Below are 55,788 nucleotides of genomic sequence, written 5' to 3' on the forward strand. Positions count from 1 at the left end.
TCGGATGAGGGGGCGTTCGAGCCTCCGTCTTGGCAAGAAGAGCCTGACGTGAGTGAGGGCACGTCTGAGATCGAAGACGCCAGCCCACATGAAGACGTAGACGAAGAACAGCCGTTTGATTTTCAGCAGGTGCTTGAGCAGCGTATCCGGCGGTTCCAGCATGTGGAGGACATGCAAGGCGTTGAGGACGTGGTTGCCGAGGTCGAAGAGTCTGATGCTGAAGAGTTCAGTGCAGCTGTATCTGGCGCTGCGATCGATGCGCTTGAAGACACGGTTCAGGAACAAGTTGTGCGTGCGATCCACGCCCCGGCAGAAGACGCTCCGTTGGAAGATCTGCAGGAGCCAGCTGAAATTGACGAGGCAATGTTGCGGGATATGGTTGCAGATATTGTGCGTCAAGAATTGCAAGGGGCGCTTGGCGAGCGGATCACACGGAACGTGCGCAAACTGGTGCGCAGAGAAATTCACCGTGCTCTTGCAGCTCATGATCTTGGATAATACATCCGCTGCTGATTTTCAGTTGAATTGAGAAACAAAAAACGCGCCCTTTTAGGCGCGCTTTTTGTTTGGCAGCATGGCGCGTGCTTCAGGCAGCTTCGGCCTGAGCAGCCGCATTGCGGCGTTCGCTTTCTTCGCGCGACAGCGCGACGGAGGTGCGGATACCTTTGCCGACAAATTCCATCAGCCCTTCGACCACTCGTTCATTGGGGTCAATCCCGGCGCAGGACAGCACTTCGCGACCGTCGCGAGATCGCGCCCAGCGCGCGATTTGTTCCGGCCCATTGCCGTACTTTTTGTCATCCGCAATGGCATCATCCAACGCAGCCAAAACAACTGCCGCAAAGAGTTTGCGGGCACGGTTGCCTTGTTCATTGTTGTAAGCCGCTGCATCAACGAAATCGGTCATCTCGTCGTCCTTGTGTTATTGCTCTTGTGTTTTTCGGCGTGCCGCTCCTTATGAAGCATTCCGCGCGATTCGGGTAGCCTGTTTTTGCATAGCTTCCATGCGCTTGACGCATATCGCCTGAAAATTGGGCTTCGGACTTGGGCTCCTTGCCAGCTGCCGACTGGCCAGATATAGGATGCAAAACAACCCAATCAACCTTTTTTCTATCGGTTTCTGAACATGCCCAAGATCAACGGAAATGAAATTCGCCCTGGCAACGTGCTGGAGCACAACGGCGGTCTTTGGGCCGCCGTCAAGGTCGACCACGTCAAACCCGGTAAGGGTGGCGCGTTTGCACAGGTGGAGATGAAAAATCTCCGCAATGGGTCCAAACTGAACGAACGGTTCCGGTCCGCTGACAAAGTGGAGCGCGTGCGTCTGGAGCAGAAGGACCAGCAGTTTCTCTATGAAGATGACGGCATGCTGATCTTCATGGACACCGAAACTTATGAGCAAAATCAGATCTCTGCGGAGCTTCTGGGCGAGCGTCGTCCGTTCCTTCAGGACGGAATGACCATTGTTGTGGAATTCTATGACGCAGAGGCGTTGAACGCGACGCTGCCGCAGAAAGTGATCTGCAAAATTGTCGAGACTGAGCCGGTTGTGAAGGGTCAGACTGCGGCGAACTCCTTCAAGCCGGCGGTGCTGGACAATGGTGTGCGCGTGATGGTGCCACCGTTTGTTGGGCAGGACGAAGACATCGTCGTGAACACCGAAACCATGGAATATTCCGAGCGCGCATAAGCCGCGTCAGGACCTTTCCCCCAGCGCGATCTGCCGGGGGCAAAACCCAAAAACCTCCGGCCAACAACCGGAGGTTTTTTATGATCCGCATTTTAGCACTAGATGAGATCGGCATGATCCTGCCGCTTTCGGCGCAGGTACAAGCGATTCATGCGGCCCAACACCCAGAACAATACTGCGCGGAGGTGCCGGAGGCTGCGGCCAGGGTGTTTTTTGAGGAAAAGATTCGCGACGGTGCGCAGCTTTTTGTGGCTGAAGATGACGCTGGCGCTGTCTGTGGGTTCTTACTCGCGGTGCCAAACCGCCGAGAAGGCAATCCGTTTGTGCATGCCAGTGCGCTCGTGGAGCTGGACCAGATCTGCGTGGATGAGCGCTGTCGCGGGCAGGGCGTCGGCGCGGCCCTGATTGGCGCGATGGAGCACTGGATGCAGAATGAGGGTTTGGGGGAATGGAGATCGGTCGTGCATGACTTCAACACCCATTCCCAGAACCTGATGCGCGGGCAGGGGGCAAATGTGTTGGCGTTCAGGTTTCAGAAAACCCTTGCGACATAGTAGGTTTAGCCTTTGTAGGTGACGGTGGCCTCTCCGGCGGTCATGCCGTCTCCTGCGCGATCAAACCGCAGATAGGCCAGTGCTTTGTCGCCGGACTGACTGTAGAGTTTGCCGACCTCGCGTCCGTCGCGCAGGATCGGTGTGCCCACAGGCGCTTGGCCCTCGATCTCGACCAGAGCGAGGCCTTTGCGCAGCTCAGTTTTGTGTTTCATGCGGGCGGTGACCTCCTGACCCACATAGCATCCTTTGCGGAAGTCCACGCCGTTGAGGCGTTCAAACCCCATCTCCAGTATGTAGCTGTCGCCATCAAGCTCAATGCCGGTGGTGGGCACTTGATGGGCCACGGTCAGCGCGGTCCAGTCTACGGTGTCATTGCCTTGCGGAGCATCCCGATAGGCACGCCAGCCAAGCTCGGTGTCACGCGGGTCGGGAGCGCCATCCTCTGGCGTGTTGCCAAGACCGCGATGCAGGTGCAGTTCGGTTTCAGAAATCGCCACATCCGCGCGCAGTTTGTACATGCTGAGACGTTGGATCAGCGCGGGGGCCTGATCTGCGTCTGCGTCCAGCAGAATGTCTGCGCCGTCGCGTTTCAGAAAGAAATCCGCGATGTACTTGCCCTGAGGCGTGAGCAGCGCGGCATAGAGCAGACCATCGCTCAGATGGTCCAGATCGTTGGTCACAAGCCCTTGCAGGAAGCTTTCGGTGTCAGCCCCGCTGAGGCGGAGGATCTTACGTGCGGGCGTGGTCATGCGGTTCGTCCTGTTCTTGCGTACCCTTCTCATATAGAAGCGCTTCTGCCGTGCAACAGGGCAGGACAAAGAAATGCGCGCTCCACTTAGTGTGATCATCCCAACGCTTAACGCTGAACAGGCGCTGCCTGCCTGTCTTGGCGCGCTCTATGCCGGTGTGTCCGCGGGGGTTTTGCGCGAGTTGATTGTGGTCGATGGCGGCTCTGAAGATCAGACGCTGGCCATTGCCGATGAGGTCGGGGCGAAGATTATCCGCACCACACCTTCTCGTGGTGGGCAGTTGCGCCAGGGCGGGGAACTTGCCACGGGCGACTGGCTTCTATTCGTTCATGCCGACACTGTGCTGTCTGAAAACTGGGTGGAAGCGGTGGAGGCCAGACTGGGACAGCCTGACAAAGCCGGATGGTTCACGCTGGCCTTTGATACGCCAGGTCTTGCGGGGCGGTTTGTGGCCGGGTGGGCCAATCTGCGCAGCCGGGTGTTTGGTCTGCCTTATGGCGATCAGGCGCTGTTGATTTCGCGGCGGCTTTACGGGCAGCTTGGCGGCTATGACGACATCCCCTTGATGGAAGATGTGGCCTTGGCGCGGCGCTTGGGGCGCAAGCGGCTGGTGCATCTTGATGCTGTCGCCACGACCAGCGCAGAGAAATACCGCCAGCAGGGTTGGCTGCGCCGCGGGCGGCGCAACCTATTGACGTTGTTGAGATATTTTTTAGGTGCCAAACCGGAGACGCTGGCGGCGTCTTACCGGAAGGGACGCTGATCAGCGCCGGAACGCGAGACGGTCAAACAGCCGCCCGACAAAGGTTTTCTGTTCTGCCGCATGATCTTGACCGATCGATTTCACAGGCTTGAGCGCGCGCGCCTCAGCGGTTTCGCCGCTGGTTTTGAACTGCAACTCATGCAGCTCCGCATAGACCCCGCCACGGGCCAAAAGCTCGTCATGGGTGCCTTCATCGACCACAATCCCTTTGTCCATCACCACGATCTTATCCGCCTCGCGCACAGTGGAGAGACGGTGGGCGATGACCAGCGTAGTGCGGCCGGAGGAGAGCTTGTCCAGCGCGGCCTGCACGATGGTTTCAGAGCGCGTGTCGAGCGCGGAGGTGGCCTCATCCAGCAGGAGGATTGGCGTGTTGCGCAAAAGCGCGCGGGCAATCACCACCCGCTGGCGCTGTCCACCGGAGAGGTTGGAGCCGCGCGGGCCAACCTGCGTGTTGAGCCCGTCAGCGAGCTTGGGCAGGAAATCCGCCACATGCGCCGCTTTCAGCACCTCTTCCAGCCGGGCATCATCGACGTTTTGCTGATCCAGCACGATGTTTTCGCGCAGCGTGTCGTCAAACAAAACCGCTTCCTGAGAGACCACAGAGAACAGGCTGCGCAGATCCGCCAGGGTCATGGCGCGGTTGTCGACCGTGCCGATCAGGCTGTGGCCGTTCTGAGGGTCCACAAGGCGTGTCAGCACGTTAAAGAGCGTGGATTTACCCGCGCCTGAGGCGCCGACAATGGCGGTGGTCTTGCCGGCCTCGGCCACAAAGCTGGTGCCGTTGAGCACTTTCACATCGCCATAGGAGAGATGCACATCTTTGAGTTCAATGGCGGGAACGCCTGTCGGGGCGGCAACCGGTGTGGTGGGCGACTGGATGGTGGGCTCCGCTTCAACCAGCTCCTTGAGCCGTTCAATGGCGGCAGCAGCCACCTGCCAGCGTCCGGACAGACCTGCAAGGCGGCGCAGCGGTTCAAACATCATGCCTAGGGCGGTGAAGAAGGCCATGAACTGGCCCACGGTCTTTTCACCCGCCACGATCTCCCCACCGCCATAAAGTAACACGCAGAAAAAGCCGATTCCGGCGGTGATATCGATCATCCCGGCGATGGAAGAGGTGCCAAAGGTGGAGCGCACTTCGGCGCGCACAAGCTGTTTGGTCCACCCTCGAAATTTGCCGTTCTGGTAGCGTTCCAGCAGGTTGAGTTTGACGGGCACGATGCCGTGGAAGATCTCATCAAGCAAGGTTGCAATCTTGGCGCCGTGATCACGCGCTTCGCGGGCACGACGACGCACAAAACGCTGTGCAGCAAGAGAGGGCATCACGAGGAGTGGCGTGCCGACGCAGGCCACCAATGTCCAACGCCAATCCACGTTTACGGCCACTGCTACAAGCGCGATCATTGACATGAAATCACGCCCGGCGCCCATGATGAAACTCGACCAAACGCCGTTTATGGCGTTTACATCTGCCTGCACACGCTGGATCAGGTAGCCGGGTGGGTGGGTCTGATGAAAGGCGTTGTCTTGAATCATCATCCGCCCCAACAAATCGCCGCGTAGATCCGCAGCCGAGCGTTGGGTGGCCGCTGTCATCATCGTTTTGTGGGCCACGCTGGTGACGCCGCGCAAAAAGAAGATAAACGCAAAAACAAGCCCGACACTCCAGAGAGCGTCGGCGTTTTCACCGGCAAAGGCGCTGTCAAACATCGGCTCCATCATCCAGGCCATGAGGCCCAGAGAGGATCCTTCGATTGCCATCAGAAAAGCCGAGGCGATCAGGAGCCATTTGTGCTTCTTAAGGTATTTGCGCCAGAGCCAGGAAAGCAAATAGCCGTTGTCTTTTGGCGGTTGGCTGTCGGTGTTGGTCACGTGTGTCGCCCTTGTCGGCTGTGATCTGTCTGTCATGACCTTTACAGGGCAGCGCGGCCTGAAACCAGTGGGAATAGAGGTGACGTTTCTTTGAGCGCATCACCAAATGCGAAGGGGCATCGCACAAACTGTGATGGTGCAGGAATTGACGCAGCAGGACTTCAAGATACTGTTTCCGCTGAATCTATTCGGAGAGCCCCATGCAACTCACTCAAGGACAGACCTATCTTGCGATTCCCGGACCATCGGTGATGCCGGAGGCTGTTTTGCGGGCCATGCACCGAACGGCCCCCAACATCTATGAGGGAGAGCTGATCGAGCTGACAGCGGGTGTGTTGCGCGATCTGAAGAAAGTGGCCCGCACAGAGCATCACGCGGCAATCTACATCGGCAACGGCCATGCTGTCTGGGAAGCGTCGCTGGCCAATGTTGTGGAGCCGGGTGACAAGGTTCTGGTGCCTGCGGCAGGGACTTTCGGCCATGGCTGGGGCGAAATGGCGGTTGGCCTTGGGGTAGATACCGAGGTGATCGACTTTGGCCGCCAAAGCCCGATTGATCCGGCCCGTGTTGCCGAGGCGCTGACCGCTGATGCCAATCATGAAATCAAAGCGGTGTTGGTCACCCATGTGGACACATCTACATCGCTGAAATGCGACGTGCCTGCGCTGCGCAAAGCCATGGACGCGACCGGGCATCCGGCGCTTTTGGTGGTGGATTGCATTGCTTCTCTCGGTTGTGACCGTTTTGAGATGGACGCCTGGGGCGTGGATGTGATGGTGGCGGGGTCCCAAAAGGGGCTGATGGTGCCACCGGGCATGGGGTTTGTGTTTTTCAATGAAAAGGCGGCGGCGCGTCGCGCAGAACTGAAGCGCGTGAGTCGCTATTGGGATTGGGTCCCGCGCGCGCACCCAGACGTTTACTACCAGCATTTCTGTGGCACTGCGCCGACGCATCATCTGTATGGTTTGCGAGTGGCGCTCGATATGCTGATGGAAGAGGGCATGGAGCATGTCTGGCAGCGGCATGAAACTTTGGCACGCGCGATCTGGGCGGCGAGCGAAGCCTGGGGGGCAGGTGGCCCGCTGGCGCTGAACGTCGCGCAGGCGCAGGATCGCAGCACCGCCGTGACCTCCTTGCAAATCGGTGCGGAGCATGGCACGCGCCTGCGCCGCTGGTGTCAGGATAACGCCGGTCTGACTTTGGGCATCGGGCTTGGCATGGCCACCGAGGAGGATCCGCAAAGTGATGGCTTTTTTCGGTTTGGCCATATGGGGCATGTGAATGCCCAAATGATCATGGGGATGCTGGCCACGGTGCAGGCAGGCATGATGGCGCTGGACATTCCACACGGGTCGGGCGCGGTGGAGGCAGCGGCCAAGGTGATTGCTGAGGCCTGAAGCTTACGATCTGGGCGCGTGCCGGTCTTTGCGGCGCGCGAGCCGATCAATGCCGGCGTTCAAAATCACGGCCAGCACCATAACTGCGGGCATTCCCCAGAGAATAAAGAGCAGAACGAAGACCCACATGAGGTTCACAAACCCCATGACCAGCGCGGCGTTGGTGTAGTTCGGTGCAGACTGTACCGGACCTGACATTGTGCATTCTCCTACAGACAGACTACCCCGAGTTTGCCCGTGCTATAGGAAAATATTCGTGAACAGGGCGGACTAGCCGGGAAGTGCCGACAGGGTCTCGCCAAGAGCGGCGTCAAACAGGGCCAGATCCTCGGCAGGGGCGCAGCTGACGCGGATGCAGCGGTTTTGTGGCGCGACAAACGGCATACGCACAAAGATGCCGCGCGCCACGAGGCCTTCAAGCACGGATTTGGCAAAGGCGCCATCCTGGCCGCAGTCTATGGTGACAAAGTTGGTCGCTGAGGGCAGAGCCTTCAGGCCATGCGCGGCAGCGATGCGGGTGACTTCAGCCCGCGCCGCAGCAACCTTGTCACAGGTGGAGTGCAGCCAGTCGTTGTCTTCAAGTGCGGCCAGCGCCCCGGCCTGTGCGGCGCGGTTCATGCCAAAATGATTGCGGATCTTCTCAAAGGCGCGGATCAGCTCTTTGGCCCCCATGGCATAGCCCACACGGGCACCGGCCATGCCGTAGCCTTTGGAGAAAGTGCGCATGCGGATCACGCGCGGATCTTCGATATCGACTGGGACGGCAGTGCCTTCCGGCGCGAGCTCCACATAGGCTTCATCGAGCAGCAGCAGGCAGCCCTCAGGGATATTGTCAAACTGTGCGGCGATGTCCGTGCCGTTGAACCAGCTGCCCATCGGGTTGTCGGGGTTGGCGAAGTATACAAGCTTTGCGTCCACTTCCGCGGCCTTGGCCAGCAGCGCAGGCAAGTCTTCGGCGTCGTCCTTGTATGGCACCGCGTGCAGCACACCGCCAAAGCCTGCCACGTGATAGTTGAAGGTGGGATAAGCCCCAAGAGAGGTGACCACCGCATCACCCGGCTCAATCAGCAGGCGGACGAGATAGCCAAGCAACCCGTCGATGCCTTCGCCTACCACAATGTTGTCGGCGCCGACCTTGTGATGGGCGGCCAGCGCGTGGCGCAGCTCAAAACTTTCCGGATCGCCATACATCCAGATGCCATCTGTTGCCTGTGCCATGGCGGCAATGGCTTTTGGAGACGGGCCATAGATGTTTTCATTGGCGCCCATGCGGGCGGCAAACGCATGGCCCATGGCGCGCTCCTGCGCTTCGGGGCCGACGAAAGGAACGGTGGCGGGCAGGCCTTGGGCCAATTTGGTATAACGAGGTCCGGTCATGGCGCGGAAGGTGCCGCAACGCTTTTGGATGAGCAAGCGGAAATGCCCTGACGTTATGGTGGATTTTTATGTGCGCTCATCGGAGGGTGTGCGCACCTATGCCGTATTTGAGGAGAGCCGCATGGCACGCGTTTCTGTTGAAGTTGAGAACCATATCGCACGCGTAACGCTGACGCGTGGCGACAAAATGAACGCGTTGGATCCAGAGATGCTGGAAGCCATTGTGGCCGCAGGCGAAGGCCTGATGGACAACGAAGATGTGCGCGTTGTGGTGTTGTCTGGAGAAGGCAAGGCTTTCTGCGCAGGGCTTGATGTGATGTCTTTTGGGGCAATGGCGGGCAATGATCCGGAAGAGCTGTTGATGCCGCGCACCTATGGGAACGCCAATCTGTTCCAGCAGGTTGCCTTGGTCTGGCGAAAGCTGCCGGTGCCGGTGATCTGTGCGCTACAAGGCGTGGCCTACGGTGGCGGGCTGCAGATCGCGCTGGGCGCGGATGTGCGTTTTGCCGCGCCAGAAACAAAAATGTCCATCATGGAAATGAAGTGGGGCATCGTGCCGGATATGGGCGGCATGGTGCTTCTGCCGCAGCTCACCCGCTCTGATGTGATCCGCAAGCTGACCTACACCGCGACCTCCTTTGACGCGGCGCAGGCAGCGGACTGGGGGCTGGTGACCGAGGTGGTGGACGATCCGCTGGCGGTTGCGCTGGCGCTCGCTGAGGAGATCGCAGGCAAGAGCCCCTCGGCCATTCGCGCAGCCAAAGCGCTGATCGGGTTTGCGGAAGCGCACCCAAACGATGAAGATGCGGTGCTGCTAGAGGAAAGCCGCGTGCAGACGACACTGATGGGCAAGGCGCATCAGATGGAGGTGATTGCCGCCAATCTGCAGAAGCGGGCACCGGTTTTTAAGTAAGCGCGGGAGGTGCGGCTGGTTTTGCGCGCAAGCTTTGCGGCGTGGCCATCCGGTGTATTGATCAAGGGTAGTGAAGCACATGGGGGCCAGCCCCCATGCCCCCGGGATATTTGGCGAATGAGAAAGCCAAGGAGTTACTTCAGGAATTTTCGGTAGGCATCGCGTTCTATGTTATAGGCCAGTTCCAGCTCGGAAATTTTTGCCATCAGGCGCTTTTTCTCTGCAGGATCCGTGGCCTGTTGCCAGTCCTGTTTGGCCGCCTCAAGCGCCTCTTTGAGTTTGAATTCCCGCGGCAGAACGCCCGCGCGCGCCATGATGGAGTGGCCCACAGAGGTGGCTGCATCCTCACCGTCATGACGTTTGGGGAGCGGTTTGCCTTCGCCCTCAAGACCGTTCAGCTGGCCCTGTGCCTGAGCCTTTTTGATCTGACGTTCGATGAGGTTTGAAAAGCTGCGGATCATGCCCCGACAATAGGCATGATCCGGCTGAATTTAAAGGGCTCCGAGCACTTTGCGTTAGACTTGAATCGCTTGTTCCCTGCCTCTCCCATTCGGTCGAACGGGAAAAGCGATCCTCTTGTCTCACGTAAAACGCAAAGTGCTTCAGTCCAACTCTGCGAGCTTGGCCAGAGCGCCTTTGATCTTGGCTTCCTCGGCCTCGCGCGCGGCGAGGTTTTCACGGGCTTCTTCCACCACCTCATCCGGCGCGGAGGCGACGAATTTGGGGTTGTTCAGGCGCCCGCGCAGACCGCCAAGTTCCTTGGCGAGTTTGCCGAGACCCTTCTCAAGGCGGGCTTTTTCCGCATCAATGTCGATGATGTCGGCCAGCGGCAGACCAAAGGTTGCGCCATCGACCGCCACGGTTGCGGTGCCTTTCGGGAATGTCGCCACTTCCTCAAGTGACACCACACGCGCGATCTTGAAGATCAGCGCCTGGTTGGCGGCAAAGGCGGCGCGGTTTTCATCGGTGATCTCGCTGACAACCACATCGATTTTCGCGCCTGCGTTCACGCCCATCTGGGCGCGCACGGAGCGGATGTTGTCGATCACGGAAATCACCCAGTTCATCTCGCGGTCCGCTTTGGCGTCGACAAACTCTGCCGCCGTGTAGGTCGGCCAGTCGGCGTGCACGAGCATTTTGGCGCGGTCGCCAAGGTTGCCCCAGAGCTCTTCGGTGATGAAAGGCATGATCGGATGCAGCAGGATCAGGCACTGGTCGATGACCCAGCGCATGGTGGCTTTGGTTTCGGCCACCGCTGCGGCATCCTCGCTGTTAAACAGCGGTTTGGAAAACTCCACATACCAGTCACAGACCTTGCCCCAGACAAAGGCATAAAGCGCGCTGGCGGCATCGTTGAAGCGGAAGCTTTCCAGCGCCGCGTCGACCTCTTCACGCACTTTGGCTGTTTCGCCGATGATCCATAGGTTTGCGGATTGGGTGCAAGTTTCGCCACTCCACGTGGTCACATCGTCTTCAAACACGCCGTTCATCTCGGCAAAGCGCGCGGCGTTCCAGAGCTTGGTGCCGAAGTTGCGGTAGCCCGCGATGCGCTGCATGTCGAGTTTCAAAACCCCGCCCAGAGCCGCCATGGCCGCAGAGGAGAAGCGTAGCGCGTCGGCGCCGTACTCGTCGATGATCTCCAGCGGGTCCATCACGTTGCCGGTGGATTTGGACATCTTCTTGCCTTTGGCGTCGCGCACAAGGCCATGCAGATAAACAGTGTCAAACGGAACCTGATCGACCACGGCAAGCTGCATCATCATCATACGCGCGACCCAGAAGAACAGGATGTCCTGACCGGTGACCAGCGTGGAGGTCGGGAAGTACTTGGCCAATTCGTCGGTCTGCTCTGGCCAGCCAAGCGTGCCGATGGGCCAGAGGCCGGAGGAGAACCATGTGTCGAGCACGTCGGGGTCGCGTTTGAGAGCTAATGTGCGTTGTTCGGGATTTACAGTAGTGTAGTTTTCCGAAAGCCCATCATTCAGTGTGGGTGCATGGCTGATCGCAACTGTGCGGCCAAACTCTGCTTTATAGTATGCTTCTGCAAGTGACTTGGCTTCTTCAAAGGTTGGGGCGCAGAAGGCTTTACAATCTGAGAAGCGAACAAGGGCACCGCGCTCATGGGAGTTCTGTTCGAATAGCTGGTGTAATTTTTCAACTTTCGGCCCATACCAAACCGGGATCTGGTGGCCCCACCACAGCTGGCGGGAGATGCACCAAGGCTCGATGTTTTCCAGCCAGTGGTAGTAGGTTTTCTCACCGGATTCCGGCAGGATTTTCACGGTGCCGTCGCGCACGGCATCCAGTGCGGGGCCAACCACTTTGGCGGCATCGACAAACCATTGGTCGGTCAGCATGGGCTCGATCACCACTTTGGAGCGGTCCCCAAAAGGCTGCATGATTGGTTTGTTTTCAACCATGGGCACGGCAACTTCGATCTCGTTTCCGTCTTCGTCCTTTTGCGTCTCGGTGGTCATCACCGCGAGGCCTTCGGAGGTGATCTGTTCGACCACCAGCTTACGCGCCTCAAAGCGGTCCATGCCGCGGATGTCGTCTGGCACCAGGTTGACGGCGTCGGCCTCTGCCTCGGACAGGGCTTTCTCGCCTTTGGCCACGGCCATCGCAAGGGTTGCGGCAGAGGCATAATTTTTGCCATCTGCGCGCATCGCGCCTTTGGTGTCCATCAGGCGGTACATCGGGATGCCGCCGCGTTTGGCGACCTGATAGTCGTTGAAATCATGCGCGCCGGTGATTTTCACTGCGCCGGAGCCGAAGTCTTTGTCCGGATACTCATCGGTGATGATCGGGATCAGGCGGCGGTGCTCTTTTGGTCCGACTGGGATCTCGCAGAGCTGGCCAATGATCGGTGCATAGCGCTCATCAGATGGGTGCACGGCCACAGCGCCGTCGCCCAGCATGGTTTCAGGCCGCGTGGTGGCGATGGAGATGTAGTCGCGCTCTTCTTCCAGCACGACGTTGCCGTCCTCATCCTTCTCGACGTAGGTGTAGGTGGCCCCATTTGCGAGCGGGTATTTGAAGTGCCACATGTGGCCTGCGACTTCGATGTTTTCCACTTCGAGGTCGGAAATCGCGGTTTCAAAATGCGGGTCCCAGTTCACGAGGCGCTTGCCGCGATAAATCAGGCCCTTGTTGTACATCTCAACAAAGACTTTCAGCACAGCATCGTGGAAGTTGCCGCCCGCCACATCGGCCGGGGCACCGGGCGCGCCGGACATGGTGAAGGCTTCGCGGTCCCAGTCGCAGGACGCGCCAAGGCGCTTGAGCTGGTTGACGATGGTGCCGCCGCTTTCGCCTTTCCAGTCCCAGACTTTTTCAAGGAATTTTTCACGGCCCAGCTCGCGGCGGGACGGTTGCCCGGTTTCGGCCAGCTTGCGCTCCACAACCATCTGGGTGGCGATGCCCGCGTGGTCGGTGCCCGGTTGCCAGAGCGTGTCAAAACCCTGCATACGCTTCCAGCGGATCAGGATGTCCTGCAGCGTGTTGTTGAACGCGTGGCCCATGTGCAGCACGCCGGTCACATTGGGCGGCGGGATCATGATGCAATAGGTGGAGGCACCGGGTTTTGCATTTGCGCCTGCGGTGAAGCAGCCTGCTTTTTCCCAAGCCTCATAAAGCCGGCCTTCGGCCTCGGCTGCATTGAAGGTCTTTTCCATCGCCATTGGTTTGATCCCTTTTGTCGGTCGGGCCGTTTGTCAATCGGAGTTGTCTCTAGCGAAAGCGCAGCCAAAGGGGAAGCGGGAAGCGGCGGGATTTGGCACGGTTTGTTGGTATGGCGCGTCTGTGTGGTGGTGCTTCGTTTGGGTTGCGCGGTTGTCTAAATCCTGCGGCGGCTGAGCTTGGTGGCGAGGTGAATGAGGCTTTCCGAACTTTTCACGCCTTTTGACTCCCCGATTTTGTCGAGCATTTCGTCCAATTGCGCGGTTGTGTCGGCGGACAGTTCCACGATCAGATCGAACCGCCCGGAGCAAGTATGTACATTTTCGACCGCAGGCAGTGACTTCAGCCGATCCAGCACCGAAGGCCCTGCACGCAGTTCAATGGAGAGAAGGACAGTTGCGCGCAGGCGTGGGGCGATGCTGTCGCCCAGGCGCAGAGTGTAGCCAGCGATTGCACCGGATGTTTCTAGGCGGTCGATACGCGCTTGCACCGTTGTACGGGCAAGCCCGAGTTTGCGTGCAAGGGTGGCAACAGGCACGCGGGCATCTTCCCCTAATAAGGCGAGCAGTTTTTGATCTGTTTCGTCGATTTGCATGATCGGGTCGTCATTATGTCGAAGATTAACTGCGATACTATCGTTTCTACATATGAAATCGACAGCAAATCGCCAGAGACTTGTAAAAAACAGGTTTGAGGTGAGATATGCATACCGATCCGGCGCTTTGGCCATCGCCACTTTGGCATCTGAGAAAATTCGAGCCGGATGTACCGGTGCTTTATTTCGCGCCGGAAGTGCTGCAAGCCACGGCGCATCGGTTCATTGATGGATTTGAGGGGTTGGTCACCTACGCCGTTAAGGCCAACGATCATGAAGCAGTTCTAAGTAATCTGGTTGGCGCAGGAGTGCGTGCTTTCGATGTTGCCTCGCCGCTGGAGATGACGCGCGTGCGCCACATTGCCCCTGATGCTGTGCTTCACTACCATAACCCCGTACGATCGGCGGCGGAGATTGCAGAGGCTGTAGGGCACGGTATTGCCAGCTGGTCAGTCGATTGCTCTCGTGAGTTGGAAAAGCTGGTTGATGTACCGCGTCACAACACAGAAATCGCTGTGCGCTTGCGGCTTCCCGTTGTTGGCGCGGCGTATGATTTCGGCGAAAAGTTTGGTGCAGACCCGGATGACGCGGTTGCTCTTCTTCAACAGGCCAAAGAGATGGGATTTGCCACCTCAATGACATTTCACCCCGGCACGCAATGCGCGGATCCGCAGGTCTGGGCTGTCTACATTGTTGAGGCTGCGGATGTGGCCCGTCGGGCCGGGGTCACTTTGCGTCGGCTGAACGTCGGAGGTGGCTTTGCGGCGCATCGCAGCGGTGTTGCACCGGATCTGGAGGCGATCTTCAAGCGAATTTCGGCTGAGGCAAAGCGCGTGTTTGGAGAGCAGGTCCCAGCGCTAGTATGTGAGCCGGGACGCGCGATGGTTGCGGAAGCCTTTACGCTGGCTCTGCGCGCAAAAGCTGTGCGACGCGATGCTGTGTTTCTGAATGATGGCATCTATGGGGCGCTGACAGAACTGCGCGACATTGGTGTTCCAGACAGGATCTCTGTCACCCGCGTTCATGGGGCGGATCCGGGAGCGGGGTTGGCGAGCAAGATTGTCTTTGGCCCAACCTGTGACAGTTTGGACCGCTTGCCTGACCCCGTGTTGTTGCCAGAAGACATCGCGGAAGAAGACTACCTTCTGATCCGTGCCATGGGAGCATACTCCGCGAGTTTGTCGACTGGCTTTAACGGCTATGGCGCACAAAGCATGGTGACTGTCGCAACGTTGTGAAGCGGACATGCTCTGGACACTGGCCCATTGCGCGATACAGTCGCGGTCGAAGCCACGCGCAGGGAGCAGCCAGCCATGGAAAAATTTGGAAAGAGTCAGTTGGTCAAGCGAGTCGAAGACACACGGTTTTTGACGGGTGAAGGGCGGTATGTGGATGACATTGCCCCTAAGGGGGCATTGCAGGCCTACTTTTTGCGCTCTCCTGTCGCGCACGGCGATATCACTGAGTTGGATGTTGCGGACGCATGTGAGGCAGAGGGCGTAGCCTGTGTGCTGACCCAAGCTGATCTGGTGGCGGCCGGTCTTGAGGCCAATCTGCCCGGAACGCAGGTGAAAAACCGTGACGGCAATATGGGGGCGAGCCCTGAGCGGCCTTTGTTGGCCAACGGGCGTGTGCGCTACGTCGGCGAGCCGGTGGCAGTGATCGTGGCGGAAACACTGGATCAGGCGCGCGATGCGGCTGAGATGATCTTGTTTGACTATGAAGATCGCCCGGCGCACATGGGATTGGCACGTGGTGGCGAACAGCTTCATGGAGAGGCGCCGGACAACCTTGCCTTTGACTGGGGGCTTGGCGATGAGGCCGCCACAGACGCGGCCTTTGCTGAGGCCGCGCATGTTGTGAGCCTTGAGGTGGGTGACAATCGGATTATCGTAAATTCGATGGAACCGCGCGGCGCCTACGCGGAATGGGACGGCGATAAGGTCCATGTGGCCAACAATGGTCAAGGGGTCTGGGGACCGAAGAGCCAAGTGGCTCGTGTGCTCAAACTGGACGTTGCCAATGTGCGGGTGACCAACCCCGACACCGGCGGCGGCTTTGGCATGAAAGGCATGATTTATCAGGAGCCGCTGGTGATTGCCCATGCGGCGCGCGTGGTTGGCAAGCCAGTGCGCTGGATGGCAGACCGCACAGAGGCGATGCTGTCTGACAATGCCGGACGCGATCTGACCTCGCTGGTGGAGATGGCGTTTGACGAAAACCTGAAGGCCACCGCCTATCGGGTGAAAACCACCGCCAATATGGGCGCCTATAACTCGCAATTTGCCCAGGCCATTCAGACCACATTGTTCAGCCGTGTTTTGATGGGCGTCTATGATGTGCAGACCACCTGGCTGCAGGTGGACGGGATTTATACCAACACCACACCTGTGGATGCCTATCGCGGCGCTGGGCGGCCAGAGGCGATTTATGCGCTGGAGCGGCTGATGGACCGCGCGGCCCGGGAGCTGGGCGTGAGCGGCTGGGAGCTGCGCCGGCGCAACTTCATCCCCAATGCGGCTTTCCCTTACAAAAGCGCCACGGATGAAATCTATGACGTGGGCGACTTTGATCGCGTGTTGAGCCGGATGGAAGCCTATGGCGACGTGGAAGGTTTTGCCGCGCGCAAGGCGGCCAGTGCAGCTGCGGGCAAGTTGCGCGGCGCGGGGCTGTGTTACTATATTGAAAGTATCCTTGGTGATCCGAGCGAAAGCGCGCGTGTGGAGTTTAATGAGGATGGCACTGTCTCAATCTATGTAGGCACGCAGTCCAACGGACAGGGACACGAGACGGTTTATGCTCAGTTCCTGAGTGATCAGACCGGCATCCCGACCGAGCTGATCGAAGTGGTGCAGGGCGACAGCGACCGGATCAAACAAGGCGGCGGCACCGGCGGCTCGCGCTCTGTAACGGTGCAAAATACCGCGACACTGGCGACCGTGGAAACGATGATTAAAGCATTTACCCCGTATCTTGCAGAGAAGATGGGTGTGGATGCCGAGGACGTGACATTTGATGATGAGCAATTCCGTGCAGAAGGCTCTAATCTACATCCGACCTTCCTTGAGGCGGCAGAGATGGCGCGTGCGGATGGACGCACGGATCTGATGGTGCATGAAGAACGCACAACACTGCCCGCGCGCAGCTTCCCCAACGGGGCGCATCTGGCGGAGGTCGAGGTCGATCCGGAAACGGGTCAGGTGACTTTGGAGCGCTACACTGTGGTGGATGACTTTGGCAATCTTATCAATCCGATGCTCGCGGAAGGGCAGGTCCACGGTGGTGTGGCCCAGGGCATTGGTCAGGCGCTGATGGAACATGTGGTCTATGATGAGGAAGGTCAGCTTTTGACCGCCACCTTCATGGATTACGCTATGCCGCGCGCCAGCGATGTGCCGATGATTGGCTTTACCACGGAGGCCGTGCCTTCGACGGCCAATATCATGGGCATGAAAGGTTGTGGCGAGGCTGGCACGGTTGGGGCCATGGCCGCAGCGGCGAATGCGGTGCAGGATGCGCTCTGGGAGCGCGGCGTGCGTCAGGCGGATATGCCGTTTACGCCGCACCGCGTCTGGCAAATGTTGAATGAGGCACAAGATACGGCTGCATGAACGCATAACCTCTTGGCTGGCCGGTAAATTTGCGGCCCGCCACTCGCCCACGGCCCCGCGTCGCGGCCCCGTCACCCATGTGATTATTCTGGATGGTACCATGTCCTCTCTGATGGATGGAGAGGAAACCAACGCCGGGCGCACCTACCGTCTGTTGCAGGAGCTGGGCGCGGGTGTGTCGCTTTACTATGAGGCTGGGGTGCAGTGGCACAGCTGGCGTCAGACACTGGATGTGATGATGGGGCGCGGGATCAACCGCCAAATCCGCCGCGCCTATGGCTATCTCGCCAGCCGCTATCGCCCCGGCGACCGGATCTTTCTAATGGGCTATTCACGGGGCGCGTTTGCGGTGCGCTCGCTCGCGGGCGTGATTGACCGGGTGGGCCTTTTGAAAGCAAGCTGCGCGACGGAGCGCAATATCCGCACCGCCTATCGCCACTATGAGCTGACCCCTGACAGCGCTGCCGCCGCCGATTTTGCGCAGGCCCATTGTCATGAGAGCGTCGACATAGAAATGATTGGCGTCTGGGACACGGTCAAGGCGCTGGGCGCGCGGGTGCCGCTTTTGTGGCGGTTCACCGAACGGCGCCATGCTTTTCACAACCACCACCTGTCACCGATTGTGCGCCACGGCTTTCAGGCGCTGGCGCTAGATGAAACCCGCGAGGTGTTTGAGCCGGAGATGTGGATGTGCCCGACGCGCTGGGATGCGCGGATCGAACAGGTCTGGTTTCGCGGCTCTCATGGGGATATTGGCGGCCAGCTTGGGGGCTTTGAGGAAGCGCGTCCTTTGGCCAACATCCCGCTGGTCTGGATGCTGGAGCGTTTGGAGATGTGTGATTTGAAGCTGCCGGACGGCTGGCGGGATCGTTTCATAATGGACCCACTTGCTCCCTCCGTTGGCACCTGGCGGCACTGGGGCAAACTCTTCCTATTTCGGGCGCGGCGTTTGGTAAACAAGGATCGTTCTGAGAGCATCCACCCAACAGCACAGCCCTTCGTAAGCGCCGGCGATACCAAGGCGCGCCTGCCTGAGCAGCAAGGCACGCTTGCCGCGCAGGATTAAAACCCGCGCTGCCGCATCATTTATTCACGCCAGTCTACAAATTCGTCAAGCGCGGCCCGCTCCGTGCGGAAGCTGTTGATCGCGGCTGCGTCGTCGGGGAAGCCGAAAGAGATCGCGGCGAGCATATTGTAGTCTTCGGGGATATCAAAATGGCGGCGTACCACTTCGGAAAAAAGCGATAGGGCCGCCTGAGGCACGGTGCCGATGCCCTGTGCTTTGGCTGAGAGGCAAAAGGCTGTGATGAAACCGCCGCAATCCAGCACACCATAGGGGCCAAGCTCTTTAGGGCAGGAGATTACCGCCACATGGGGTGCGCCAAACAATGTGTAGTTTTCTCGCATCTGCTGCACGCGCGCCTCTTTGTCTCCACGCTCTATTCCCACAGAGTCATAGAGTTGCATGCCGCAGGCGTGCCGGCGCTGTTTATGCGCGCCGGTGTAGGTTTGCGGGAACGGGTAATCGGGGGCCGGGATGCCCGTGTCAAAGGCGCTTGCCATAGTTGCGCGGAAGGCTTCGGTTTCTGCACCTGAGGTAACCGTGACTTTCCAAGGCTGCGCGTTGCACCAACTGGGCGCGCGGCCTGCATCTGTGAGGATCTGTTCTATTGTCTCTTTCGGTACCGGCTCAGACCGGAAAGCACGGCAGGAATGGCGCGCGTGCAAGAGCGCCTTTAGTGCGGCGTGGGGGCTCATCACTTGTCTCTCAAAACTTATTGGTTTTGGGCGATGATATAGCCAAAGGCCGCGGCTGCAAGGGCTGCACACGCAACGGCAAAGGCGATTTTCCAAGTTGAGTAGGGTCGTTCGCCCTGAACGCGACCGGTTTGGCCGTTCACCACAAACCGATAGGACTTGCCGCGGTATTTGTAAGCCGCCAGCCAGACCGGCAGCAAGATGTGTTTGAAGGTCACATCGCTCACAGCGGTTTGCACATTGTGGATGCGCTGGCGATCGCCGCCGATGTCAAAAGCCACATCGCGCCGGATCACACGATCCATATGCGCGCGCGCCTCTTCATAGCCTTCGGTGAGTTCGACCGTGTAGCCCTCTGCCTGAAATCCCGCGAGAAATTCGGGGCTGTAGGGCTCCAGCGCAGAGAGATCCCAGGGCTGAAGCGCATCGGTGTATTTTTTTGGTAGGGCCTTTGACGCCAGCACCAGAATGTCGTCAAACCAGCGCGCCACTCGGCCGGAGGCAGGCCGCCAACGGATTTTCTGCACTCGGCGCTGCTCCGCCTTGCCGTCGCGCATCACGGTTTCGGTGACATAGTAGACCGTGCCGCGCTCGCCGTGATAGCTGGATTTTGTGTCGGCATCATAGGTCCAGTAAGGCACGTAGATGCCATCCATCTTGCGCCCTTTGCGAGCATAGTTTTGTAGGCCATTTGGGGCAAACCAGAGCCCGCCCAGCCAGTCGTTCATGGCGTCATGGGCCGCAGGCTCGGCGAGTTGAAACGGCAGCACCGCGCGCGGCTTGATCTGCCGGTGGGTGCCGGTATCCACCACCACAGGTGTCGCGCAAAAGGCGCATTCCGTGGCGTGGGTGTCCCCATCAAATACCACATGGGCCGCGCAATTGGGGCAGGTGGTGGCGCGGGTTTCCATAACTTCCGCCGCCGGAAGCCGCTCTGCCAGAGCGGCGCGAAAATCCAGCTCGGTGATGGCAGCGGCACGGTCGCCCTGTTCGGTGGCTTCCTCATGGCCGCAATGATCGCAGATCAGCTTGCCCTGCGCGGGCGCAAACCTGTAGTCCGCCCCGCACTGTGGACAGGGGAAGCGGGTGGTCTCTTGAGGGGCGGGCGGCGGTGTGGCGGTCATCTGAAAAGTCGGTGCTGTCTGGGTTGGATCGCGTGTGTGGCAGAGAAAGTGCTGCGCCCGGCTGCGGCATCAAGAACGTATGCGCAGCCGAGCAATTGGAATCTTTAGTTCAGCTTCCCGGTGGTGGGGGCGGAAGGATGGTAAAAAGCTGGGCCAGCTCCGCCACGTCTTCGGCGTGTTTCCAGCCGTCCTGACCGGCGGTCCAGACATGGGTCTGGCGGGTGATCTCTCCGGCGGAGGCCATCCTGCCCAGAGCGGCTTTGGAGAATGGGCCTCGGGTCTGGCCGTTTTCGGCGACATGCCAGACATGTTCCACCGGTGGCGGCGGGGGCGGGGCCGCATGGGCCGCCTGCGGAGTGGGCGCTGCCTGCGCGGCAGGGCGGGCGCCCCATGGTCCGGGCTGATGGGCGGCGTGGGGCTGCGCGGTTTGTGCCGCCATCTGCTGTGCCATCGCCATGCCCATCCCCATGCCAAGGCCCGCACCCATGCCCGAGTTTGGCGTCTGCGCGGCGGCGGTCATCGCCTCTGCGGCGGAAAACTGCGTGTATTTGCCCAGATCGCCGACAATGCCCATCGAAGTGCGCTTGTCCATCGCGGCCTCCACAGCGGCTGGCAGCGAGATGTTTTCGATATAGAGCTCAGGGATTGCGAGACCGTATTCGGCAATGGTGCCAGAGATTTCCGCCGCCACCAGCTTGCCCAGATCCGCGGTGTTGGCCGCCATGTCCAGCACCGGAATACCGGAGGCCGCGATCACGCGGGAGAATTCCTGCACGATGATATTGCGGATCTGGAAGCTGATCTCATCCATGGTGAATTCGCCATCGGTGCCCACAATTTCGGTGAGGAACCGCGCCGGATCAACCACGCGGATTGCATAGGTGCCATAGGCGCGCAGACGCACCGGACCGAACTCCGGATCACGCACCATGATCGGGTTCTTGGTGCCCCACTTCAGATTGGCGAAGCGGGTGGTGTTGACGTAGTAGATCTCGGATTTGAACGGGCTTTTGAAGCCGTGATCCCAGTGCTGCAACGTGGTCATCACCGGCATGTTGTTGGTTTCAAGCATGTAAAGCCCCGGCGTGAACACATCCGCCAGCTGGCCCTCATGCACAAATACCGCAGATTGCCCTTCGCGCACGGTGAGTTTGGCGCCGTATTTGATCTCATGGCCCTCGCGTTCAAAGCGCCAGACCAGCGTGTCGCGGGTGTCATCCACCCAATGGATGACGTCGATAAATTCGCCGGTGAGAAAATCAAAAATTCCCATTATTTGGTCCTTTCAATGGGCGCGTCAAAATCCCTGCCCAGTCTGTTCGCGGGCGAGGGTGTAAAGCACGGGGCGTGCGTCCTCGGCATTCATGCCAGACGCAAGGCGTGGATCATAAAGCATGCTGAGCAGCATCTCGTCATGTGTGGTCAACAGAGCGAATTCTTCGTCGTCATTGAAAATCGAAGGCCGCGCGCGCGGGCTGTCGTTGGTCAGGCCCAGGCCTTGCGCAATCTCTTCATGGAGGCAGGATTTCCTCAGCAAATCGGGGTGTTCCGCGCGGATCAGGGCCACCGCGGAGGTGTAAACATTTGGCTCTGTGCCGGAAGCTTGCGCAACGACAAAGCAGTAGATCGAACGCGGGGCGTTTGTGAAGAGCGCGCGGGTTTGCGCGGAGGCATTGGGCAACAGCGTATCAAGCCGCCTTTCAAGCGCGGCGCGATCTTCAGATCCCATCACCAGAATGTGGAAGTTGCCCGAACCATTGGTTTGACGCACAGGGTGGCCGGTGACGCGGGCCAGTCTGGGGATATAGGCGGCCACGGTTTCCCGATCTGTCGCGCGTTTGCTCTCTGCTACAGAAGGGCCAAATTCCAAATTGACACGCACCGGGCCTTCCCAGCGGCGCAGCTGCCCAGGTGTTGCTGAGGCGCGCTCAAGACCGGCATCCAGAACATATTCGTCATAAAATGCGATCTGTTCAAAGTTGCGGGCCAGCATGTCGGGCGTAAAAGGGGTGTCGGGCCCGCCACCATCGGTGCGCAAAAGCCCCCGCGCCAGCAGATCGGCCTGCACCTGACTGTAGTAGGTGGCGAGCATCTCGCTTTCGACTGTCACCGGCTTTGGCGCGGGTGCTTTTGGCGCGGGACGATATACGCTTGTTTCCTCACAAGCGGCCAGAAGGCCCAAGGCAAGCCCCATCGCTATGGTAGAGGCGCGTCTCACGCCTTGGGCACGGAGGTTGCAGCGGTGTCCCCCAAACCGTCCTGACGGGCTTTTGCAGAGGCCAAAGTGTCGCGCAACTCTGCTTCCATCTTCTTCATGTCCTCTTCCGCAGCGGCGCGTTTGGCTTTTCCCGCATCCGCGATCTGCAGCGATTCATTGATGGTGGCAATCAGCTCCGCATTGGCGGTTTTGACCGCCTCAATGTCAAACACGCCGCGCTCCATTTCAGTGCGCACAGCCTTGTTGGTGTCGCGCAGGTTCTTGGCGTTGGCCGTCAGCAGTTCGTTGGTGAGGTCGTTGGCATCACGCACTGCTGCCGCCGCCTCGGCAGAGCGCTGAATGGTCACGGCCTGTGCCAGCTGGGTTTCCCAGAGGGGGACCGTGTTGACCAGGGTTGAGTTGATCTTGGTGACCAGAGATTTGTCGTTTTCTTGCACGAGGCGGATTGAGGGCAGGGACTGCATGGTGACCTGACGGGTCAGTTTCAGATCATGCACCCGGCGTTCAAGATCATCGCGCGCCGCGCGCAGATCGCGTAGTTCTTGGGCTTTCATGACTTGGGCGTTTTCGTCTGCCGCCGCGACTTCTGCTTCTTTGGCGGGGATGTCGGTGCTGTCGAGTTCGCCAATTTTGGCTTCGCCAGCGGAAATATAAAGCGCCAGCTCGTCGTAAAAGTTCAGAGTTTTCTCATAAAGCAGGTCGAGCGACTTGATGTCTTTGAGCAGGGTATGCTCGTGGGTGAGTAGATCGTCTGTAATTTTGTCGATCTGTCCTTGCACCTCTTCAAACCGGGCGGTGAATTTCGCAAAGGGTGCGGCCCGCCCCATGAGCTTTTCCCAGAAGCTACGTTCGCGACGCACATCCAACTCGGAGACGGAGAACCCCCGGATCGTTGTGACAATGTTGCGCAGACTATCCCCAGCGGGGCCAACATCCTTGTTGCGCACGTCTTGTAGCATGGATTGCGAAATTGTTTGCAGCTCTGCCTGTGCCGCGGACCCAAAGGACACAATAGAGTTGGTGTTGCTCATGTCGAGCTCCGCCATGCGCTTGCTGATTTCGGCGGACATGGGGGCGTCCGCATCTGCCATTGGCACCACGGCATTTGCCTCGGCAGGCTCGGGGAGGGACACGGTGGCCTCGGTAATTTCCGCCAAAGCTGCTTCAGCCTTTTTGCGCACAGTATCAGACATGTCAGGTACCTCTCCGGGTCAACACAGTGTTACAGATCGCCCTGATGAAGGCCTTCACGTTCAAGGCGCTCCCGCAGGACATCAATTTCAACATTCAAATCCCCCCGATCCTCCAACAGCAGTTTTTGGGTGCGGGCGGCAAAGTTCTTTTCTAGATCATCTAGCAACGCAGCGAAGTCCTCACGGGCTTTTTGGTCCTGAGTGCGGCGGTAAATGTCGGCAAATTTGATGGTCGCGTCACGCGCTCCCAGAAGATAAACCCCAAGATAGCGGCGTGCGGCTGTAAGATCGCGCGGATCTTCTTCGACGGTTCTAAACAGATCACGCGCGGTTGCCTGAAACGCATCAACACGTCTTTCAAGTGCGCGGTCTCCTGCGCGCGAAATTGCCTCGCGCATCGCTGCAAGATGGTCTTCGGCTTCCTCAATTGCGCGGGCCACACGATCAGTTTGATAGGTGTCTACGCCGTCCATGCCTTTGTCGCGCAAAGGATCAAGACCGAAGGCAAAGCTGTGTAAAATGCCGCCAAGACTTGCAAAAATCAGCGCATCAATGGGGCCGTGACCTGCGATGCCCGCCAAACCGAGACCTGCGGCCGTGAGGAGTGAGCCGAGAATTTTCCGTGGCAACGCAGGGCGTCGAGCGACTTTGCGCGCGTCATACGCTTCTTGCGCGTGCAGGCCTTCGCGAGTCATCCAGGCTGCCAGCAACAAGATACCCAGCGCCGCAATGTATTGCGCCATTACAATAGGCTGTGAGGAAAAAGCCTGCCAAATCAATGGTAGCGGTGCAATGAACAGCAGGTTTGCGCGGCCACCTACACGGCTGCGTTTTGCGTCACGAAACCCACCGTTTGAGGCGGCTGTTGGAGTTTTTGCGTGACCGCTTGGGCTATATTTACCACCGAATTTTTGCGCCATTATGCGCCTCCAGTGATGGCGACGTAAAAAATAAGCACCACAAGCAATCCGAAGGCCAGTCTTTGTAAGCCGCTTGAAGACATGTGGTGCGATCCCCTGCTAAGTTGTCGATAAACTTAAGAACTCTGCCTCTCTCTGGCTAGGGGGAAGTTCGGTTTCATTGGCGCATTCTCGCGGATGATTGCCCATTTGCGCCTTCGCGAGTGCGCAAATGGTTTAGCGTCGGTGCCGTGTCGGCTTGCGGCGCGTTTCGGGTAGTACTGCGCCTTCCAGCCCGAGCTGATCGCGCACCACGCGGCGGCGTACCTCTTCGACCTCACCGGGTTTGAGTTGGCCAAGTTGAAATGGGCCATAAGACGTGCGGATCAGGCGGTTCACACTGAGACCGATGGCCTCCATCGCGCGGCGGATTTCGCGGTTTTTGCCTTCGCGCAAACCTACGGTCACCCAGGCATTTGCGCCTTGCTGGCGATCGAGTGAGATTTCCATGGGTTGGAAGCGTTCACCTTCGATTTCAATGCCTTTACGCAAGGGGGCGAAGGTGTCTTCCGTTGGACGGCCATTCACACGCACCCGGTACTTGCGCAACCATCCTGTGCTTGGCAGTTCCAGCTTGCGTTTGACGCCACCATCATTGGTCAGCAGCAGGAGGCCCTCGGAATTCAAGTCGAGTCGACCAACGGTCATAACACGCGGCATGGTTTCGGGCAGCTTGTCAAAGATCGTTTCCCGGCCCTTTTCGTCGCGGTTTGTTGTCACAAGACCCGTGGGCTTGTGATAGAGCCAAAGCCGCTCATGATCTGGTGTTCCGACCGTTTTGCCGTCGACAGTGATCCGATCCTTGTCTGTCACGTTCAGAGCTGGGCTTGTAAGTTTCTTTCCGTTCACGCTCACTCGGCCAGCTTCGATCATGCGCTCGGCATCGCGCCGCGACGCAATGCCTGCACGCGCCAATACCTTTGCGATACGGTCGCCATTTGGGCGCGGCTGTTCCGATGCGGGTTTTCCAGCAGCGGGCTTGGCGGCGCGTTGGCCGGTTTTTGCAGGGCGTTGCGGGCGCTGTGGTTTGCCAGCGCGGCGGGAGGAGGGCGGTTTTTGACTCATGGCCCCCATGTAGCTGGGAATGCGCAAGCGGGAAAGGGGGATTGCGCAGCCGCGCGCGGCAAGGCATGTCAGGGATATGACATTCACCTCCCACATGGATCTTGCGCTGGCAGAGGCCCGCGCCGCCGCCACTCGCGGCGAGGTGCCCGTGGGTGCGGTGGTTGTTGGTCCGGATGGGCAGGTGTTGGCAAAGGCAGGCAATCGCACACGCGAAGACCATGACCCGACCGCACATGCCGAAATTCTGGCCATGCGCGCGGCCTGCGTGGCGCTTGGCAGCGAGCGTTTGGTCGGCTGTGACCTCTATGTGACGCTGGAGCCTTGCCCGATGTGTGCCAGCGCGATCAGCCAGGCGCGGATCGCGCGGCTTTATTATGGCGCGAGCGATCCCAAAAGCGGTGGTGTGGCGCAGGGGCCTCGGGTGTTCGCCCACCCCCAGTGCCATCATATTCCTGAAATTTACGATGGTCTCGCAGCGGCGGAATGTGAGGCGTTGCTTAAGGACTTTTTTGCCGCGCGGCGCTGAGCCGCTTACCCATCTTCGATGAAAATCTCGCGCGGGATCTCTGCCAGCGGCACACCGCCAGTTTCGGTGACAACAAAGCTCTCGGTGATGGCCACGCCCCAATCCGGTGTCCAAAGACCGGGCATCAAGTGAAATGTCATCCCCGCTTCCAGCTCTGTGGTGTCGCCGGGGCGCAGGCTCATGCTGCGCTCCCCCCAATCCGGTGGGTAGCTGAGGCCGATGGGATAGCCGGTGCGATTGTCCTTTTTATAGCCCGCACGCGCAAAGCTGTCATAGACGCAGCCGGCAACCTCTTCACAGGTGGCTCCGGGTTTGGCCGCTCCAAAAGCATCCTCTATTGCCGCAACACAGCCTCTTGGGCGCGGCGGATATCTGCTGGGGGGCGCCCATGTAGAGCGTGCGGCTGGCGGGGCAATGGTAGCGGTGAAAGCAGCCTGAGATTTCAAAATAGGTCGCTTCACCAGAGCGAAGTGGGCGGTCGTTCCAGGTGATGTGGGCGGCAAAGGCTTCGATGCCCGCGATCCCAGCGGCTTGCACCTCTGCGACCAGCTCGTTTTTGCGGCGGCCTGCGCGAAAACCGGCACGCAAAGTGGCATGCATATGCGCGGTGAGCTGTCCGGCTTTGCGCATCATCGCCAGTTCAGCAGGGCTCTTGACCGCGCGTTGCCAGTTTACGAGGCTGGTTGCATCAATGAGCGGTCCAAACGCCTGCGTCAGCACCGCATGGGATTTGGCGGAATAGTAATAGTTGTCCATCTCCAAGCCGATGTTGCGGGTCAGTCCGCGCGCCTGAAGATGTGCAACCAGCGCCTCATAAGGGTGATGGTCAGGGTGTTGGGCATGCGCCTATGGCCAATCAAGGAGGTTGTCTGCCGACAGCCATGTGGTTTGCGCCGCGCCTGCCTTGTCCTGTGGGCGGCCCCACCAGATCGGATCCCCCGCCGCAGGGGCAATCACCGCCTGCGGCACGTAAAAGCTCCAGCCGTCATATCCGGTGAGCCAGGCCATGTTGGAAGGGTCCGCTACCATCAGCGTGTCGATGCCTTGCGCCGCCATGGCGCGGCGCGTCTTGGTGAGGCGCGCGGCGTATTCTTCTGCGGTAAAGTCAGTGGCGGGCATCAGATGTCGATGGCCCGCATGACCTCTGGCTCGATGACTTCCACATCCGGCAGACCCGCGCGCAGATCATCGGCGGATTGCGCCAGAATCGGGAAGGTGCGGTAGTGGCACGGGATCACGGTCTTGAAATTGAAATAGCGCTTGGCCGCGTAGGCTGCGCCTTTCATGTCCATCGTAAAGTGACCACCCGCAGACAGGATGCCGATGTCGGGCTGATAATAGTCTCCCATCCAGTCCATATCGGCCATGATGTCTGTGTCACCGGAGATATAGATCGTGCGCCCTTCCGCCTTCAGCATATAGCCCACTTCGGAGCCTGCCGCCTTCGGCCCTTCATCGCTGCCGAAGGTGGAGCTGTGCGACGCCGCAACCATAGCGAGGGTAACCCCGTCTCCCAGCTCTACCGTGCCGCCTTTGTTAAAGCCGATGGTTTCCAGATGCTCGTGTTCATTCCAATAGGCCATCAGGTCGTATTGGCCAACGATGGGGCAGGACAGCTTGCGCGCCAGCGGCAGCATGTCGGCCACATGGTCAAAATGTGCATGGGTCAGGATGAGGTGCGTTGCCCCTGCGACAGCGGCCTCATGCTGATCTTCAGGCAACATCGGATTTCCTGTCAGCCAAGGATCGATCAGCAGCACCAGATTGGCGGTTTCAATGCGAAAGGAGCCATGCCCCAGCCAGATGATTTTCATACTGTTTCTCCTTCTGATGTATGGTCAGACTAGCACGGGCGCGTGACAAGAAAAGAGACCAGGACAGAAGGGGCAGGCCACATGGATTGGACAGCGCAGGTGGACGCCTATTGTGAGCGCATGGGGCCAGCGTTCTGGGCGGAACCCGTGAATGCGGTGACAAATGCCGCCTTTGTTCTGGCCGCACTCTGGATGTGGGGGCGTCTGCGCGATATGCCCGCGGGTGGCGGGAAAACACTGGCGCGCACGCTCTGTGTCATTCTTGCGCTCATCGGCATTGGCAGTTTTCTGTTTCACACCTACGCCACGCGCTGGGCCGGAGTGGCGGATGTGGCGCCGATCGCGATCTATGTGCTGCTCTATATTTACGCGGCCAACCGGCACTATTGGCGGCTGCGCCCGCTCTGGGCTTCTGTGGCCACGCTCGGATTCTTCCCCTATGCCGCGCTGACCATCCCACTTTTTTCCCAGCTGCCACTGCTTGGGGTCTCGGCCGCCTATATGCCCGTGCCCGTGATGATCCTAGGGTATGCCTTCGCGCTGAGAGGACGCTTGCCTGGCGTGGCGCGCGGTTTGGCGATTGGGGGCGGCATTTTGCTCGCCTCTCTCACCTTCCGTTCGCTGGACATGCCGATGTGCGAGGCGGTGCCCTTTGGCACTCATTTTATGTGGCATGTGCTCAATGGCGTCATGTTGGGCTGGATGATTGAAGTCTTGCGCCGCCATATCGTGCAACAGGCTGGCACACGCGCCCAATGAGGCCAACTGCTTGCACCGATGCGGTGCGCGCGCTAAAGGCTGAGGATACGTTCGCAGTAAGCCCGCAACAAAAGAGTCTTGCCCTATGTCGATTGATGAAAGCACCGCCGCCAAAGTGGCCAAACTGGCCCGGATCAAGGTTGAAGAGAAAGACCTGCCCGCGCTGGCGCAGGAGTTCAACGCTGTGCTGGGGTTCATTGAGCAGCTCAATGAAGTGGATGTTGAAGGCGTGGAGCCCATGGTTTCTGTCACCCCGATGCGCTTAAAGCGCCGCGAAGATGTGATTTCTGATGGCGATCAGCAGGAGAAAATCCTGAAGAACGCGCCAGATGCGCGCGAAGGCTTCTTTGCTGTGCCAAAAGTGGTGGAGTGATCCGGCCCCTGCCGTTGATCCAAATCCAGCCACCTGAACCGAATTTTGCCCCAGAGAGAGGCGACCGAAATGACCGAATTGACCAAACTGACGCTGGCAGAAGCACGTGACAAACTGCGCGCGGGCGAAGTGACCTCTGTTGAGCTGACCGAATCTTTTCTGAAAGCCATTGATGATGCCGAAGCGCTGAACGCCTATGTGCACAAAACGCCGGAAATCGCGCTGGAGCGCGCGAAGGCAGCAGATGCGCGCATTGCCGAAGGCGACGCGCCGGACATGTGCGGTCTGCCGATTGGCATCAAAGATCTGTTCTGCACCAAAGGTGTGGCAAGCCAGGCGGCCAGCGGCATTCTCGAAGGTTTCAAGCCAGAATATGAATCCACCGTGTCCCAAAAACTGCAGGACGCGGGTGCCGTGATGCTTGGCAAGCTCAACATGGATGAGTTTGCGATGGGCTCTTCCAACGAGACTTCTGTTTACGGCAACGCAGTGAACCCATGGCGTCGCGGCAATGATGACACCGCGCTGACGCCGGGCGGCTCTTCTGGCGGATCAGCGGCAGCTGTTGCGGCAGACCTCTGCCTTGCGGCCACAGGCACCGACACCGGCGGTTCCATCCGTCAGCCAGCGGCCTTCACCGGCATCACAGGTATCAAGCCAACCTATGGCCGTTGCTCCCGCTGGGGCATCGTGGCCTTTGCCAGCTCGCTCGATCAGGCTGGACCGATGACCAAAGACGTGCGTGACGCGGCGATTATGCTGGAAGCGATGTGCGGCCATGATGCCAAAGACAGCACCAGTGCGGAACTCGCTGTGCCAAACTTTGAAGCCATGTTGACTGGCGATATTCGCGGCAAGAAAATCGGGATCCCGAAAGAATATCGTCTAGACGGCGTGCCTGCGGAGATCGACAAGCTGTGGCAGGACGGCATTGACATGCTGAAAGCGGCCGGTGCTGAGATCGTCGACATCTCTCTGCCGCACACCAAATACGCACTGCCAGCCTACTACGTGATTGCGCCTGCGGAGGCCTCTTCCAACCTCGCGCGCTACGACGGTGTGCGCTACGGCCACCGCGCCACTTTGGCGGCAGGTGACGGCATCACCGAGATGTATGAAAAGACCCGCGCCGAAGGCTTTGGCCACGAGGTGCAGCGCCGTGTGATGGTCGGCACCTATGTGCTGTCCGCCGGTTTCTATGACGCGTATTATAACCGTGCCCGCCGCGTGCGCACGCTGATCAAGCAGGATTTTGAGACTGTCTTTGCCCAAGGCATCGATGCGATTCTCACGCCGGCCACCCCCTCTGCGGCCTTTGGCCTCGGCGAAATGTCTGAAGCCGATCCGATCCAGATGTATCTGAACGACGTCTTCACCGTGACTGTGAACCTCGCCGGTCTGCCGGGGGTCTCTGTGCCAACGGGCCTCGATTCCCAAGGTCTGCCGCTGGGGCTGCAGCTCATCGGGCGCCCATGGGAAGAAGGCGATTTGCTGAACACCGCTTATGCGCTGGAGCAGGCAGCTGGATTTGTGGCCAAACCGGGCAAATGGTGGTAAGCCCTCTGCCAAGCAACAAGCAGGCAGAGCAGAGATGACACGAACATTTGGGGCAATCTGCGCCGTTTTGGCGCTGGCGGCGTGCCAGCCGCGCATTCCTGACAGCGCGGCGGGCGTGGGTTTTGACAATGCGGTAAACTCACCGCAGTCCGGGGCACGGCAAACCACTCCATTGAGTGGCACTGCTTTGCCATCGGCCCAAGCTGTCTCCACAGAGACAGTCCCGCCCGCACCTCAAGTGCAAGTGGCATCCGCGCCGCCTGCACCTGCGGCCCCCTTGGCAACCACTTCAGTTGCGGTGCCAACAGCGTCTTCAGAAGCGGCCACGATAGCCAGTGAAACAACAGCGGCGTTGGCAGCGGCTTCGTCAAATTCCGGCGTCTTGCCACTGGAGGCAAGCCCGTCAAACCCTGCGCCGCAGGTTTTCTCCAATCCGGGCATTTCTGACGAAAACGATTTTGCGGCGGTCGGCGAGCGCAGATCAATTGAGGCAGACGCCGCACTGCGTGCGCAAAATCAGGCGAATTACACCGTTATCGCGCCCACTGCTGTGCCCACCCGTTCCGGCGCGCAGGGGCCCAATGTGGTTGCCTATGCGCTCGCAACCAACCATCCGCGGGGCACAAAGGTCCACAGCCGTCTGGGTTTGGCAGGATCGTCTCGCTACCAAAAAGCATGTGCGAAATTTGGCAGTGATCAGGCGGCGCAGCTCGCATTCTTAGAGCGCGGTGGTCCGCGTGTTGACCGCCTCGGTGTAGATCCAGACGGCGACGGCTATGCGTGTGCTTGGGATCCAGCGCCTTTCCGCAAGGCTGCCCGGAATTGATCCTTTGGCAGATTGCCTCGAGATAAAGCAACATCCTTCTCCGAACTTTGGTGTGCGCCGTGATGGGGCCAAGCCTGAACTGATCGTCATTCACTACACCGCGATGGCAACTACGCAGGCTGCGATTGATTGGCTTTGCAACCCACAGGCGGAAGTTTCGGCGCACTATGTTATCTCGCCCCATGGAGAGATGACCCAACTGGTCGACGAGGAGATGCGCGCTTGGCATGCAGGCGCTGGGGAATGGCGCGGTTGCAAGGATGTGAACTCTCGCTCAATTGGTATTGAGTTGTCAAATTGCGGAGATCATCCGTTTGCAGCGGCGCAGATGAGCGCCTTAGAGCGGCTTCTCAATGACATTATGCTGCGTTGGAATATTGGACCTAAAGGAGTCATTGGCCACTCCGATGTTGCGCCGGGCCGCAAGATTGATCCTGGCGCTCGGTTTGATTGGCAACGGCTCGAAATGTTGGGGCTTGCGGAAAAGCGTGGGACAGATGCGGTGCCGCAAGACGTTGAGATGTCTCGGTTTAGAGAAATCGCGAAGCGACATGGCTACAGCGGAGATGTGGCTGACGAAACACTGTTGGCGGCTGTGCGATTGCGGTTTCGGCCGTGGGCTGAGGGGGAACTGGTTTCCGAGGATTTTAGGCCCATCTGGCGCAGTGCTGTGTCGACCTGACAGGTCAAAATGGTTGACGATGTCGTTGTGACGCCATAGGGCAAACCTTGCACAGAGGGCTGGATGGCCGCAGGGGCGCAAGCCCGTGAGGAAAGTCCGGACTCCACAAGGCAACGGTGCCGGGTAACGCCCGGCCGGGGCAACCCGAGGGAAAGCGCCACAGAGAACAGACTGCCCTGATCCGTCAGGGTTAAGGTGAAACGGTGGGGTAAGAGCCCACCGCGCGGCTGGCAACAGCAGCGGCACGGCAAGCCCCACCGGGAGCAATGCCAAATAGGGATCGCGCGTGGCCTCGGCCACAGGGGTGTCTTGCCCCGAGCAGATCCGGGTTGGCAGCTGGAGGTGTCTGGTAACAGGCATCCTAGACGAATGGTCATTGGCGTCGGGGCAACCCAACGCAACAGAATCCGGCTTACAGGCCCTCTGTGCATACAATATTGTTTTTTGTTGCTGCCCCTGCGTCATGTGCGTGTTTTCTTGATGCGCAAGGGTTTTGGATGTCTACAGTGCAAGAAAACAGACTAAGGTTTTTATGAGTATTATTGAGGAAATCGCCTTTCGTCAGAATTTGCGTTTGATTCTGTTGGGCGTCGGGCTTTTGGCTGCTGTGATTTATGGGGCATTTTATTGCTATCGACCGCAGAGCCTATGGAAAACTGTTATAAAGACTGTTCCGATGGCAGCCTGTGCTGGTGCACTTTTCGTCAGCTTTGGATCAAGTGTGGTTGCGTTTGCATTGGTTTGTTCGGCCCTCGGTGATTTTGCGCTGTCACGAAACGGAGAGCGGCCTTTTCTGCTGGGGCTCGGTGCGTTCAGTCTGGTTCACATTGCCTACAGCTGGCATTTTTGGACGCTGGGCGGTGGCGCGTTGACAGTGTCGTTCATGTTGCCCGTTCTTGTCGCGCTCGCACTTTCCACAGAGATTTGGTTAAGTCCTCACACCGGAAAGTTGCGTTGGTTTGTCAGGTTTTACGTCGTCTTGATCAGTTTGATGGGGGTTTCTGCGCTGGCGTTGACAACGCATGCTTTGGCGATGGTCGGGGCTGTCGCATTTATTGTGTCTGATACACTTTTGGCGATGCAGCTTTTTCGCATGCGGGAAGAGAGTGGGTTATATCCTCTGACCTCCGTTGCTATTTGGGGCTTTTACGCTGCCGGTCAATTTTTGATTGTCGCAGGAGTTGGTTGGCAGACACCGCTCTTTTAAATCCTGTAAATTCAGACTAACTGAGTTCCAACAGTTTCGGAGACCCACATGGCGTTTTTCTCAAAGCTCAAGGACAGGTTGTTCAAATCCTCTTCCAAACTGGAGGAGGGGCTCGAGGCGATTGTCGAAGATGGCGGTGAAGTGGAGGCAGAAGCTCCCGCTGTGCAGGAGGCGACGCCTGAGGCACCTGCGGAGGCACCTGCAGCCGTCAGCGCGCCCACCTTTGAGGCGCCTGCTGAAGCGCCCAAACCGACACCCGCATCATCTCCTGCGCCTGAGTCGCAAACTGTGCCGGCCCCCAAGCCCGGCTTGCTATCGCGCCTGACCGGACAGGGCCGCAGCGCGCCTGTGGTGAAACGAGAGCTTGACGATGACATGCTTGAGCAGCTTGAAGAGCTGCTGATCGCCTCTGACATGGGAGTGGACACCGCCTTGCGCGTCACCGCGAATATCGCGGAAGGCCGCATGGGGCGTCGTGTCTCCACGCCTGAGATCAAGGGCTTGTTGGCGGGCGAAGTGTCTCGCATCATGGAAACTGTGGCGCGCCCAATGCCGCTTTATCCGTCAAAACCGCAAGTGGTTTTGATCGTTGGTGTGAACGGTGCAGGAAAAACCACAACCATTGGTAAACTTGCCAGTCAGTTTCAGGCTGCGGGCAAATCTGTGGTCATTGCCGCGGGAGACACCTTTCGTGCGGCGGCAGTCGAGCAGTTGCAGGTCTGGGGGGACCGGGCAGGTGTGCCCGTGTTAACCGCGCCAGAAGGGTCTGATCCTGCAAGTCTCGCCTTTGACGCCATGACAAAGGCCGAAGCGGATGGTGCAGATCTTTTGATGATTGATACCGCTGGCCGCTTGCAGAACCGTCAGGATCTGATGGAGGAGCTGGCTAAAATTGTGCGCGTGATCCGCAAAAAAGATCCTGAAGCCCCGCACAACACGCTTCTGGTGCTGGACGCCACAACAGGCCAAAATGCGATCAACCAAGTTGAGACTTTCCAGAAGCTCGCGGACGTTAGCGGTCTCGTGATGACCAAACTGGATGGCACCGCCAAAGGCGGCATTCTGGTCTCGCTCGCGGATAAATTTGGCCTGCCCATTCACGCGATTGGCGTGGGAGAGCAGATTGATGATCTGCAACCGTTTGATCCGGAAGAGTTTGCCACTGCCCTGATCGGTGTGGAGCAGAGCTGATCTTCCTTTTGCCTCAAATATCCTCCGGGGGTTCGGGGGGTGAACCCCCCCGGCTCTTATGTGTGACGGATAACACAGAATGAGTGCATGGCTCGTGTCTTTGGCCGGGACCGAGGCTGGCCAACAACTCGCGCTGATCCTGGCTGTGTCCGCCGCCTTTCTGCACGCGGTCTTTGGCGCGCTTCAGAAGGGGCGGCATGATCCCTGGCTGACACGTGGCGCAATTGATTTCAGCTATGGCGCCATGGCGCTGCCGTTTGCGCTGTTTGTGGTGCCTTGGCCGGAGCCGCATATGTGGCCGATCTTTGCCGGAGCCTTCGTGATCCACACCGGCTACAAGCTTTTGCAGGGCTGGGCCTACACCAAAGGCGCCTTCACCGTAGTTTATCCGGTGGTGCGCGGCACGGGCCCGTTTTTCACCGTGATTGGCGCTTATCTGATCTTTGGCGAAACCTTCAGCGCGGTTCAGTGGCTCGGGGTGGCCGTCCTGATGTCGGGCATTCTGGGGCTCGCGGTCTACAACATGGTTTTTATGACGGAAGGCCGCGATACGCTGGTCTCTGCCATGGTGATCGCTGTCTTCACCGGATTGTTTGTGGCGCTCTACACCACTTACGACGCCTATGGCATTCGCGCCACCGCAGACCCATTTACCTTTCTGGCGTGGTTCTTTTTCATCGACGGTCTGGTGTTTCCGATCATAGCCGCGCGCCGCTGGCGACGGATGGAAAACCCGCCCACCCTGGGGCCGCTCATGACGCGGGGCTTCTTTGGCGGGCTGGTGGCCTTTGCGAGCTTTGGCTCTGTGATGCTGGCCACGCGGCTTGATAAGGTTGGCGAGGCTGCGGTGCTGCGGGAGACCTCGCCTGTGTTTGCAGCCCTGATTGGCTGGCTGGTGTTGAAAGAGACCGTTGGCCCGCGTCGGATTGCCTTGATGGCATTGATTGCGGCCGGGGCTGTGATAGTGGAAATGGGCGGATAGGACGCCTGAAGAGAGGAAACGCGCAATGGCAGAGAAGAAGATCAATCCGGTTGTGAAAATGGTGCTGGAGATGGGCCCGATCGTGGCTTTCTTTGTGGCCTATCTGCGGATGCGCGATCAGACCTTTACCGTTGGCGGCACCGACTATGACGGCTTCATTCTGGCGACTGCTGGCTTCATCCCGCTCCTGACCCTGACGACGGTGATCCTTTGGCGTCTGACCGGCAAGATCAGCAAGATGCAAATCGCCACATTGGTGCTGGTTGTGGTGTTTGGTGGCCTGTCGGTCTGGCTCAACGATGAGCGCTTCTTCAAGATCAAGCCCACCATGATCTACCTGCTGTTCGGCGGCATTCTGGGCTTTGGGCTGCTGCGCGGACAGAGCTACCTGAAGGTGGTCATGGAGGAGATGATGCCGCTCAAAGAAGAGGGTTGGATGCTGCTGACCAAGCGGCTGACCTATTTCTTCTTTGGCCTTGCGGCGCTCAACGAAATCATCTGGCGCACCCAAACCACCGACACTTGGGTCTATTTTAAGACCTTCGGCCTAACGGCGGCGGTGTTTGTCTTCTTCATGACGCAGGGCAAGATCTTTCAGGACTACGCCATTGAAGAAGACACAAAGGAAACCTGATCCGGCTTAGGTGTCCGTCCCAAACAGGTCGGCTTGCACCCAGGTGTCAGAGCGGTCTGCGCGCAGATCTGCGTGCAGGGCGCGACCCCGGCGCAGCGCGGGGCGATCCCACAGGGTTTTGAGCCAGCGCGCCATATGGGGTTTGTCTTCAAGGGTTTGTTCCTGCCCTTCCCAGAGCGAGGCCCAGCCCCAGATCGCCATATCCGCAATCGAGTAGAAATCTCCGGCGACATATTCATGCTCCGCCAGACGCCGGTCGAGCACGCCATAAAGCCGCGCGGCCTCGGCGCGATAGCGATCCTTGGCATAGGCAATGTCTTCAGGCGCGTATTTGAGGAAGTGGTGGGTCTGTCCGGCCATGGGGCCAAGTCCGCCCATCTGCCACATCAGCCATTCTTCCACCGCGATCCGGTCGCGTTCGCTCTGTCCCATGAACTGGCCGGTTTTTCGGGCGAGATAGGTCAGGATCGCGCCGCTTTCAAACACGGAAACAGGTTTGCCATCCGGGCCGTCCGGGTCGACAATTGCGGGCATCCGATTGTTTGGCGCAATGCGCAGGAAATCGGGCGCAAACTGATCGCCTTTGCCGATGTTGATCAGATGGGTCGCATAGGGCAGCCCCATCTCCTCCAGCGCGATGGAGATTTTCCAGCCGTTTGGTGTGGGCCAGTAGTAAAGATCAATCGAGTCAGATGACATGGGTGCCCCTCCTGAGATGTGCGCCATGATGCCGGTTTCGCGCGGTGCCGCAAGAGGGGGACTGCGATCTCTTAATAGTCCACATATCCTCAAGCAAATGTGACCGCAGCGCTGCAGCCTTGACCTTTATAGAGCTGAGGCGTAAAGCGCGGGCGTGGCGATTTGTTACCGGATTGCGGGCCACGTAAAACATGCCGCTAAAGAGGTCAGGATGAAGGAGCCCCCTTCCGCTTGGCCGGAACGGGGCTTTTTATTTGGGCCAACCAGAGACGGCCCGGGAGATGATGACATGAGCGATTGGAACAAACGCACGAAGCTTGTGCACGGCGGCACGCGGCGCAGCCAGTATAACGAGGTGAGCGAGGCGATCTTCCTCACCCAAGGGTTTGTCTACGAGACCGCAGAGCAGGCTGAGGCGCGCTTTATCGAAACCGGACCGGATGAGTTCATCTACGCGCGCTATGGCAACCCGACGGTTGCGATGTTTGAAGAGCGTATTGCCGCGCTGGAAGGGGCAGAGGACGCCTTTGCCACCGCAAGCGGCATGGCAGCAGTCAGCGGTGCGCTGACTTCGATGTTGCAAGCTGGTGACCACGTTGTTTCCGCCAAAGCGCTGTTTGGCTCCTGTCTCTATATTCTTGAGAACATCCTCACCCGCTACGGCGTTGAGGTGACCTTTGTGGATGGCACCGATCTCGCGGCCTGGAAGGCGGCGATGCGGCCCAATACCAAGGCGGTGTTCTTTGAAAGTATGTCCAACCCGACACTTGAGGTGATCAACGTCACCGCCGTGGCGCAGATCGCCCATGAGGTCGGCGCTCTGGTTGTGGTGGACAATGTGTTCTCCACACCTGTGTTCAGCCGCGCGATCGAGCAGGGCGCTGATGTGGTGATCTATTCCGCCACCAAACACATCGACGGGCAGGGCCGCGCGCTGGGCGGTGTGGTGCTTGGCACCAAGAATTTCATCCGCGGCACGCTTGAGCCCTACATGAAGCATACCGGTGGCAGCATGAGCCCGTTCAATGCCTGGGTGATGCTCAAAGGACTTGAGACCATTGACCTGCGTGTGCGCGCGCAGGCCGAAAGTGCGCTTGCCATTGCCGAAGCACTCGAAGGCCATCCTGCGTTGGCACGCACCATTTATCCGGGTCTGGCAAGCCACGCGCAGGCGGCATTGGTTCAGAAGCAGCTGGATGGAAAAGGCGGCACAGTCCTGTCGCTCGATCTGAAAGGTGGTCAGCACGCAGCGTTTAAATTCCTAAACGCGCTGGAAATTGCTGTGATCTCAAATAACCTCGGGGATGCAAAATCCATTGCAACCCACCCGGCGACCACCACGCATCAACGTCTGTCTGATGCGCAAAAAGATGAGTTGGGTATCACGCCGGGTCTGGTGCGTTTCTCTGTAGGACTTGAGGATACACAAGACCTGATTGCCGATATTTCCAACGCACTTGAAGCGGCCCAAAGATAAGCCCATTTACGCTTTATGCGAGAGCGGCGCCTGGGGCAAAGGCTCGGGCGCCGCTTTTTTGTATGACTTACAAAAGATGAACCAAGATGCCGCTTTACGCGTATTTGAATTCGAAATTAGCTATTTTTTCTCTGACAGATTAAGGTAGTCAGGGTCAGGACGCAAAGGGTGCTTGGTCATGAACATTCAGTCTCCCAAGAATGACGGGAACGTGACGCTTGAAGAAGCAGAAGATGCACTGGCCCGTCTCAGGGCTTGGGCGCAGACTGCGTCTGTGACTGAGATTGCAGAACTCGATCCTGCCATTTCCCGTCTTCTGCCGGATCAGCCTTTGGTTAATTACCCGTCGCTTTCACGCGAATATCCGCATGATTTTGAGGCGACACCTGACTATCGCGCAACCCTGCCGGATCTGCAGAATGGCCCCTCCAGCCTGATCAAAGGTGAGAAGCAACAGATCCAGCACGTCGGGATTTCCAATTTCCGCCTTCCGATCCGCTTCCATACTCGCGACAACGGCGACATCACCCTGGAAACCAGCGTGACCGGCACGGTGAGCCTTGAGGCCGATAAAAAGGGCATCAACATGTCCCGGATCATGCGCTCGTTTTATAAACACGCTGAGAAAACCTTCAGCTTTTCGGTGATGGAGGCCGCGCTGGCGGATTACATCACCGATCTGGAGAGCTTTGACGCCCGTCTTCAGATGCGGTTCTCCTATCCGATGAAGATCGAATCGCTCCGCTCTGGTCTGGCGGGGTATCAGTACTATGACATCGCGCTGGAGAAGGTTCAGCACGGCGGCACAATGCACAAGATCATGCATCTGGACTATGTTTATTCTTCGACATGTCCGTGTTCGCTGGAGTTAAGCGAACATGCGCGGATGTCGCGTGGCCAGCTTGCCACACCGCACTCGCAGCGTTCCGTGGCGCGGATCTCTGTCGAAGTCGTGGATCAGCCAAAACTCTGGTTTGAGGACCTGATCGACCTTGCGCGCGCAGCGGTGCCAACCGAGACGCAGGTGATGGTCAAGCGCGAGGATGAGCAGGCATTCGCGGAGTTGAACGCTGCCAATCCAATCTTTGTGGAGGATGCCGCGCGCCTATTCTGTGAGCAGCTCAAGGCGGATCCGCGCATCGGTGACTTCCGTGTGATTGCCAGCCATCAGGAAAGCCTACACAGCCATGATGCGGTGTCTGTATTGACGGATGGCCCACTGTTTGCGTCATACAGCTTGGATCCTAAACTGTTCACAACGCTGTTCCACGTAGGCTAGCAGCAAACAATCTATCCGCTCACTGCCTTTGCGTCGCTTGCTGAGTTTCCTGCGTCGGCAGCGGGACCGTTTTCATCGCTCTGTTGTATCCTGCTTGACAGCGGAGGTGGCAACCGCCAACGCTGCGCGCATGCTTGATCTACGACCTGTTGGATACGTCATTGGCCTTCTTGTGGCTATTTTGGGTGCGACAATGTTTGTCCCCATGGCGCTTGATATTGCTGATGGCACACCGCATTGGGAAGCCTTCTTTCTGAGTGGTGCGATCACGTGTTTGACGGGCGTGTTGGTGGCGTTGTGCTGTCACAATGGTCGCGGCAACGGGCTGACGTTGCAGCAAACCTTTCTCCTGACGACAGGGGTTTGGCTTGCCTTGCCAATGTTTGGCGCGCTTCCTTTTATTTTGGGAGCCACTGAGGCACGGGTCGTTGATGCCTTTTTTGAGTCAATGAGCGGTCTCACCACCACGGGAGCCACAGTTTTTTCGGGACTGGAAGAGCTTCCGCGCGGCATGTTGCTTTGGCGTGGATTGCTTCAGTGGCTTGGCGGTATCGGGATCATTGTGGTTGCGATGGTTTTTTTGCCGGAACTTCGTGTGGGCGGCATGCAGATCTTTCGATCTGAAGGTTTTGACACGATGGGTAAAATTCTGCCACGGGCAACGGCGATTTCCGGCCAAATTTCAACTATTTACGCTGGCCTGACTTTGGCATGCATGTTGGCGTATGTGGTGGTCGGAATGGCGCCTTTTGATGCGCTCGTACACGCGCTGACCACAATATCTACCGGTGGGTTTTCCACCTATGACGCATCGTTCGGCGCCTTTTCAGGCCCCTTGGAATATGTCGCAACGCTGTTCATGATCCTCTCTGCTTTGCCGTTTGTGCGCTACGTTCAATTGGTGAACGGCCACACCAGACCTCTGCTGAATGACAGTCAGGTGCGTTTGTTCTTGGTCACGATTGCGATCCTTGTGGTGCTGTTCACGATCATTCTAACAACCGTTTTTCCGCATCATTGGGAAAGCGCCTTTCGCGAGGCGCTGTTTAACATCACCTCCATTATTTCGGGCACGGGGTATGCGAGTGTAGACTACATGACCTGGGGATCTTTCATTGTTGCCATGTTCTTTTTCATCGGGCTGATCGGCGGCTGCGCGGGCTCTACAGCCTGCTCGATCAAGATCTTCCGCTACCAACTGCTTTTCTCCGCGATCCGGGTGCAGTTGCGCCGCATTCAGCACCCTTCCGGGGTCTTCATCCTGAGCTACCAAGGCCGCAAGGTGGATGAAGAGGCGCTGAATTCTGTGATGACCTTCTTTGTCTTCTTCACCGTGAGCCTTGGGGCGTTGGCTGTGCTTCTGAGCATGACAGGACTTGATTTTGTCACCTCCCTATCAGGCGCCGCCTCTGCGATTGCCAACATCGGGCCAGGGCTTGGCGACATCATCGGGCCAGCGGGCAACTTCTCATCTCTCAATGACACGGCCAAATGGCTTCTGTCGGCTGGCATGTTGCTTGGCCGTTTGGAACTCTTGGCGGTGTTTGTTCTCTTTACTGTTCAATTCTGGAGGGCCTGATGGCAACGACCGGGCAGGAGATGCGCCCCTTGGGGGCGCAGATTTCGCACATGTTGAAAGCGCGTGGCGTGGATGTGATTTTTGGCATCCCCGGTGTGCACAATGTGGAGATGTACCGCGGGATTGAGGAGGCGGGCATCACCCACGTGTTGGCGCGCCATGAACAGGGCGCGGGCTTTATGGCCGACGGATATGCCCGTGCAAGCGGCAAGCCGGGGGTGGCCTATGTGATCACCGGTCCGGGGCTTTGCAACATTCTGACCCCCCTTGGTCAGGCTTATTCTGATAGCGTGTCGGTACTGACCCTGTCGAGCTGTCTGGACGAACACGTCGGTCATCGCGGGCAGCTCCACCAAATGCGCGATCAGCGCGGCGCGGCTGCTACTGTGTGTGACTGGTCTGAAGAGGCGCGCACAGCCCGCGCCGCTTATGATCTGATCGACCGCGCCTTTGTGGAATTTGCCAGCAAACGGCAGCGCCCCAAACACATTCAGGTGCCGATTGGTTTGCTGGGCAGTATGGCGGTTGAGGCAAGCGCGTGTGCGCTTGGTGCCAATGCCGCATTCTCCAGCGCGTCTGGCGTACTAGATCTCACGGTGTTGGCGGATAGGCTGACAGCCGCGCGCAAACCGCTCTTTGTTTTTGGGGGCGGGCTGGTGGCGCATGGGGAGCATGCGCGCAATGCCACCGTCGATGCTGCCGTGCGTGAGCTGCTACAGCGCAGCGGTGCAGCGGCGTTCATGACCTACGCGGGTTGTGGCCTGCTGTCAGCGGACGAGTCTCTCAGCTTTGGCACCTATCTCGGCCGGGGCGAAAGCGAGCGCATCATTGGTGGCGCGGATCTGGTTATTGCCATTGGGACGGAGCTGTCTGAATGTGACCTGTGGCGCGATGCATTGGGCCATCAGGGTACGCTGGTGCGCGTCGATATCGACCCTGAAGTACTGGCAGATCGCCACCGCGCTGACATCGCTGTTCAATGTGATGGCAAGCAATTTGTTGACGCATTGCTGACTACCTTGCCTGAGGCATCCGCAACGCCCAAGTGGGATGTCGCAGAGATCGCCAAAACCAAGGCCCGCTTCCGCGCTGAAACGGATGCAGAGCGTCCCGGAATTGCAGAGATCTGCGATGCGCTTGGCGATGTGATGCCAGATGAGGCGATGATCTATTCGGATATGACTCAGTTTGCCTATGTTGCCAAAGAGGTATGGAACATGCCTCGCTCTGGGTATTGGCATCATCCCACCGGCTTTGGGACGCTGGGATATGCGCTGCCTGCCTCGATTGGCGGCGCAATGGGGCGCCCTGGCAAACCCACGGTCTGCATCGCAGGCGACTATGGCTTTCAGTACACCGTACAGGAACTTGGCACCGCCGTAGAGATGAAGCTGCCGATCCCGATCCTTCTGTGGGACAACCACAAGCTCAAAGAGATCGAAGACAGCATGGTCGAAAGCCAGATCGCCCCGAATGCGGTGATCGCGCACAATCCGAATTTCTGTCAGCTCGCGGAAAGCTATGGCTGTCTGGCGCAGGAACCCGCTTCGCTCAAAGAGCTGCAGCAGGCTTTGATCGAGGCGTTTGAAGCAGATCGTCCAACCCTGATCCGCATGACAGCCGCATTGTCCGCACGCTAGGAGAGACGTTGGCCAACAAAAAAGGCGGCTCCACTTGGGGCCGCCTTTTTGCATAATGGGGCAGTGCTTACCAGCAGCTGACCAATACGGTCATGTCGCTGGCGCGTTTGCTGAGATCCTCTGGTGCGAGGCTTTGGGCGCTGCTTGCCAGACCTGCGTTGATGCCTTCCTGCGCCAGCAAGGCGCGGAGCGCGTCCGAGTTGACTGCAAAGTTTACGTCACTTGGCAGCTGCTGGGCGCTCTGCGCATCTCGCGGCAGGAGCATGCCAAAAACCGCGCCGCCTGCGTCAAACACCGGGCCACCCCAGTCGCCGGGCTCGATCTCAAGCGCCAACCGTGCCAGTTCGCGTTCTCCACGCAATCCCTTCACGTCGGCAAGCTTGCCAAAGGTCACGGTGGGTGCCCCCAGCGCGCCTTCAAAAGAGTAGCCAGCCACAGCCACATCGGATTGTATGCGTGGTGCGCCGTCGCGCAGCGCAGCCACATCAATCGGCGCCAGCGGGCTCATGGGGGCAAGAATGGCAACGCCAAGCGCCTCATCCAATACGGCGACCTTGGCGTCGTAGTCTTCTTCGAGGGTGATCTTGGAGCAGCTCTGCACCGCCTCCGCAGTGGTCAGAACATGGCCGTTGCGGTCAATAAAGAAGCCAGATCGCGATTGCTTGGGTTTACGGATCTGAAGGCCTGCTAGCAGGTCGATATCCTGGGCAGCACTGTCTCCCGCTGCGGGGTCCAGAGTGCCGCCAAGGCGGGTGAAGCTTGCGCGCATCTCGTCCAGAATACGGGTGCGGCGCTCTTCATCGCCGTTGGGCCAGACCAGTGTGAAGCCTTTGACTTCGCCGTCCTCCAGCGACACCTCTGTATGGCTGATCATCTGACGGTTCTGACCGGTCAAAACGAAGCTGTTTTTCTTGCCCTCGCGTGGGCCGTTGAGCGGCACAATTTCCAGCGTTTGCATGATGTCATAGAGGCCAAACAGCGTGTTTTGATCGCCTGCCTGACTGATGAGCAGCACCTTCGCAGGGCCGTTTGCCGCCTCATATTGCACAAACGGGTATTCCGCATTTGTCTTGGACACGGCGCCCAATGGCACCAACATTTCAATGCCCGCATCCAGATCACGTACCACCTGCAGGTCCATACCTTCCAGCACCGCGTAGTATTGTTGGCGCAGCGTGTCGCGCTGAAGCGTGGTCAGAACGCCAGTTGCGTCAAAGCCGTTGTCTGCTTGCCAATTTGACATAGAGGCGCGGGTGCCACGGCCAAAAGCTCCGTCAATTGCGGAGTTGTAGTAACCAGCCCACTGCAGCCACTCCTGAAGGCGCATCTTTTCTGCGCGGGTCAGCTGGGCTTCGCTGGCGCGGGCTTGGCCCACGGTTTCATCCGGCAGCTGCTGCACCACAGGCTGTGTGAGCTCAGGAGCGGCTTCAACCGGTTGCTCGGTGATCTCAACGCTGGCGCTCTGCTCCGGCTGCGCGCCCGGCGTGATGCTTTCCGGGTTGGTCAGCAGATTTGCCCCCACAGGCCAGAACTGGCTGCGATAGTCGCGGGACAGGGCGATGTAGCTGTCAATCGGGATCAATCCTTCGGAACGATACACACGCAGCACGTTTTCGGCGTCTGCGCGGTTGTAAGGGCCGAGCGCAACTGCATACCAGCCACCGCCCAGCGAGAAGCCATTCACATCATCCATCCGTTGCGCGTAGCTTCGAATATTGGCGCTTGCTTCTGTCAGGCTTGGGCGGGCTTCCAGCTGGACCCAAACAACGTCATCTTGCAAAGACTGTGCAAAAACGGCGGTAACGCTAAAAAAAATAGCCGCAAACAGCGACAAAACAGTGCGCAACATAGTGGTGGTCGTCCCTAAAACTCTGATCATCTTCAATTATGGGGTCTGTTTATCAGTTTCTATCACTCTTGCACCTCTATTTTAGCGCAAGCTGCAATTGACCCCGGCAAGGGTTGCGCATAAGCAAGAGCCGCGTTTGTAAGGGGCACAAAAATGGCACATAACGACAGCAAACCTCGTAGCTTTCAAGAAATCATCCTGCGGCTTCAGAACTACTGGGCTCAAAAAGGCTGTGCCATTATGCAACCTTATGACATGGAGGTTGGGGCAGGGACCTTTCACCCAGCCACCACATTGCGCTCGTTGGGCACCAAGGCATGGGCAGCGGCCTATGTACAGCCGTCACGTCGCCCAACAGATGGCCGCTACGGTGAAAACCCGAACCGCCTGCAGCACTACTACCAGTATCAGGTGCTGATCAAACCCAGCCCGCCCAACTTGCAAGAGCTTTACCTCGGCAGCCTTGAGGCCATCGGCATTGACATGGAGATGCACGACATCCGCTTTGTTGAGGATGACTGGGAAAGCCCGACCCTGGGCGCTTGGGGCCTCGGCTGGGAAGTCTGGTGTGACGGTATGGAAGTCAGCCAGTTTACCTATTTCCAGCAGGTTGGGGGCCATGACTGCCACCCCGTTTCTGGTGAGCTCACCTACGGTCTGGAGCGTCTGGCGATGTATGTCCTTGGCGTGGACCACGTAATGGACATGCCGTTTAATGATCCCCAGACCGACATCGCCCTTACCTATGGGGATGTGTTCAAGCAGACCGAGCAGGAATACAGCCGCTGGAACTTCGACGTGGCCAACACCGAAGTGCTGCTCAAGCAGTTTGAAGAAGCTGAGGCCGAGTGTGAGAAGATCCTCGCGCAGGAACATATCGATCCCAAAACCGGCAAGCGCATCATCATGGCGCACCCGGCTTATGATCAGTGCATCAAAGCCTCTCACCTGTTCAACTTGCTGGATGCGCGTGGGGTGATTTCGGTCACAGAGCGTCAGGCCTATATCGGCCGTGTGCGTGCGCTGGCCAAGCAATGCGCGGACGCATTTGTGCAGACAGAGGCGGGTGGCTACGCGGCGTGAGGCCTATGCTAGGCAAAGCCCGGCAACAGCACCTTCGCGCCGTCCGCGACCATTTCAATCGCGATGGCGATCAGGATCAGCCCCATAAGGCGCGTCATGATGGTGCGCGCTGTGGCGCTGAGATGCTTTCCGATATTGCCTGCAAACAGGAACACCACCGCAAGAAGCCCGACCACCAGCGCAACGCAGGCCGCGTAAATCGCCCAGCCTGTCGCGCCATTGGCCTGATGGGCATAGAGAATCAGCGTGGTCATCGTGCCGGGGCCCACCAGCATGGGGAACGTCATCGGATAGAACGCGATGCTTTCCACCGGCGCCTTGGCCACGGCAGCCTGCTCATGTTCTGTGCCGTGATGCGCGCTGCTGTTGTTGCCGTTCAGCATGTGAAAACCGATCTGCAGCAGCACGAGCCCACCCGCGACCCGAAAAGCGTCCACCGAAATGCCAAAGAAATCGAGGATCGCGGCGCCCGCCACGGCCACAATCGAACAGGCAATGCTGGTGTAGAGCACCACCTGAAGCGCGGTTTTGCGCTGCGCAGGGAGCGCAAGTTCCTCCGTCAGGCTCAGGAAAATCGGCAGATTTACAAACGGGTTCATGACCGCAAAAAGGGCCCCGAACATGGCCACGGCAAAGCTATCGGGCATCACAATCTCTTGGTAGGTTCAAATCAACTCAATCACTTGGCTTTGACTGTGCGCCGCGCAGCGGTTTCGCGCAACATAAGCCTGACGGAAATTCAGGGGGCAACCGCATGACGGGCAAATTGCTGGGAGGTGTGATCGTGCTGACAGCTTTGGTGGGCGGGATCGCCATGTATTGGCTGCAAATCTATGGCTACTATGACGAGGTGCGCGTGTCTGATCTCAAAGATGACGTGCAGCTTACATTGCTGGTGACCGAGCAGCCCGAACCGATCCTGTATGAGAATTTCAGGGCTATCGACAGCGAAAGCTCGCCGATCCGCTACCGCGCCTGTTTCACCACCACCATGAGCGCGCCGCTGTTGACAGAAACCTACATGCTCCTGGAGACGGCCGAACCGCGCAATGCGCCGGGCTGGTTTGACTGTTTTGACGCCAAAGAGATCGGCGCAGCGCTGGAAAGTGGTGAGGCGCTCGCATTTTTGGGTGAAAAAGAGGTTCAGTACGGGATCGACCGCATCGTTGCCGTTTTGCCCGATGGGCGTGGATTTGCCTGGAACGAAATCAACGATTGCGGAGAGATCGCTTTTGACGGCAAACCGCTCCCCACGCATTGCCCACAAAAACAGTAGGAGCAGCCCGCCGTGTCTGATGTTCTGGTTTTTCCCGAGTTTATCACCTCGACACTTGGTTTGGCAGTCTACTTATTGGGCGCACGCCTGACGCGTGAGGTGGCCTTTCTTCGTGAATTCAACATCCCGGAACCAGTGACAGGCGGCTTGATCGCGTCGACACTGTTTGCGGTATACAGCGGTGTTTCAGGTCAGTCTCTTGAGTTTGAAGTGGCTGCAAGAGACTATCTGCTAGTGCTGTTTTTCGCCGGTATCGGCTTGAACGCGCGTCTGTCTGACCTCTTGCTTGGGGGGCGCATGCTGGGTCTTTTGTTGGTGATGACCCTTGGTGCGATCCTCGTCCAGAATTCTGTTGGCATTGCTGGGGCACATCTTTTTGGTATGCCTGCACAAAGCGGCGTATTGATGGGGTCTGCATCACTGATTGGCGGGCATGGCACGGCCATTGCGTGGGCCCCAAATGTTGCCGAGGCCACAGGCCTGGAAAGTTCGGCTGAGCTTGGCGTGGCGATGGCGACACTTGGTCTTATCGCGGCATCTTTGATCGGTGGCCCTATCGCAAAGCACCTCATTGCGCGTCACAATCTTAGCCCCAGTCGCCCGGATGACGGGGATGTGATTGGGGTGTCGTATGATGATGCCAACGATCGGCTTGAAATCACCCACGTAAGCCTCATGCGGGTGATGCTTGCGCTGCACATGGCGATCATTTTCGGCTACATTCTTCATGGTGTGCTGAGCGACCTGGGCTTGATGCTGCCGCTATTTGTGCCTTGTTTGATATGCGGGATTGCTATCGCCAATACCAAAGACTGGCTTGCGGCCAAATCCCCGGCCGTTGCGCGGACACCCAGCCTCGCCATCGTTTCAGAGTTTGCACTCGGTACGTTTTTGGCGATTTCCTTGATGACGATGGATTTTTCGACATTGAACGATGCCGGTTTGGCCATTATCGCAACGCTTCTGCTCCAGACGGTTTGCACCGTCGCGCTCGTTGTCTTTGTCTTGTTCTTTGCGCTGGGGCGCACCTACACAGCCGCTGTCTTGGCCGCTGGCTTTGCGGGATTTTCGCTTGGCGCGACCCCCACGGCCATTGCCAATATGACCGCTGTGACCAAGAGATATGGCCCAGCCCCGATCGCTTTTGTCGTTTTGCCCTTGGTTTCGGCGTTTTTCGTCGATATTGCCAACGCGATAGTTATTCAGACCATCGTGAACTTCTAAGGATCCGTCATGCCAGATCTTCTGATCGAACTTTTTTCTGAGGAAATCCCCGCACGTATGCAGGCGCGGGCTGCTGAAGACCTGAAAAAGAAAGTGACGGATGGTCTGGTCGAGGCCGGTTTGACCTATGCCCATGCACGTGCCTATTCCACGCCGCGCCGTCTGACACTCGCGCTGGAAGGCCTGCTGGCCGAGAGCCCGACCGTCAATGAAGAGCGCAAAGGCCCCAAAGTAGGCGCGCCTGACAAAGCAATCGAAGGCTTCTTGCGCGGCGCAGGTATGGCACGTGAAGATCTGGAAGAGCGCGAGACCCCGAAAGGTGCGGTCTACTTTGCAACCATCACCAAGCCGGGCCGTCCGGCGGCAGAGATCGTGGCAGAGGTGCTCGAAGACACCATTCGCAATTTCCCTTGGCCCAAATCCATGCGCTGGGGCGCAGGCAGTCTGCGTTGGGTGCGCCCGCTGCATTCGATCCTGTGCATTCTGTCCGCTGAGGAAGGCCACAGCATTGTGCCGCTCGACATCGATGGAATCACCTCTGGTGACACCACCGAAGGCCACCGCTTCATGGGCGAGGGCCGTTTTGCCGTGACCAGCTTTGAGGACTATGAGGTCAAGCTCAAGCGCAGCAAAGTGGTTCTGAACGCCGAAGAGCGCGCCGAGACCATCTGGAACGACGCCATCAACATGGCCTTTGCCCAAGGTCTCGAAGTGGTGGAAGACAAAGGCCTTCTGGCCGAAGTGGCCGGTCTGGTTGAATGGCCGGTGGTCCTGATGGGCGACATCGCAGAGGATTTTCTCGGCCTGCCACCTGAGGTGCTGCAGACCTCGATGAAAGAGCACCAGAAGTTCTTCTCCGTGAAGAACCCGAAAACCGGCCGCATCGAAAAGTTTGTGACCGTTGCCAACCGTGAAACCAAAGACGACGGCGCCACCATTCTGGCGGGTAACCAGAAGGTGCTGTTTGCGCGCCTGAGCGATGCGAAATTCTTCTGGGAAAACGACGTGCGCACGGTGCAGGATCAGGGCTTTGAGCCTTGGGTTGAGAAGCTCGAAAACGTGACCTTCCACGCCCAGATCGGCAGCCAGGGTGCGCGCGTGATGCGGATTGCGGATCTCGCGACCACGCTGGCCCCATCGGTGAACGCAGATCCGATGTTGGCGCAGATGGCCGCGCAGGCCTGTAAAGCCGACCTGAGCTCGGAAATGGTTTATGAGTTTCCGGAACTTCAAGGCCTGATGGGGCGCTATTATGCGCAGGCGGCCGAGCTGCCTGCGGAAGTTGGTCAGGCCAGCGAAGAGCATTATTCCCCGCTGGGCCCATCCGATGACGTGCCAACCGCACCGGTGTCTGTGGCTGTGGCCATGGCGGACAAGCTCGACACGCTGTCGGGCTTCTGGGCGATTGACGAAAAACCAACTGGCTCCAAAGACCCGTTTGCCCTGCGCCGCGCGGCCTTGGGTGTGATCCGTCTGGTTCTGGAAAACGGTCTGCGCATCAATTTGCTGGACATCACGCAGACCAGCATTGCGGCTTTGTTGAAGGTCGATGACTGGGAAGCCGCATCCAAAGCGGCTGAGGGCGACGAAGCCAAGCACATGGAAATGCACGCCGAACAGGCGCGTGGCATTGCCAATGCTGCGCCTCAGGATCTGCTCACCTTCTTCCATGACCGTCTCAAGGTCTATCTGCGCGATCAGGGCATTCGCCACGACGTGATCGACGCCTGCATCGCGATGTCGGGCAATGATGATCTGGCGCTTCTGGTGGCCCGCGCCCGTGCGCTGCAGGATTTCATGTCCACCGAAGATGGCGAGAATCTGCTGCAGGGCTTTAAGCGCGCAAACAACATCCTGAGCCAGGCTGAAGAGAAGGACGGCGTGGAATATTCTTTTGGCGCAGATGTGAAATTTGCTGAGGACGGCAGCGAGAAGGCCCTCTTTGCCGCACTTGATGAGGCGGAAGGGGCGATCTCTTCGGCCATTGAGACCGAAGATTTCGCGTCAGCCATGTCAAACATGGCCTCCCTGCGTGCGCCGATTGATGCGTTCTTTGAAGCGGTGCAGGTCAACAGTGACAACGAAGTTGTGCGCCGCAACCGCCTCAATCTGCTGTCGCGCATCCGCACAATCTGTCTGCAGGCCGCAGACCTGACACGTGTGGAAGGCTAAGGCGTAGTTCTACGTGCGAGGCAGCAAAGGCTTGCCTCGCGCCCCATGCGGTTTATGCTGCGATGCGCAATGAATAGGTGCCGCAGTGCAGCAGAATGACTCGCATATCACCCTGATCACCCCCACAGCGCCCATGGCGCCTGCAACCCATGGCGGGCGGGCCAAATGCCTGCAGCGTCTGGTGCGGCTTGATCTGCCGGTGCCGACAACTGTCGCGCTGTCCTTTGATGCGGTGCATGGGCTTGCGGCGGGCGAACAGCCCGATATGGCGCAGGTGCTTGCCCCGTTTGAGGATGGGCAGTTGTTATGCGTGCGCCCAAGTTCCGAAGATCCTGATTGGGGCGGTCCCGGTGCGATCCTGAACATCGGCATGAACGATGAACAGCTTGCCTCTTTGAGCGAAACCATTGGCGCGGAAGCGGCGGCCAAACTCTATCTGAAATTCATTCAGTCCTATTCCACTCATGTGGCGCGGCTGGATCCCGACATCTTTGATGATCTGGACAACTCCGACCCCGACGCGGTTGCGGATTTTCTTGAAGCTTATGAGGATGAGGCCGAAGAGCCATTCCCGCAAGACCGCAGCGCACAGCTGATCGGGGTGTTGCGCTCCATGGCGCGCGCCTGGGAAGGCACCACCGCGCGGCTCTTGCGTCAGGCCAAAGGCGCGCCTGCGGATGCGGGGCTTGGCCTTGTGATTCAGGCGATGGCGCTGGGTGTTGGCCATGGCGAAAGCGGCAGCGGCGTGCTCCAGCTGGTGAACAGCGACACAGGTCTGCCGCAGGTCACCGGGCGCTACATGAGCCAGAGCCAGGGTCGGGACGCGATGAAATCCGGGGCAGGGGCGCTGTTTCTGCAAAAGGATGCGCGCGGTGCTTCTCTTGAGGAAAAGGTGCCGGACGCCTTTGCGCTGCTGACCGAATACGCCGGGCTGATGCGGGCCCGTCTGCGCGAAGAGATGCAGATCGAATTCACGCTGGAAAACGGCGAGATTCACATTCTGGACGGTGTGCGCGTGCACCGCAGCGCCCGCGCGGCGGTGCGCATTGCCGTGTCGCTGGCCGAAGACAAGATCATCTCGCGCGAAGAGGCGGTGATGCGGATCGAGCCGCGCGCGCTCAATGAACTCCTGCACCGTCAGGTCGACAGCGAAGCGGAGCGGGATGTGATCGGCAGCGGCATTGCCGCCAGCCCCGGCGCGGCCACCGGCCGGATCGTGTTCACCGCCGCAGAGGCGCAGGCCTGTGCCGCCCGCGGTGAGGCCTGTGTTCTGGTGCGCCGGGAGACAAACCCCGAGGACATTCGCGGCATGCACGCTGCCAGCGCCGCCTTAACCGAACGCGGCGGCATGACCAGCCACGCGGCGGTGATCGGGCGCGGGCTTGGTCTTCCCTGCGTGGTCGGGGCCACCTCTATGCGGTTTCAAATTCGCAAAAAGCGGATCATCGCAACCGATGGCCGGATTTTCCGCGAAGGCGATGTGATCACCGTGGATGGCACCACCGGCAACATTCTCGCTGGCGAGCCCAAAATGATGGAAGCCGCACTGGATGATGCCTTCCAAACGCTGATGAGCTGGGCCGATCTCAGCCGCGATATCGGCGTGCGCGCCAATGCGGACACCCCGGCAGACGCCACAACCGCGCTGATGTTTGAGGCTGAAGGCATCGGCCTCTGTCGCACCGAACATATGTTCTTTGAGGCGGACCAGCTGATTGCGATGCGCGAAGTGATCTTTGCCAACGCCCCCGCCGACCGCGCTGTGGCCTTGCAGGCCCTGCTGCCTATGCAGCGAGAGATGTTTGTCGAGCTGTTCAACATCATGGGCAAACGTCCGGTCTGCATCCGTCTGTTTGACCCGCCGCTGCATGAATTCCTGCCCACTGACCGTGCTGGCCTGCGCGATCTGGCCGAATCGCTCAATTTGCCGCTGTCTGATGTGACCCGCCGCGTGGAGGCGCTTGGGGAATACAACCCGATGTTGGGCATGCGGGGTGTGCGTCTGGGCATCACGGTGCCGGAAATTCTCGATATGCAGGCGCGCGCGATTTTTGAGGCGACGCTGGATGCCTGCGGCGACAACGAGCCTTTTGTGCCGGAAATCATGATCCCGCTGGTCTCGGCCAAGCGCGAAGTGGAACTGGTGAAAACCCGCATTGATGCGGTGGCCGCCGCCGTGCGCACCGAGCGCGCGCGCGATTTTGACTATCGCCTTGGCGTGATGGTGGAGACTCCGCGTGCCGCGCTGCGGGCCGAGGATATTGCGCAGCATTGCAACTTCTTCAGCTTCGGCACCAACGACCTCACGCAGATGACCTACGGATTGTCACGCGATGACGCCGGGCGCTTCATGAGCCCCTATGTGCAGCAGGGCGTCTTCCCCGAAGATCCGTTCCACACTTTGGATCAGGAAGGCGTGGGAGAATTGCTGCGTTTGGGGGCCGAACGCGGCCGCCGCGCGCAGCCCGATTTGACGCTCTCTGTGTGCGGCGAACATGGTGGCAGTCCCGAATCGATAGCCTTTTGCCGCGAGATCGGGCTCGACTATGTGTCTTGTTCCCCTTTCAGAGTGCCCGTCGCGCGGCTGGCTGCAGCGCAACTGGCGATCAAAGACAAAGTCCAGTAAAATAAGGGAATATTTATAAGAATTTCGCGCGAATCGATCTGGTCTCGCGACTGTGACATGTCGGCGTATGGACGGTTGGTTTATTTTTCGTTAAGAACGCCCCCGATTTAAAGCTGCCGGGGTCATATTCCCCAAACGAGGTCACCATGCGCTATCTGATTGCATCCTTCTTGGCTGCCGCCCTAACCGTGGGCAACAGCTACGCAGAGACGACTCCAGCAACCGAATCTACCTCAGATAAACCACGGCAATTGGTACTTTTTGATGGCAAAACTTTGCGCGACCTGTTCGCGCCAAAAGAAACACAACCTACGCAAATTCGCTATAGCCGGGCTTTCATCGATAGCTTGCCGAACGTGAAAACCGAAAAGCGCACAGATCAATGGCAATGCATGGCTGAAGCGCTGTACTTTGAAGCGCGTGGTGAAAGTGTGAAGGGGCAATTTGCTGTGGCCGAAGTGATTTTGAATCGCGCGGCGCATTCGGCATTCCCGGAGAGCGTTTGCGGTGTGATCAATCAGGGCACGGCGAGCGGGCGCAAATATCAATGCCAATTCACCTACAACTGTGATGGCTTGTCCGACAAAATCCGCGAGCATTCTGCTTACGAACGTGTCGGCAAGGTCGCTGATTTGCTTCTGAATGGCGCGCCCAAGGAACTCACCGCCGGTGCCACGCATTATCACACAAAGGCGGTTAATCCGCGTTGGGCGCGTGTTTACGAGCGCACCACAACCATAGGCGTCCATCATTTCTACCGGATGCCGACGAGGCTTTCTCAGAACTGACGTTTCTTTCGGTTTCGCGTGGTTTTGTGCCGTGTTTGCCCTATAGCCGGATGGCCTGAGGCCTGATAAAGGGCGGCACACCCGCAGTTTTGCGGCATATCTCAATAGCGCGTGGAAGGCAGAAAATGAGCAACGAAATCCGACTGGCGTTTGCCCATCCTTCAGAACGCGCAGAAGCGACCTCGTCTGACGATCCGATGGATCGCATTTCACTGCGCGACCATACAGTCGAAGTTGAAATCGGAGCGTTTCAGGCTGAGCGGGGCACGACTCAACGCATCTGTTTCAACGTCGTGGTAGAGGTGCTGCCGCTCGGACCTGCTGTGGAAGATGATGTCGATCGCATTCTCTCTTATGACAAGGTGACAGAGGCGATCGCATTTGAACTGTCCGCGGAGCGGCTCAACCTACTGGAGACACTGGCCGCAAGAGTGGCGGATCGCATTCTTCTGGAGCCGCAAGCTCATCGCGTTTTTGTGCGTATTGAAAAGCTTGATCGTGGTCCCGGTGCTTTGGGTGTCGAGATTGTTCGCAGCCGAAAGGCGCACCTCGCGCCAGTTGAAGAAATCGTCGAGGAGGAGGCGCCACACCCGCGTGTGGTGTTTGTCTCTAACGAAGCACGCATGTCTGAGCAGTTGACTGGTTGCCTTGATGAGTTGCTGACTTCTGATGTGCCTCTGATCCTGTGCGTTGGTGCGCCCGATATGGCTGCTCCGCAGACAGGCCATGCGATGACACAGCGTCGGATTGACCTTCTGGCCATCGAGCAGAACGCATGGGTGCTTGCCGCGCGCGACTTCCGCTGTGTGGTTGTGGACACCCGAACAGAGCTGGATTGGGCGATGAAAAACGGCCAAACCTGTGTTTGGGCACCGTCCAAGATCGTGCTGGATGCCGTGGATGGTCCTTCTGCGCCGCCCAGCGATGCGCTTGGGCTGGCTCTTTGGTTTGCAGAGGAAATGCAGGCGGTTGAGTTTGTGGTTCTTGGGCAAGAGAATGCGCAAACGCCAACGACAGATCTGAATGTACGGCATCAAACGCTGAGCGCCTAATTCTTTTGAAGTCCTTGCGTTTTGAGGGCGTTTTGGCCATTCAGCGCACATGACTGATTATTTTCGTGCAATCCCGCATACTGATGTCGCTCGCCCTGCCAATGCCCGAACATTGGCGGGAGGATGGTGCTGGTTTACCCATGTTGAACGCCTTTCACGCAATTCAACACCAGAAATCCTGCCTGTAGAGGCCGTGTCTGAGCAGGTTTTGCAGCCTCTGACCATGCCTAGGATTTCGGTGGCGGGACTGTCTATGGCGCGCCCCAACCTGATGGGGATCTTGAACGTCACGCCTGACAGCTTCTCTGATGGTGGCGTGCATGAAGGTGCCGAAGCTGCATTGAGACATGCACGTCGTATGGTTGCGGCTGGCGCCGACATGATTGACGTGGGCGGAGAGTCGACACGGCCCGGCGCGGCCTTTGTTCCCATAGAGGCAGAGATCGCGCGAACCGCACCAGCGATTGCTGCCATCACTGCTGAAACGTCGGTTCCTGTGAGCATTGACACACGCAAGGCTGATGTCGCGCAGGCCGCCGTATCCGCAGGTGCCGCGCTGATCAATGATGTGTCAGGCTTTACCTTTGATGCAAAGCTGGCGCCACTCGCGGTGGCGCAGGGTCAGCCTGTTTGCGTCATGCATGCCCAAGGCGACCCTGCCACCATGCAGCAAGACCCGCAGTATGATGATGTGCTGTTGGATGTTTATGACTTCCTTGAAACACAAGTTGAACATCTCATAGACCTCGGAATTTCCCGTAAAAACATTGTGGTAGATCCCGGGATTGGGTTCGGCAAAACACTGGATCATAACCTTAAATTGTTGGCGCGTTTGAGCCTGTTTCACAGCTTGGGCTGCCCGGTTCTGCTTGGGGCGTCCCGCAAGCGCTTTATTGGAACAATCGGCAATGCTCCGCTCGCTGATCAGCGAGCACCGGGATCTATAGCGGTTGCCCTTGCAGCTGCGGCGCAGG

The 55,788-nt window shown here is 58.6% G+C and carries 53 protein-coding genes, 1 other RNA gene and 1 riboswitch (2 of these 55 running past the window's edge); of the genes, 32 read left to right on the forward strand and 22 right to left on the reverse strand.

All coding sequences use genetic code 11. The annotated features are described in order from the left end of the window. On the forward strand, positions 1-498 hold the 3' portion of the coding sequence (locus J7413_RS15190; protein WP_209099702.1) for a hypothetical protein. The gene continues 474 nt to the left of window position 1, outside the view; 498 of the gene's 972 nt are visible here — the last part of the coding sequence; the start codon falls outside the window, past its left edge; the stop codon is at positions 496-498. Positions 499-586: 88 nt separating this feature from the next. Here the strand turns inward: J7413_RS15190 and J7413_RS15195 are convergent, their stop codons facing one another. Continuing rightward, positions 587-907 (reverse strand): DUF6280 family protein, encoded by a 321-nt coding sequence (locus tag J7413_RS15195; protein ID WP_058241212.1) that lies wholly within the window; start codon positions 905-907, stop codon positions 587-589. A gap of 219 nt (positions 908-1,126) precedes the next feature. Here J7413_RS15195 and efp point away from each other — a divergent pair, with 219 nt between their 5' ends. Together efp and J7413_RS15205 are read left to right on the forward strand one after the other, a co-directional pair. After that, entirely contained in the window at positions 1,127-1,690 is a 564-nt protein-coding gene (gene efp, locus J7413_RS15200) for an elongation factor P (protein ID WP_209099704.1), read from the forward strand. Positions 1,691-1,770: 80 nt separating this feature from the next. Beyond that, positions 1,771-2,244 (forward strand): GNAT family N-acetyltransferase, encoded by a 474-nt coding sequence (locus J7413_RS15205; protein WP_209099706.1) that lies wholly within the window; start codon positions 1,771-1,773, stop codon positions 2,242-2,244. Between the two features lie 5 nt (positions 2,245-2,249). On the opposite strand, the gene J7413_RS15210 is transcribed toward J7413_RS15205, so the two are convergent. After that, positions 2,250-2,993 carry a folate-binding protein YgfZ gene (locus J7413_RS15210; protein WP_209099708.1) on the reverse strand — a complete coding sequence of 248 codons (744 nt, stop codon included), beginning with the start codon at positions 2,991-2,993 and terminating at the stop codon, positions 2,250-2,252. A gap of 73 nt (positions 2,994-3,066) precedes the next feature. Between J7413_RS15210 and J7413_RS15215 the strand changes: the two genes are divergently transcribed. After that, the gene (locus J7413_RS15215; protein ID WP_209099710.1) at positions 3,067-3,756 is read left to right on the forward strand and encodes a TIGR04283 family arsenosugar biosynthesis glycosyltransferase; all 690 of its coding nucleotides are present in this window, start codon (positions 3,067-3,069) and stop codon (positions 3,754-3,756) included. On the opposite strand, the gene J7413_RS15220 is transcribed toward J7413_RS15215, so the two are convergent. Beyond that, positions 3,757-5,631 (reverse strand): ABC transporter ATP-binding protein, encoded by a 1,875-nt coding sequence (locus J7413_RS15220; RefSeq protein ID WP_348538761.1) that lies wholly within the window; start codon positions 5,629-5,631, stop codon positions 3,757-3,759. A gap of 200 nt (positions 5,632-5,831) precedes the next feature. Here J7413_RS15220 and J7413_RS15225 point away from each other — a divergent pair, with 200 nt between their 5' ends. Then, positions 5,832-7,028: an aminotransferase class V-fold PLP-dependent enzyme gene (locus J7413_RS15225; protein ID WP_209099714.1), complete on the forward strand. Its 1,197-nt coding sequence runs from the start codon at positions 5,832-5,834 to the stop codon at positions 7,026-7,028. A 3-nt stretch (positions 7,029-7,031) separates the two neighbouring features. On the opposite strand, the gene J7413_RS15230 is transcribed toward J7413_RS15225, so the two are convergent. Next, entirely contained in the window at positions 7,032-7,226 is a 195-nt protein-coding gene (locus J7413_RS15230) for a hypothetical protein (RefSeq protein WP_209099716.1), read from the reverse strand. A gap of 72 nt (positions 7,227-7,298) precedes the next feature. Further along, positions 7,299-8,405, reverse strand: coding sequence for a pyridoxal phosphate-dependent aminotransferase (locus tag J7413_RS15235; RefSeq protein ID WP_209099718.1), 1,107 nt, complete (start codon positions 8,403-8,405; stop codon positions 7,299-7,301). 121 nt (positions 8,406-8,526) lie between these two features. On the opposite strand from J7413_RS15235, the gene J7413_RS15240 reads away from it, so the two are divergent. Continuing rightward, entirely contained in the window at positions 8,527-9,318 is a 792-nt protein-coding gene (locus J7413_RS15240; RefSeq protein ID WP_209099720.1) for a crotonase/enoyl-CoA hydratase family protein, read from the forward strand. A gap of 134 nt (positions 9,319-9,452) precedes the next feature. Here the strand turns inward: J7413_RS15240 and J7413_RS15245 are convergent, their stop codons facing one another. The 3 genes from J7413_RS15245 to J7413_RS15255 form a co-directional block, all read right to left on the reverse strand. Next, positions 9,453-9,779 carry a DUF1992 domain-containing protein gene (locus tag J7413_RS15245; protein WP_209099722.1) on the reverse strand — a complete coding sequence of 109 codons (327 nt, stop codon included), beginning with the start codon at positions 9,777-9,779 and terminating at the stop codon, positions 9,453-9,455. A 141-nt stretch (positions 9,780-9,920) separates the two neighbouring features. Further along, on the reverse strand, positions 9,921-12,998 hold the full coding sequence (locus J7413_RS15250) for a valine--tRNA ligase (RefSeq protein ID WP_209099737.1): 3,078 nt from the start codon (positions 12,996-12,998) through the stop codon (positions 9,921-9,923). 155 nt (positions 12,999-13,153) lie between these two features. Further along, positions 13,154-13,591, reverse strand: coding sequence for an Lrp/AsnC family transcriptional regulator (locus J7413_RS15255; RefSeq protein ID WP_209099739.1), 438 nt, complete (start codon positions 13,589-13,591; stop codon positions 13,154-13,156). Positions 13,592-13,698: 107 nt separating this feature from the next. Between J7413_RS15255 and J7413_RS15260 the strand changes: the two genes are divergently transcribed. From J7413_RS15260 to J7413_RS15270, 3 genes are all read left to right on the forward strand, one after another. After that, positions 13,699-14,829, forward strand: coding sequence for a type III PLP-dependent enzyme (locus tag J7413_RS15260; protein ID WP_209099741.1), 1,131 nt, complete (start codon positions 13,699-13,701; stop codon positions 14,827-14,829). Between the two features lie 75 nt (positions 14,830-14,904). Then, positions 14,905-17,202 (forward strand): xanthine dehydrogenase family protein molybdopterin-binding subunit, encoded by a 2,298-nt coding sequence (locus J7413_RS15265; RefSeq protein ID WP_209099749.1) that lies wholly within the window; start codon positions 14,905-14,907, stop codon positions 17,200-17,202. Further along, the gene (locus J7413_RS15270; protein ID WP_209099751.1) at positions 17,177-18,268 is read left to right on the forward strand and encodes a DUF2235 domain-containing protein; all 1,092 of its coding nucleotides are present in this window, start codon (positions 17,177-17,179) and stop codon (positions 18,266-18,268) included. Before J7413_RS15265 ends, J7413_RS15270 begins: the two co-directional genes overlap by 26 nt. 20 nt (positions 18,269-18,288) lie before the next feature. On the opposite strand, the gene J7413_RS15275 is transcribed toward J7413_RS15270, so the two are convergent. The 7 genes from J7413_RS15275 to J7413_RS15305 all read right to left on the reverse strand — a co-directional run bounded on the left by J7413_RS15275 (position 18,289) and on the right by J7413_RS15305 (position 25,519). Next, a complete protein-coding gene (locus tag J7413_RS15275) occupies positions 18,289-18,960 on the reverse strand; it encodes a nitroreductase (protein ID WP_209099753.1) in 672 nt (223 codons plus the stop codon). 17 nt (positions 18,961-18,977) lie between these two features. Further along, positions 18,978-20,084 carry a TFIIB-type zinc finger domain-containing protein gene (locus J7413_RS15280; protein WP_209099755.1) on the reverse strand — a complete coding sequence of 369 codons (1,107 nt, stop codon included), beginning with the start codon at positions 20,082-20,084 and terminating at the stop codon, positions 18,978-18,980. Between the two features lie 109 nt (positions 20,085-20,193). Further along, positions 20,194-21,357, reverse strand: a complete 1,164-nt coding sequence (locus J7413_RS15285; protein ID WP_209099757.1) for an SPFH domain-containing protein — start codon at positions 21,355-21,357, stop codon at positions 20,194-20,196. Between the two features lie 24 nt (positions 21,358-21,381). Next, entirely contained in the window at positions 21,382-22,278 is an 897-nt protein-coding gene (locus J7413_RS15290; RefSeq protein WP_209100036.1) for a DUF2927 domain-containing protein, read from the reverse strand. Between the two features lie 20 nt (positions 22,279-22,298). Further along, complete coding sequence (locus tag J7413_RS15295) at positions 22,299-23,495, reverse strand: toxic anion resistance protein (RefSeq protein WP_209099759.1); 1,197 nt, start codon at positions 23,493-23,495, stop codon at positions 22,299-22,301. Between the two features lie 29 nt (positions 23,496-23,524). Then, complete coding sequence (locus J7413_RS15300; protein WP_209099761.1) at positions 23,525-24,415, reverse strand: 5-bromo-4-chloroindolyl phosphate hydrolysis family protein; 891 nt, start codon at positions 24,413-24,415, stop codon at positions 23,525-23,527. 216 nt (positions 24,416-24,631) lie between these two features. After that, positions 24,632-25,519, reverse strand: a complete 888-nt coding sequence (locus J7413_RS15305; protein WP_209099763.1) for a pseudouridine synthase — start codon at positions 25,517-25,519, stop codon at positions 24,632-24,634. Between the two features lie 76 nt (positions 25,520-25,595). Between J7413_RS15305 and J7413_RS15310 the strand changes: the two genes are divergently transcribed. Continuing rightward, complete coding sequence (locus J7413_RS15310) at positions 25,596-26,045, forward strand: nucleoside deaminase (RefSeq protein WP_209099765.1); 450 nt, start codon at positions 25,596-25,598, stop codon at positions 26,043-26,045. Positions 26,046-26,050: 5 nt separating this feature from the next. Here J7413_RS15310 and J7413_RS20740 read toward each other — a convergent pair whose 3' ends face one another. The 4 genes from J7413_RS20740 to J7413_RS15320 form a co-directional block, all read right to left on the reverse strand. Further along, positions 26,051-26,383 (reverse strand): M24 family metallopeptidase, encoded by a 333-nt coding sequence (locus J7413_RS20740; RefSeq protein ID WP_348538770.1) that lies wholly within the window; start codon positions 26,381-26,383, stop codon positions 26,051-26,053. Next, positions 26,340-26,801 carry a M24 family metallopeptidase gene (locus J7413_RS20745; protein WP_348538762.1) on the reverse strand — a complete coding sequence of 154 codons (462 nt, stop codon included), beginning with the start codon at positions 26,799-26,801 and terminating at the stop codon, positions 26,340-26,342. The genes J7413_RS20740 and J7413_RS20745 overlap by 44 nt, the downstream gene beginning before the upstream one ends. A 90-nt stretch (positions 26,802-26,891) precedes the next feature. Further along, a complete protein-coding gene (locus tag J7413_RS20750; RefSeq protein ID WP_348538763.1) occupies positions 26,892-27,164 on the reverse strand; it encodes an aminopeptidase P family N-terminal domain-containing protein in 273 nt (90 codons plus the stop codon). Then, complete coding sequence (locus tag J7413_RS15320) at positions 27,164-27,859, reverse strand: metal-dependent hydrolase (RefSeq protein WP_209099767.1); 696 nt, start codon at positions 27,857-27,859, stop codon at positions 27,164-27,166. Before J7413_RS15320 ends, J7413_RS20750 begins: the two co-directional genes overlap by 1 nt. Positions 27,860-27,940: 81 nt before the next feature. Between J7413_RS15320 and J7413_RS15325 the strand changes: the two genes are divergently transcribed. The 10 genes from J7413_RS15325 (at position 27,941) to J7413_RS15370 (ending at position 36,070) form a co-directional block, all read left to right on the forward strand. Further along, positions 27,941-28,618, forward strand: a complete 678-nt coding sequence (locus tag J7413_RS15325) for a ceramidase domain-containing protein (RefSeq protein WP_209099769.1) — start codon at positions 27,941-27,943, stop codon at positions 28,616-28,618. 85 nt (positions 28,619-28,703) lie between these two features. Beyond that, complete coding sequence (gene gatC / locus J7413_RS15330; RefSeq protein ID WP_058239744.1) at positions 28,704-28,991, forward strand: Asp-tRNA(Asn)/Glu-tRNA(Gln) amidotransferase subunit GatC; 288 nt, start codon at positions 28,704-28,706, stop codon at positions 28,989-28,991. A 69-nt stretch (positions 28,992-29,060) separates the two neighbouring features. Continuing rightward, positions 29,061-30,548, forward strand: coding sequence for an Asp-tRNA(Asn)/Glu-tRNA(Gln) amidotransferase subunit GatA (gatA, locus tag J7413_RS15335; RefSeq protein WP_209099778.1), 1,488 nt, complete (start codon positions 29,061-29,063; stop codon positions 30,546-30,548). A 34-nt stretch (positions 30,549-30,582) separates the two neighbouring features. Then, positions 30,583-31,374 (forward strand): hypothetical protein, encoded by a 792-nt coding sequence (locus J7413_RS15340; protein WP_209099779.1) that lies wholly within the window; start codon positions 30,583-30,585, stop codon positions 31,372-31,374. Between the two features lie 4 nt (positions 31,375-31,378). Next, a complete protein-coding gene (locus J7413_RS15345; RefSeq protein WP_247743560.1) occupies positions 31,379-32,056 on the forward strand; it encodes an N-acetylmuramoyl-L-alanine amidase in 678 nt (225 codons plus the stop codon). A 51-nt stretch (positions 32,057-32,107) separates the two neighbouring features. Further along, positions 32,108-32,487: RNase P RNA component class A (gene rnpB / locus J7413_RS15350), an RNA gene on the forward strand. Positions 32,488-32,588: 101 nt separating this feature from the next. Beyond that, positions 32,589-33,263, forward strand: coding sequence for a lysoplasmalogenase (locus tag J7413_RS15355; protein WP_209099781.1), 675 nt, complete (start codon positions 32,589-32,591; stop codon positions 33,261-33,263). 48 nt (positions 33,264-33,311) lie between these two features. Further along, positions 33,312-34,454: a signal recognition particle-docking protein FtsY gene (gene ftsY / locus J7413_RS15360; protein WP_209099782.1), complete on the forward strand. Its 1,143-nt coding sequence runs from the start codon at positions 33,312-33,314 to the stop codon at positions 34,452-34,454. 79 nt (positions 34,455-34,533) lie between these two features. Further along, positions 34,534-35,436: an EamA family transporter gene (locus J7413_RS15365; RefSeq protein WP_209099783.1), complete on the forward strand. Its 903-nt coding sequence runs from the start codon at positions 34,534-34,536 to the stop codon at positions 35,434-35,436. A 25-nt stretch (positions 35,437-35,461) separates the two neighbouring features. After that, positions 35,462-36,070, forward strand: a complete 609-nt coding sequence (locus J7413_RS15370) for an inner membrane-spanning protein YciB (protein WP_209099784.1) — start codon at positions 35,462-35,464, stop codon at positions 36,068-36,070. A gap of 6 nt (positions 36,071-36,076) precedes the next feature. Here J7413_RS15370 and J7413_RS15375 read toward each other — a convergent pair whose 3' ends face one another. Continuing rightward, on the reverse strand, positions 36,077-36,769 hold the full coding sequence (locus J7413_RS15375) for a glutathione S-transferase N-terminal domain-containing protein (protein ID WP_209099785.1): 693 nt from the start codon (positions 36,767-36,769) through the stop codon (positions 36,077-36,079). 144 nt (positions 36,770-36,913) lie between these two features. Continuing rightward, a riboswitch (SAM riboswitch) is annotated at positions 36,914-36,991 on the forward strand. A gap of 67 nt (positions 36,992-37,058) precedes the next feature. Here J7413_RS15375 and metZ point away from each other — a divergent pair. The 4 genes from metZ (at position 37,059) to J7413_RS15395 (ending at position 42,744) form a co-directional block, all read left to right on the forward strand. Next, positions 37,059-38,246: an O-succinylhomoserine sulfhydrylase gene (gene metZ / locus J7413_RS15380; RefSeq protein WP_209099787.1), complete on the forward strand. Its 1,188-nt coding sequence runs from the start codon at positions 37,059-37,061 to the stop codon at positions 38,244-38,246. A 178-nt stretch (positions 38,247-38,424) separates the two neighbouring features. Further along, the gene (folE2, locus tag J7413_RS15385) at positions 38,425-39,525 is read left to right on the forward strand and encodes a GTP cyclohydrolase FolE2 (RefSeq protein ID WP_209099789.1); all 1,101 of its coding nucleotides are present in this window, start codon (positions 38,425-38,427) and stop codon (positions 39,523-39,525) included. Positions 39,526-39,655: 130 nt separating this feature from the next. Continuing rightward, positions 39,656-41,104, forward strand: a complete 1,449-nt coding sequence (locus J7413_RS15390; RefSeq protein ID WP_209100037.1) for a TrkH family potassium uptake protein — start codon at positions 39,656-39,658, stop codon at positions 41,102-41,104. After that, positions 41,104-42,744 carry a 5-guanidino-2-oxopentanoate decarboxylase gene (locus tag J7413_RS15395; RefSeq protein ID WP_247743561.1) on the forward strand — a complete coding sequence of 547 codons (1,641 nt, stop codon included), beginning with the start codon at positions 41,104-41,106 and terminating at the stop codon, positions 42,742-42,744. The genes J7413_RS15390 and J7413_RS15395 overlap by 1 nt, the downstream gene beginning before the upstream one ends. Before the next feature lie 67 nt (positions 42,745-42,811). Here J7413_RS15395 and J7413_RS15400 read toward each other — a convergent pair whose 3' ends face one another. Continuing rightward, a complete protein-coding gene (locus J7413_RS15400; RefSeq protein ID WP_209099792.1) occupies positions 42,812-44,593 on the reverse strand; it encodes a serine protease in 1,782 nt (593 codons plus the stop codon). A 153-nt stretch (positions 44,594-44,746) separates the two neighbouring features. Between J7413_RS15400 and J7413_RS15405 the strand changes: the two genes are divergently transcribed. Further along, positions 44,747-45,676: a glycine--tRNA ligase subunit alpha gene (locus J7413_RS15405; protein WP_209099794.1), complete on the forward strand. Its 930-nt coding sequence runs from the start codon at positions 44,747-44,749 to the stop codon at positions 45,674-45,676. An 8-nt stretch (positions 45,677-45,684) separates the two neighbouring features. Here J7413_RS15405 and J7413_RS15410 read toward each other — a convergent pair whose 3' ends face one another. After that, positions 45,685-46,323, reverse strand: a complete 639-nt coding sequence (locus J7413_RS15410; RefSeq protein ID WP_209099796.1) for a MarC family protein — start codon at positions 46,321-46,323, stop codon at positions 45,685-45,687. 107 nt (positions 46,324-46,430) lie between these two features. Between J7413_RS15410 and J7413_RS15415 the strand changes: the two genes are divergently transcribed. The 7 genes from J7413_RS15415 to folP all read left to right on the forward strand — a co-directional run. Then, entirely contained in the window at positions 46,431-46,952 is a 522-nt protein-coding gene (locus J7413_RS15415; protein WP_209099798.1) for a DUF6446 family protein, read from the forward strand. 12 nt (positions 46,953-46,964) lie between these two features. Beyond that, on the forward strand, positions 46,965-48,176 hold the full coding sequence (gltS, locus tag J7413_RS15420; RefSeq protein ID WP_209099800.1) for a sodium/glutamate symporter: 1,212 nt from the start codon (positions 46,965-46,967) through the stop codon (positions 48,174-48,176). Positions 48,177-48,185: 9 nt separating this feature from the next. Continuing rightward, entirely contained in the window at positions 48,186-50,348 is a 2,163-nt protein-coding gene (gene glyS / locus J7413_RS15425; protein WP_209099802.1) for a glycine--tRNA ligase subunit beta, read from the forward strand. Between the two features lie 133 nt (positions 50,349-50,481). Next, on the forward strand, positions 50,482-52,974 hold the full coding sequence (locus J7413_RS15430) for a putative PEP-binding protein (protein ID WP_209100039.1): 2,493 nt from the start codon (positions 50,482-50,484) through the stop codon (positions 52,972-52,974). A 146-nt stretch (positions 52,975-53,120) separates the two neighbouring features. After that, positions 53,121-53,762: a cell wall hydrolase gene (locus J7413_RS15435; protein ID WP_209099804.1), complete on the forward strand. Its 642-nt coding sequence runs from the start codon at positions 53,121-53,123 to the stop codon at positions 53,760-53,762. A gap of 125 nt (positions 53,763-53,887) precedes the next feature. Continuing rightward, positions 53,888-54,814, forward strand: a complete 927-nt coding sequence (locus J7413_RS15440; protein WP_209099806.1) for a dihydroneopterin aldolase — start codon at positions 53,888-53,890, stop codon at positions 54,812-54,814. A gap of 49 nt (positions 54,815-54,863) precedes the next feature. Next, positions 54,864-55,788, forward strand: partial view of a dihydropteroate synthase gene (gene folP / locus J7413_RS15445; protein WP_209099808.1) — the 5' portion only. Its footprint extends 95 nt past the window's final position; 925 of the gene's 1,020 nt are visible here — the first part of the coding sequence; the start codon lies at positions 54,864-54,866; its stop codon lies beyond the right edge, outside the window.

The sequence above is a fragment of the Shimia sp. R10_1 genome (genome assembly GCF_017744095.1).
GTDB lineage: Bacteria > Pseudomonadota > Alphaproteobacteria > Rhodobacterales > Rhodobacteraceae > Shimia.

What these genes read in the sequence shown, in the direction of transcription:
- J7413_RS15195 (WP_058241212.1), bottom strand. Translation starts at nt 907, where the DNA reads ATGACCGATTTCGTTGATGCAGCGGCTTACAACAATGAACAAGGCAAC.
- efp (WP_209099704.1), top strand. Translation starts at nt 1,127, where the DNA reads ATGCCCAAGATCAACGGAAATGAAATTCGCCCTGGCAACGTGCTGGAG.
- J7413_RS15205 (WP_209099706.1), top strand. Translation starts at nt 1,771, where the DNA reads ATGATCCGCATTTTAGCACTAGATGAGATCGGCATGATCCTGCCGCTT.
- J7413_RS15210 (WP_209099708.1), bottom strand. Translation starts at nt 2,993, where the DNA reads ATGACCACGCCCGCACGTAAGATCCTCCGCCTCAGCGGGGCTGACACC.
- J7413_RS15215 (WP_209099710.1), top strand. Translation starts at nt 3,067, where the DNA reads ATGCGCGCTCCACTTAGTGTGATCATCCCAACGCTTAACGCTGAACAG.
- J7413_RS15225 (WP_209099714.1), top strand. Translation starts at nt 5,832, where the DNA reads ATGCAACTCACTCAAGGACAGACCTATCTTGCGATTCCCGGACCATCG.
- J7413_RS15230 (WP_209099716.1), bottom strand. Translation starts at nt 7,226, where the DNA reads ATGTCAGGTCCGGTACAGTCTGCACCGAACTACACCAACGCCGCGCTG.
- J7413_RS15235 (WP_209099718.1), bottom strand. Translation starts at nt 8,405, where the DNA reads ATGACCGGACCTCGTTATACCAAATTGGCCCAAGGCCTGCCCGCCACC.
- J7413_RS15240 (WP_209099720.1), top strand. Translation starts at nt 8,527, where the DNA reads ATGGCACGCGTTTCTGTTGAAGTTGAGAACCATATCGCACGCGTAACG.
- J7413_RS15245 (WP_209099722.1), bottom strand. Translation starts at nt 9,779, where the DNA reads ATGATCCGCAGCTTTTCAAACCTCATCGAACGTCAGATCAAAAAGGCT.
- J7413_RS15250 (WP_209099737.1), bottom strand. Translation starts at nt 12,998, where the DNA reads ATGGCGATGGAAAAGACCTTCAATGCAGCCGAGGCCGAAGGCCGGCTT.
- J7413_RS15255 (WP_209099739.1), bottom strand. Translation starts at nt 13,591, where the DNA reads ATGCAAATCGACGAAACAGATCAAAAACTGCTCGCCTTATTAGGGGAA.
- J7413_RS15260 (WP_209099741.1), top strand. Translation starts at nt 13,699, where the DNA reads ATGCATACCGATCCGGCGCTTTGGCCATCGCCACTTTGGCATCTGAGA.
- J7413_RS15265 (WP_209099749.1), top strand. Translation starts at nt 14,905, where the DNA reads ATGGAAAAATTTGGAAAGAGTCAGTTGGTCAAGCGAGTCGAAGACACA.
- J7413_RS15270 (WP_209099751.1), top strand. Translation starts at nt 17,177, where the DNA reads ATGAGGCACAAGATACGGCTGCATGAACGCATAACCTCTTGGCTGGCC.
- J7413_RS15275 (WP_209099753.1), bottom strand. Translation starts at nt 18,960, where the DNA reads ATGAGCCCCCACGCCGCACTAAAGGCGCTCTTGCACGCGCGCCATTCC.
- J7413_RS15280 (WP_209099755.1), bottom strand. Translation starts at nt 20,084, where the DNA reads ATGACCGCCACACCGCCGCCCGCCCCTCAAGAGACCACCCGCTTCCCC.
- J7413_RS15285 (WP_209099757.1), bottom strand. Translation starts at nt 21,357, where the DNA reads ATGGGAATTTTTGATTTTCTCACCGGCGAATTTATCGACGTCATCCAT.
- J7413_RS15290 (WP_209100036.1), bottom strand. Translation starts at nt 22,278, where the DNA reads ATGGGGCTTGCCTTGGGCCTTCTGGCCGCTTGTGAGGAAACAAGCGTA.
- J7413_RS15295 (WP_209099759.1), bottom strand. Translation starts at nt 23,495, where the DNA reads ATGTCTGATACTGTGCGCAAAAAGGCTGAAGCAGCTTTGGCGGAAATT.
- J7413_RS15300 (WP_209099761.1), bottom strand. Translation starts at nt 24,415, where the DNA reads ATGGCGCAAAAATTCGGTGGTAAATATAGCCCAAGCGGTCACGCAAAA.
- J7413_RS15305 (WP_209099763.1), bottom strand. Translation starts at nt 25,519, where the DNA reads ATGAGTCAAAAACCGCCCTCCTCCCGCCGCGCTGGCAAACCACAGCGC.
- J7413_RS15310 (WP_209099765.1), top strand. Translation starts at nt 25,596, where the DNA reads ATGACATTCACCTCCCACATGGATCTTGCGCTGGCAGAGGCCCGCGCC.
- J7413_RS20745 (WP_348538762.1), bottom strand. Translation starts at nt 26,801, where the DNA reads ATGGACAACTATTACTATTCCGCCAAATCCCATGCGGTGCTGACGCAG.
- J7413_RS20750 (WP_348538763.1), bottom strand. Translation starts at nt 27,164, where the DNA reads ATGCCCGCCACTGACTTTACCGCAGAAGAATACGCCGCGCGCCTCACC.
- J7413_RS15320 (WP_209099767.1), bottom strand. Translation starts at nt 27,859, where the DNA reads ATGAAAATCATCTGGCTGGGGCATGGCTCCTTTCGCATTGAAACCGCC.
- J7413_RS15325 (WP_209099769.1), top strand. Translation starts at nt 27,941, where the DNA reads ATGGATTGGACAGCGCAGGTGGACGCCTATTGTGAGCGCATGGGGCCA.
- gatC (WP_058239744.1), top strand. Translation starts at nt 28,704, where the DNA reads ATGTCGATTGATGAAAGCACCGCCGCCAAAGTGGCCAAACTGGCCCGG.
- gatA (WP_209099778.1), top strand. Translation starts at nt 29,061, where the DNA reads ATGACCGAATTGACCAAACTGACGCTGGCAGAAGCACGTGACAAACTG.
- J7413_RS15340 (WP_209099779.1), top strand. Translation starts at nt 30,583, where the DNA reads ATGACACGAACATTTGGGGCAATCTGCGCCGTTTTGGCGCTGGCGGCG.
- J7413_RS15355 (WP_209099781.1), top strand. Translation starts at nt 32,589, where the DNA reads ATGAGTATTATTGAGGAAATCGCCTTTCGTCAGAATTTGCGTTTGATT.
- ftsY (WP_209099782.1), top strand. Translation starts at nt 33,312, where the DNA reads ATGGCGTTTTTCTCAAAGCTCAAGGACAGGTTGTTCAAATCCTCTTCC.
- J7413_RS15365 (WP_209099783.1), top strand. Translation starts at nt 34,534, where the DNA reads ATGAGTGCATGGCTCGTGTCTTTGGCCGGGACCGAGGCTGGCCAACAA.
- J7413_RS15370 (WP_209099784.1), top strand. Translation starts at nt 35,462, where the DNA reads ATGGCAGAGAAGAAGATCAATCCGGTTGTGAAAATGGTGCTGGAGATG.
- J7413_RS15375 (WP_209099785.1), bottom strand. Translation starts at nt 36,769, where the DNA reads ATGTCATCTGACTCGATTGATCTTTACTACTGGCCCACACCAAACGGC.
- metZ (WP_209099787.1), top strand. Translation starts at nt 37,059, where the DNA reads ATGAGCGATTGGAACAAACGCACGAAGCTTGTGCACGGCGGCACGCGG.
- folE2 (WP_209099789.1), top strand. Translation starts at nt 38,425, where the DNA reads ATGAACATTCAGTCTCCCAAGAATGACGGGAACGTGACGCTTGAAGAA.
- J7413_RS15390 (WP_209100037.1), top strand. Translation starts at nt 39,656, where the DNA reads ATGCTTGATCTACGACCTGTTGGATACGTCATTGGCCTTCTTGTGGCT.
- J7413_RS15395 (WP_247743561.1), top strand. Translation starts at nt 41,104, where the DNA reads ATGGCAACGACCGGGCAGGAGATGCGCCCCTTGGGGGCGCAGATTTCG.
- J7413_RS15400 (WP_209099792.1), bottom strand. Translation starts at nt 44,593, where the DNA reads ATGTTGCGCACTGTTTTGTCGCTGTTTGCGGCTATTTTTTTTAGCGTT.
- J7413_RS15405 (WP_209099794.1), top strand. Translation starts at nt 44,747, where the DNA reads ATGGCACATAACGACAGCAAACCTCGTAGCTTTCAAGAAATCATCCTG.
- J7413_RS15410 (WP_209099796.1), bottom strand. Translation starts at nt 46,323, where the DNA reads ATGCCCGATAGCTTTGCCGTGGCCATGTTCGGGGCCCTTTTTGCGGTC.
- J7413_RS15415 (WP_209099798.1), top strand. Translation starts at nt 46,431, where the DNA reads ATGACGGGCAAATTGCTGGGAGGTGTGATCGTGCTGACAGCTTTGGTG.
- glyS (WP_209099802.1), top strand. Translation starts at nt 48,186, where the DNA reads ATGCCAGATCTTCTGATCGAACTTTTTTCTGAGGAAATCCCCGCACGT.
- J7413_RS15430 (WP_209100039.1), top strand. Translation starts at nt 50,482, where the DNA reads ATGGCGCCTGCAACCCATGGCGGGCGGGCCAAATGCCTGCAGCGTCTG.
- J7413_RS15435 (WP_209099804.1), top strand. Translation starts at nt 53,121, where the DNA reads ATGCGCTATCTGATTGCATCCTTCTTGGCTGCCGCCCTAACCGTGGGC.
- J7413_RS15440 (WP_209099806.1), top strand. Translation starts at nt 53,888, where the DNA reads ATGAGCAACGAAATCCGACTGGCGTTTGCCCATCCTTCAGAACGCGCA.